Origin of the sequence: Flavobacterium chryseum (assembly GCF_004362015.1) — a bacterium.
Taxonomy (GTDB): Bacteria; Bacteroidota; Bacteroidia; order Flavobacteriales; family Flavobacteriaceae; genus Flavobacterium.
The window spans coordinates 403,701-461,371 of the sequence record NZ_SNWW01000002.1 but is presented as its reverse complement, the minus strand read 5'-3'; the positions used below and the strand labels follow the sequence as shown (position 1 = coordinate 461,371).

The 57,671-nt window shown below is 33.6% G+C and carries 52 protein-coding genes (2 of these 52 cut by a window edge); 35 read left to right on the top strand and 17 right to left on the bottom strand.

Features of this window, described 5'->3' with window-relative positions; translation table 11 throughout:
• Positions 1–697, top strand: the 3' portion of a protein-coding gene (locus tag EV143_RS05735) for a bestrophin family protein (protein ID WP_133507011.1). The gene continues 251 nt to the left of window position 1, outside the view; 697 of the gene's 948 nt are visible here — the last part of the coding sequence; the start codon falls outside the window, past its left edge; the stop codon is at positions 695–697.
• A 236-nt stretch (positions 698–933) separates the two neighbouring features.
• Here the strand turns inward: EV143_RS05735 and EV143_RS05730 are convergent, their stop codons facing one another.
• Positions 934–2,355 (bottom strand): aminotransferase-like domain-containing protein, encoded by a 1,422-nt coding sequence (locus EV143_RS05730; RefSeq protein WP_133507010.1) that lies wholly within the window; start codon positions 2,353–2,355, stop codon positions 934–936.
• 100 nt (positions 2,356–2,455) lie between these two features.
• Between EV143_RS05730 and EV143_RS05725 the strand changes: the two genes are divergently transcribed.
• Positions 2,456–3,364, top strand: coding sequence for an EamA family transporter (locus EV143_RS05725; protein WP_133507009.1), 909 nt, complete (start codon positions 2,456–2,458; stop codon positions 3,362–3,364).
• 159 nt (positions 3,365–3,523) lie between these two features.
• On the opposite strand, the gene EV143_RS05720 is transcribed toward EV143_RS05725, so the two are convergent.
• Entirely contained in the window at positions 3,524–4,333 is an 810-nt protein-coding gene (locus tag EV143_RS05720; RefSeq protein WP_166638120.1) for a DUF4241 domain-containing protein, read from the bottom strand.
• A 238-nt stretch (positions 4,334–4,571) separates the two neighbouring features.
• Here EV143_RS05720 and EV143_RS05715 point away from each other — a divergent pair, with 238 nt between their 5' ends.
• A complete protein-coding gene (locus EV143_RS05715) occupies positions 4,572–6,833 on the top strand; it encodes an acyl-CoA dehydrogenase family protein (RefSeq protein ID WP_133507007.1) in 2,262 nt (753 codons plus the stop codon).
• A gap of 384 nt (positions 6,834–7,217) precedes the next feature.
• On the opposite strand, the gene EV143_RS05710 is transcribed toward EV143_RS05715, so the two are convergent.
• Positions 7,218–7,964 (bottom strand): NUDIX hydrolase, encoded by a 747-nt coding sequence (locus EV143_RS05710; RefSeq protein ID WP_133507006.1) that lies wholly within the window; start codon positions 7,962–7,964, stop codon positions 7,218–7,220.
• A 308-nt stretch (positions 7,965–8,272) separates the two neighbouring features.
• On the opposite strand from EV143_RS05710, the gene EV143_RS05705 reads away from it, so the two are divergent.
• Entirely contained in the window at positions 8,273–10,723 is a 2,451-nt protein-coding gene (locus EV143_RS05705) for a glycoside hydrolase family 3 N-terminal domain-containing protein (RefSeq protein WP_133507005.1), read from the top strand.
• Positions 10,724–10,872: 149 nt separating this feature from the next.
• Here EV143_RS05705 and EV143_RS05700 read toward each other — a convergent pair whose 3' ends face one another.
• Positions 10,873–11,217: a 5-carboxymethyl-2-hydroxymuconate Delta-isomerase gene (locus EV143_RS05700; protein ID WP_133507004.1), complete on the bottom strand. Its 345-nt coding sequence runs from the start codon at positions 11,215–11,217 to the stop codon at positions 10,873–10,875.
• A gap of 166 nt (positions 11,218–11,383) precedes the next feature.
• Between EV143_RS05700 and EV143_RS05695 the strand changes: the two genes are divergently transcribed.
• The 4 genes from EV143_RS05695 (at position 11,384) to EV143_RS05680 (ending at position 17,603) form a co-directional block, all read left to right on the top strand.
• Positions 11,384–13,027: a DUF6377 domain-containing protein gene (locus EV143_RS05695; RefSeq protein ID WP_133507003.1), complete on the top strand. Its 1,644-nt coding sequence runs from the start codon at positions 11,384–11,386 to the stop codon at positions 13,025–13,027.
• Positions 13,028–13,234: 207 nt separating this feature from the next.
• Complete coding sequence (locus EV143_RS05690) at positions 13,235–15,451, top strand: glycoside hydrolase family 3 C-terminal domain-containing protein (RefSeq protein ID WP_133507002.1); 2,217 nt, start codon at positions 13,235–13,237, stop codon at positions 15,449–15,451.
• Between the two features lie 230 nt (positions 15,452–15,681).
• Positions 15,682–16,332: a DUF1349 domain-containing protein gene (locus EV143_RS05685; RefSeq protein ID WP_133507001.1), complete on the top strand. Its 651-nt coding sequence runs from the start codon at positions 15,682–15,684 to the stop codon at positions 16,330–16,332.
• A gap of 137 nt (positions 16,333–16,469) precedes the next feature.
• Positions 16,470–17,603 carry an acyltransferase family protein gene (locus EV143_RS05680; RefSeq protein ID WP_133507000.1) on the top strand — a complete coding sequence of 378 codons (1,134 nt, stop codon included), beginning with the start codon at positions 16,470–16,472 and terminating at the stop codon, positions 17,601–17,603.
• A 227-nt stretch (positions 17,604–17,830) separates the two neighbouring features.
• Here the strand turns inward: EV143_RS05680 and EV143_RS05675 are convergent, their stop codons facing one another.
• The gene (locus EV143_RS05675) at positions 17,831–18,937 is read right to left on the bottom strand and encodes an NADH:flavin oxidoreductase (RefSeq protein WP_133506999.1); all 1,107 of its coding nucleotides are present in this window, start codon (positions 18,935–18,937) and stop codon (positions 17,831–17,833) included.
• Positions 18,938–18,943: 6 nt separating this feature from the next.
• Positions 18,944–19,246: an ArsR/SmtB family transcription factor gene (locus EV143_RS05670; RefSeq protein WP_133506998.1), complete on the bottom strand. Its 303-nt coding sequence runs from the start codon at positions 19,244–19,246 to the stop codon at positions 18,944–18,946.
• A gap of 142 nt (positions 19,247–19,388) precedes the next feature.
• Here EV143_RS05670 and EV143_RS05665 point away from each other — a divergent pair, with 142 nt between their 5' ends.
• The 3 genes from EV143_RS05665 to EV143_RS05655 all read left to right on the top strand — a co-directional run bounded on the left by EV143_RS05665 (position 19,389) and on the right by EV143_RS05655 (position 21,567).
• Positions 19,389–19,880, top strand: a complete 492-nt coding sequence (locus EV143_RS05665; protein ID WP_133506997.1) for a TlpA family protein disulfide reductase — start codon at positions 19,389–19,391, stop codon at positions 19,878–19,880.
• Positions 19,881–19,963: 83 nt separating this feature from the next.
• Positions 19,964–21,055, top strand: a complete 1,092-nt coding sequence (locus EV143_RS05660) for a hypothetical protein (protein WP_133506996.1) — start codon at positions 19,964–19,966, stop codon at positions 21,053–21,055.
• A 38-nt stretch (positions 21,056–21,093) separates the two neighbouring features.
• Positions 21,094–21,567 carry a hypothetical protein gene (locus tag EV143_RS05655; protein ID WP_133506995.1) on the top strand — a complete coding sequence of 158 codons (474 nt, stop codon included), beginning with the start codon at positions 21,094–21,096 and terminating at the stop codon, positions 21,565–21,567.
• 150 nt (positions 21,568–21,717) lie between these two features.
• Here EV143_RS05655 and EV143_RS05650 read toward each other — a convergent pair whose 3' ends face one another.
• The 3 genes from EV143_RS05650 to EV143_RS05640 are packed head-to-tail and all read right to left on the bottom strand — an operon-like array spanning position 21,718 to position 23,553.
• Complete coding sequence (locus EV143_RS05650) at positions 21,718–22,218, bottom strand: hypothetical protein (protein WP_133506994.1); 501 nt, start codon at positions 22,216–22,218, stop codon at positions 21,718–21,720.
• 59 nt (positions 22,219–22,277) lie between these two features.
• The gene (locus EV143_RS05645) at positions 22,278–23,144 is read right to left on the bottom strand and encodes a chromate resistance protein ChrB domain-containing protein (RefSeq protein WP_133506993.1); all 867 of its coding nucleotides are present in this window, start codon (positions 23,142–23,144) and stop codon (positions 22,278–22,280) included.
• A 25-nt stretch (positions 23,145–23,169) separates the two neighbouring features.
• The gene (locus EV143_RS05640; protein WP_133506992.1) at positions 23,170–23,553 is read right to left on the bottom strand and encodes a hypothetical protein; all 384 of its coding nucleotides are present in this window, start codon (positions 23,551–23,553) and stop codon (positions 23,170–23,172) included.
• 224 nt (positions 23,554–23,777) lie between these two features.
• Here EV143_RS05640 and galA point away from each other — a divergent pair, with 224 nt between their 5' ends.
• Positions 23,778–26,606, top strand: coding sequence for a beta-galactosidase GalA (gene galA / locus EV143_RS05635; protein WP_133506991.1), 2,829 nt, complete (start codon positions 23,778–23,780; stop codon positions 26,604–26,606).
• A 90-nt stretch (positions 26,607–26,696) separates the two neighbouring features.
• Complete coding sequence (locus tag EV143_RS05630) at positions 26,697–28,271, top strand: Na+/H+ antiporter (protein WP_133506990.1); 1,575 nt, start codon at positions 26,697–26,699, stop codon at positions 28,269–28,271.
• A gap of 159 nt (positions 28,272–28,430) precedes the next feature.
• Here the strand turns inward: EV143_RS05630 and EV143_RS05625 are convergent, their stop codons facing one another.
• A complete protein-coding gene (locus EV143_RS05625) occupies positions 28,431–29,456 on the bottom strand; it encodes an MBL fold metallo-hydrolase (protein WP_133506989.1) in 1,026 nt (341 codons plus the stop codon).
• 101 nt (positions 29,457–29,557) lie between these two features.
• Complete coding sequence (locus EV143_RS05620; RefSeq protein WP_133506988.1) at positions 29,558–30,145, bottom strand: Crp/Fnr family transcriptional regulator; 588 nt, start codon at positions 30,143–30,145, stop codon at positions 29,558–29,560.
• 195 nt (positions 30,146–30,340) lie between these two features.
• Here EV143_RS05620 and EV143_RS05615 point away from each other — a divergent pair, with 195 nt between their 5' ends.
• The 3 genes from EV143_RS05615 to EV143_RS05605 all read left to right on the top strand — a co-directional run bounded on the left by EV143_RS05615 (position 30,341) and on the right by EV143_RS05605 (position 32,228).
• Positions 30,341–31,213: a helix-turn-helix domain-containing protein gene (locus EV143_RS05615; RefSeq protein WP_133506987.1), complete on the top strand. Its 873-nt coding sequence runs from the start codon at positions 30,341–30,343 to the stop codon at positions 31,211–31,213.
• A 183-nt stretch (positions 31,214–31,396) separates the two neighbouring features.
• Complete coding sequence (locus EV143_RS05610) at positions 31,397–31,813, top strand: (R)-mandelonitrile lyase (protein WP_133506986.1); 417 nt, start codon at positions 31,397–31,399, stop codon at positions 31,811–31,813.
• Positions 31,788–32,228, top strand: a complete 441-nt coding sequence (locus EV143_RS05605; protein WP_243739801.1) for a cupin domain-containing protein — start codon at positions 31,788–31,790, stop codon at positions 32,226–32,228. Before EV143_RS05610 ends, EV143_RS05605 begins: the two co-directional genes overlap by 26 nt.
• A 184-nt stretch (positions 32,229–32,412) precedes the next feature.
• On the opposite strand, the gene EV143_RS05600 is transcribed toward EV143_RS05605, so the two are convergent.
• A complete protein-coding gene (locus EV143_RS05600; protein ID WP_133506985.1) occupies positions 32,413–33,000 on the bottom strand; it encodes a DUF4142 domain-containing protein in 588 nt (195 codons plus the stop codon).
• 354 nt (positions 33,001–33,354) lie between these two features.
• Here EV143_RS05600 and EV143_RS05595 point away from each other — a divergent pair, with 354 nt between their 5' ends.
• From EV143_RS05595 to EV143_RS05570, 6 genes are all read left to right on the top strand, one after another.
• On the top strand, positions 33,355–33,744 hold the full coding sequence (locus tag EV143_RS05595) for a hypothetical protein (protein WP_133506984.1): 390 nt from the start codon (positions 33,355–33,357) through the stop codon (positions 33,742–33,744).
• A gap of 100 nt (positions 33,745–33,844) precedes the next feature.
• Positions 33,845–34,396, top strand: a complete 552-nt coding sequence (locus EV143_RS05590) for a hypothetical protein (RefSeq protein ID WP_133506983.1) — start codon at positions 33,845–33,847, stop codon at positions 34,394–34,396.
• Between the two features lie 98 nt (positions 34,397–34,494).
• Positions 34,495–34,914, top strand: coding sequence for a DoxX family protein (locus EV143_RS05585; protein WP_133506982.1), 420 nt, complete (start codon positions 34,495–34,497; stop codon positions 34,912–34,914).
• A 196-nt stretch (positions 34,915–35,110) separates the two neighbouring features.
• Positions 35,111–35,350, top strand: a complete 240-nt coding sequence (locus EV143_RS05580; protein ID WP_133506981.1) for a DUF7218 family protein — start codon at positions 35,111–35,113, stop codon at positions 35,348–35,350.
• Between the two features lie 33 nt (positions 35,351–35,383).
• Complete coding sequence (locus tag EV143_RS05575; RefSeq protein WP_133506980.1) at positions 35,384–36,469, top strand: DNA topoisomerase IB; 1,086 nt, start codon at positions 35,384–35,386, stop codon at positions 36,467–36,469.
• 162 nt (positions 36,470–36,631) lie between these two features.
• Positions 36,632–37,279, top strand: a complete 648-nt coding sequence (locus EV143_RS05570) for a DUF5661 family protein (protein ID WP_133506979.1) — start codon at positions 36,632–36,634, stop codon at positions 37,277–37,279.
• Between the two features lie 85 nt (positions 37,280–37,364).
• Here the strand turns inward: EV143_RS05570 and EV143_RS05565 are convergent, their stop codons facing one another.
• Complete coding sequence (locus EV143_RS05565) at positions 37,365–37,949, bottom strand: hypothetical protein (protein WP_133506978.1); 585 nt, start codon at positions 37,947–37,949, stop codon at positions 37,365–37,367.
• A gap of 189 nt (positions 37,950–38,138) precedes the next feature.
• Here EV143_RS05565 and EV143_RS05560 point away from each other — a divergent pair, with 189 nt between their 5' ends.
• The 4 genes from EV143_RS05560 (at position 38,139) to EV143_RS05545 (ending at position 40,899) form a co-directional block, all read left to right on the top strand.
• Positions 38,139–38,732 (top strand): YciE/YciF ferroxidase family protein, encoded by a 594-nt coding sequence (locus EV143_RS05560; protein WP_133506977.1) that lies wholly within the window; start codon positions 38,139–38,141, stop codon positions 38,730–38,732.
• 83 nt (positions 38,733–38,815) lie between these two features.
• Complete coding sequence (locus EV143_RS05555) at positions 38,816–39,547, top strand: DNA-formamidopyrimidine glycosylase family protein (RefSeq protein WP_133506976.1); 732 nt, start codon at positions 38,816–38,818, stop codon at positions 39,545–39,547.
• Complete coding sequence (locus EV143_RS05550) at positions 39,544–40,254, top strand: DUF72 domain-containing protein (RefSeq protein WP_133506975.1); 711 nt, start codon at positions 39,544–39,546, stop codon at positions 40,252–40,254. The genes EV143_RS05555 and EV143_RS05550 overlap by 4 nt, the downstream gene beginning before the upstream one ends.
• 324 nt (positions 40,255–40,578) lie before the next feature.
• Entirely contained in the window at positions 40,579–40,899 is a 321-nt protein-coding gene (locus EV143_RS05545) for a GIY-YIG nuclease family protein (RefSeq protein WP_133506974.1), read from the top strand.
• 177 nt (positions 40,900–41,076) lie between these two features.
• Here EV143_RS05545 and EV143_RS05540 read toward each other — a convergent pair whose 3' ends face one another.
• Positions 41,077–41,580 carry a pyridoxamine 5'-phosphate oxidase family protein gene (locus EV143_RS05540; protein ID WP_133506973.1) on the bottom strand — a complete coding sequence of 168 codons (504 nt, stop codon included), beginning with the start codon at positions 41,578–41,580 and terminating at the stop codon, positions 41,077–41,079.
• Between the two features lie 238 nt (positions 41,581–41,818).
• On the opposite strand from EV143_RS05540, the gene EV143_RS05535 reads away from it, so the two are divergent.
• On the top strand, positions 41,819–42,250 hold the full coding sequence (locus EV143_RS05535; RefSeq protein WP_133506972.1) for a response regulator: 432 nt from the start codon (positions 41,819–41,821) through the stop codon (positions 42,248–42,250).
• 56 nt (positions 42,251–42,306) lie between these two features.
• Here the strand turns inward: EV143_RS05535 and EV143_RS05530 are convergent, their stop codons facing one another.
• Positions 42,307–45,513, bottom strand: a complete 3,207-nt coding sequence (locus EV143_RS05530; RefSeq protein WP_133506971.1) for a PAS domain-containing protein — start codon at positions 45,511–45,513, stop codon at positions 42,307–42,309.
• Positions 45,514–45,726: 213 nt separating this feature from the next.
• On the opposite strand from EV143_RS05530, the gene EV143_RS05525 reads away from it, so the two are divergent.
• On the top strand, positions 45,727–46,068 hold the full coding sequence (locus EV143_RS05525; protein ID WP_133506970.1) for a hypothetical protein: 342 nt from the start codon (positions 45,727–45,729) through the stop codon (positions 46,066–46,068).
• 253 nt (positions 46,069–46,321) lie between these two features.
• Positions 46,322–47,140 (top strand): hypothetical protein, encoded by an 819-nt coding sequence (locus tag EV143_RS05520; protein WP_133506969.1) that lies wholly within the window; start codon positions 46,322–46,324, stop codon positions 47,138–47,140.
• Positions 47,141–47,199: 59 nt separating this feature from the next.
• Here EV143_RS05520 and EV143_RS05515 read toward each other — a convergent pair whose 3' ends face one another.
• Complete coding sequence (locus EV143_RS05515; RefSeq protein WP_133506968.1) at positions 47,200–47,463, bottom strand: SemiSWEET family sugar transporter; 264 nt, start codon at positions 47,461–47,463, stop codon at positions 47,200–47,202.
• Between the two features lie 420 nt (positions 47,464–47,883).
• Here EV143_RS05515 and EV143_RS05510 point away from each other — a divergent pair, with 420 nt between their 5' ends.
• The 6 genes from EV143_RS05510 (at position 47,884) to EV143_RS05485 (ending at position 56,550) form a co-directional block, all read left to right on the top strand.
• Positions 47,884–49,101 (top strand): hybrid sensor histidine kinase/response regulator, encoded by a 1,218-nt coding sequence (locus EV143_RS05510; protein WP_133506967.1) that lies wholly within the window; start codon positions 47,884–47,886, stop codon positions 49,099–49,101.
• A gap of 18 nt (positions 49,102–49,119) precedes the next feature.
• On the top strand, positions 49,120–52,695 hold the full coding sequence (locus EV143_RS05505; protein ID WP_133506966.1) for a response regulator: 3,576 nt from the start codon (positions 49,120–49,122) through the stop codon (positions 52,693–52,695).
• A 15-nt stretch (positions 52,696–52,710) separates the two neighbouring features.
• A complete protein-coding gene (locus EV143_RS05500) occupies positions 52,711–53,076 on the top strand; it encodes a response regulator (protein ID WP_133506965.1) in 366 nt (121 codons plus the stop codon).
• A 7-nt stretch (positions 53,077–53,083) separates the two neighbouring features.
• The gene (locus EV143_RS05495) at positions 53,084–53,893 is read left to right on the top strand and encodes a CheR family methyltransferase (protein ID WP_133506964.1); all 810 of its coding nucleotides are present in this window, start codon (positions 53,084–53,086) and stop codon (positions 53,891–53,893) included.
• Entirely contained in the window at positions 53,875–54,459 is a 585-nt protein-coding gene (locus tag EV143_RS05490) for a chemotaxis protein CheB (RefSeq protein ID WP_133506963.1), read from the top strand. The genes EV143_RS05495 and EV143_RS05490 overlap by 19 nt, the downstream gene beginning before the upstream one ends.
• Positions 54,460–54,594: 135 nt before the next feature.
• Positions 54,595–56,550 (top strand): metallophosphoesterase family protein, encoded by a 1,956-nt coding sequence (locus EV143_RS05485; RefSeq protein WP_133506962.1) that lies wholly within the window; start codon positions 54,595–54,597, stop codon positions 56,548–56,550.
• 402 nt (positions 56,551–56,952) lie between these two features.
• On the opposite strand, the gene EV143_RS05480 is transcribed toward EV143_RS05485, so the two are convergent.
• A protein-coding gene (locus EV143_RS05480) for a phosphatidylinositol-specific phospholipase C1-like protein (RefSeq protein ID WP_133506961.1) crosses the window boundary here: on the bottom strand, positions 56,953–57,671 show its 3' portion. It continues 343 nt past the right edge of the window; 719 of the gene's 1,062 nt are visible here — the last part of the coding sequence; its start codon lies off the right edge, out of view; it ends in the stop codon at positions 56,953–56,955.

The window sequence follows — 57,671 nt, the reverse complement described above, 5'->3', positions numbered from 1 at the left end:
TTCCAGAACATTAATCCGTCAGGTTTTGACTTTTTATAAAGATCCTGATTTTTCTGTTGAAGCAAGCGAGTTCAAAGAAAATTTTGCAAAAAGACAAATTGCATGGTGTTACAGTTTAGGTCAGTCATTAAGAAACAGAGACGCCATAACACCAATTGAAGGTTTAATTAGTGAAGAAGAATTGCGTTTTATAAAAAACCATCAAAATGTCCCAAATGCTATTTTAATGCTTCACGCCAAAGACCTTCGAAATGCCAGAAATACAAAGCATATCAATATGTATCAGCAAGTAGAAATTGATAATACGTTGTCGAGATTATGTGACGCAATGGGTAAATGCGAGCGAATTAAAAATACAATTTTTCCAACAACGTACAGCATGTACATTAGATTAACCTTGTGTTTGTTTATTTTGCTATTGCCTTTCGGATTAATCAGCGTATTAAGCTGGTTTGCAATTCCGTTGATTACCGCTATTGCAGCAGCTTTCTTTTTAATTGAAAGAATGGCGATTCATTTGCAGGATCCTTTCGAAAATAGAGCAACAGATACACCGGTAACCGCTATTTCGAACACGATTGAAAAAAATATAATGCAGATGCTAAACGAATATCAAAGCGAATTTGATATCATTAAAGAATTTAATCTTAGTACTGAACCTGTAAAAGTAGATAAGAATACCTATTATGTTTTATAATTAATATTAGTCAATTTACTTGTTGGCCAGGCAACGCATTTATTTGTGTTGTCTGGTTTTTTTATTTGCTGTAATTCCTGCAAGGTTTTTTCGAACCTTGTAGGTATGACATTATATTCAATACCTACAGATTAGATTTATGTTATGAACTTTTTCGCCACGAATTACACGAATTTTCACGAATTTTCTAATTATACTGATTTGTGAAAATTCGTGTAATTCGTGGCAAACTTTTTTTAATAAGAATGAAGCAATCTGCCCAGAGTTTGAATCGATTGTCGTAATTCATTTGTCCACGGCAAGCCAAAACTCAATCGCATGCAATTCGAAAACTGATCCTGAAAAGAGAAAATACGACCTGGCGCAATGCTAATGTGATGTTTCATAGCCAAATGATAAAAAGCCGCCGTATCTATTTTTTTATCTAATTCGATCCAAAGAAAAAAACCGCCCTGAGGCTGACTTACTTTTGTTCCTTTCGGAAAAGATTCTAAAACCGTATTAATATAATTATTGCAATTGTGAATCAGTATCTGGCGAATTTTGCGAAGATGGTTTTCATAACGTCCGTTTTTCAGGAAATCGCCCACAACTTCGTGTGTAATAGTAGGGGAGGAGAGCGTATGGTAAATTTTATTTCGTAAAATATCCTTTTTAAATTTCCCAGGAGAAACCCAGCCCACGCGATAACCGGGCGCCAAAGTTTTAGAAACCGAACTGCAGCAAAGTACAATACCGCTTTCGTCATACGTTTTGCAATTCGTTGGTCGGCTTGTGCCAAAGTACAAATCGCCATGAATATCGTCTTCAATTAACGGAATATTATAAAACTCCATCAATTTTACGACTTCTTTTTTATGTTCAACAGGCATCATACTTCCCGACGGGTTGCTAAAATTACTCATCAACAAACAAAGCTTTACTTTTTTAGTTGAAAGCGCTTTTTTTAAGGCTTCTAATTCTATTCCCGTTGTCATATTCGTGGGCAATTCCATAATATATAATCCCAATGATTTTGCCAATTGCAAAACACCAAAATAAGCAGGACTTTCTGTAATAATCGTATCTCCCGGTTTTGTTAAAGTCATTAAACAATGCGATATTGCACTTGTACAACCCGGAGTGGTAATAATATCTTCTTCTGTTAAAGATCCGCCCCAGCTAAAAGACCAGCGCGCAATTTCTTTTCTTAAATTCAAATTACCCTGCACTTCCTCATAACTTGTGCCGCTATTAGACAGCTGACGCATCGCCTGAACCATTCCCTTGTTTAATTTAGCAATGGGCAAAAGTTCATTCGAAGGAAAACCCAAAGACAGCATCGTAATGTTTTTATCTGTCATATTGCCGTAAACCTGATCGATTAAATCCTCACGATCAACATTTTCACATCTTAAAATTGGACTGCTCGAAGAAGGTTCCGGAATCGTTCTGGCCGAAATATTACTTACATAATAACCGGATTGCGGTCGTGATTCAATTAAAGATCGGCTTTCGATTTCATAATAAGCCTTACTAACCGTGCTCATGCTGTAGCCTGTTTCAGCAACCACTTCACGAATAGATGGCAGTTTATCGCCAACATTCAAAACCCCCGATTTTATTTGCTTTTCAATCCGATCCGCAAACTGCAGATATAAGTAATTTGAATTTTTCATAAAAAAACTGTTATGGTGCAATTTACAAAAACTGTATCTGTATTGCTGTATTATTTTTTAGAAATTTGCTTTAGAAGATTTAAACCAAAAACCAACTTCCGTGAAAACAACAAAATACTACATCGCCGCGATAACCGCCTACACCATTTGGGGATTCTTTAGTTTGGTTTTAAAACCAATTCACGATTATCCTTCATTAGATATTTTATTCAACCGCGTTTTTAGCTGTAGTATTTTAATGTTATTGATTGTTATTGCTTTCAAACGAAAAAAAGTAAAAGAAACAATTGAGATTTTTAAAGCATTGCCACTAAAAGAAAAGCGAAAAACGATTCTGCTAAACATCGGCGGAAGCATTTTTCTAACTTCAAACTGGTTCACCTTTATTTATGTAATGAACCATGTTAGCGTAAAAGCAACTTCTTTGGCGTATTTGGTTTGTCCAATTTTAACGACTTTGTTGGCCTATTTTCTTTTGCATGAAAAACTTAGTAAAACACAATGGGTTTCTGTAGGTTTGAGTATTTCAGGCTGTTTATTATTGTCTTACGCCGATATTATGGATATGGTTTTCAGCATCGTAATCGGACTTACGTATGCCTGTTATTTAGTAAGTCAGCGTGTGAACAAAGGTTTTGATAAATTCATTATACTAACATTTCATATCACATTAGCCGCTCTATTTTTATTGCCGTTTTATCCGGCTTACAGCGGTCCCGTTCCAACAGAATTTAGGTTTTATTTCTGTATTGAAACCATTGCCATATTGTTTACTATTTTCCCGCTATTTCTTAATTTATATGCCCTTTCAGGTATCAATTCATCAACAGTCGGAATGCTTTTAAATATTAATCCAATGATTGCTTTTGCATTAGCAGCTTTTGTATTTCATGAAGAAATAGGAGCATTGCAAATTGTAGCATACAGCATTATTTTTATAGCCGTTTTAGTCTTCAATTCGCATCTTTTTGTCTCATTGAAACAAAAATATATTCCGGTTTCAAAATAGTTTTTTTGCCACGAATTTCACTAATTTTCACTAATTAATATTTCGGTGAATTACACAATTAAAAAAATAATTCGTGATAATTATTGAAATTTCCGGCAACATTTTCCATAATCTTCACAAGATATCTAAACAGGAATGAGCGTTTTTATTCCTGCTTTTTTAGCGCATTTCTGTCTGGTCAAGTTTAATAAAATCAGTTATGAATTTCACAACATTTCCATTTTTGTCGTAACCAACATACCTTGCATAAAGTCCGTCTCCTGAACCAGAAGAAAACATTATTATATTTCCATTTGAGTTTGCTGGTTTAAAATTTGCCCACTCTTGCTCTTCATCTAGAGGGCTTACAGTGGTATGTTTGTTTGTTGAAAATTTAGGAGCTAGTACATCACTGTAAAAATTAGCATTTTTATCTTTACTATAAAAATCTTTAACTTCCTGTTCATAAATTTTGTAAGTTTCAAAATCTGTAAAACAACTCAGTCCGTTTTCTACGGGATAGTAACCATTCATTTTTCTTTCAAATTCGTCTGCTAGTAAATTTTCTTTAATTAATGAAAATTCCCAATATGCTGGAATTTCATCTTTAATAACCAGTTCCGAATATGCTATACGCCCTTTGTAATCTTCCTCTAAACCAAAATATAAGAAAACAGGATATTTTCCTTTATTAATAATCCAACTCTGAGGAAGCCCCAATTCCATATACATTGGATCCGTACAAACTATTTTACCAGTTGTAACAGTAAGCTCATCTGCTAAAAAACGATCATAATATTTGTTATTTTTTAAATCATTAAAATCCGAATAATTAAACTTTGTTTTCTCACCATGTATATTTTGAGAAACAATTTTATGTATTGTATCTTGTTTTGATTGGAGCTTAAAATTTTTATTCTGTTGTTTATTATTGCATGAAAAAAGTGTCCAGAATGAAGCCATAATTAGTACAATATGTATTTTATTCATAAAAAAGTTTTGGAATAAGGTCCAACTAATTAGATTGTCAGAATAATTTTTAATCATAACAAATATATCTTTTTAGAATAGTAATTATTATATCAATTCTTTTTATTTATGTGAGTTGTTTAATAAACTGTAATTCGTTATTTATTGTATCATGTTTTACAATTTAATTAACGAATGATTAATTACTTTAATAATTAAAATTTATTAATTTAACCAAAGCTAAATTATAGTACTAATTATGAAAAATACCAAACTTCAAGCCTTTATTCCATTGTTTTATTTAGTATGGTCCGATGATTTGTTAACCCAAAAAGAGTTTACAACCTTGCAGGAATTTATTCGTGCTCAAACGTTACTTTCGCTGGAAGAAAAACAATTGCTGCTTTCGAAAGTAGACATTTCAAATCCGCCTTTGCGAAATGAACTTGCCCAATGGAAACTGGATATTAAAAAAAGCCTTAAAAATAAATCCTCTATAAAATCAATTTTTGATATCGCCGTAGCACTTTCAGAAAAAGATTTAGATATCTCATCCTTACAATCCGATTTCACAAAATTAGAAAACGATTTGGGCGTTTTAGGCGAAGAAGTAATTCAGAATTTTAAAACGAAAGAAAGTTCGTTTACATCGAATTCGCAAACAACATCTAATTTTGATATTCAAAAAATAACACAACTTCTTGACGGAAAAGAAGCTGCGATAATCAAAAAAGTAAAATCGGTCATTTCAAGACCTGAATTTGCTTATGAAACTTCTACAGATATCAATGTGTATCGTCAAACCGTATACAATTGGTGTAAAATTTTAGCAGAAGAAAATCTCGGAAATATGGCCTATCCAAAACGATATGGCGGAGGAGAAAACATCGCCGATTATTTTGCGATTATGGAAACCTTAAGTTACCACGATTTAAGTTTAGTGATAAAATTTGGCGTTCAGTTTGGACTTTGGGGAATGAGCGTACAATCGCTTGGAACCGAAAAACATTACGCTAAATATTTAAGTGATATTGGTTCGCTAAAAATTCCCGGCTGTTTTGCCATGACCGAAACCCATCACGGATCGAACGTAAAAGGATTAGAGACGACAGCAACATACAATCATAACGATCAAACGTTTACGATTCATACACCGCATGAAAAAGCGCAAAAAGAATATATTGGTAACGCAGCCGTTCACGGACAAATGGCAACCGTTTTTGCAAAGCTTATTATAAACGATCACGATTATGGCGTAAATGCATTTGTGGTTCCGTTGCGCGATCCAAACGGAAATACGTTAAAAGGTATTACAATAGGCGATTGCGGCCATAAAATGGGATTAAATGGTGTTGATAACGGAACAATTCGTTTCGATCAGGTTGTGATTCCGAAAGAGAATATGCTCGACAGATTTGCCTCCGTAAATGATAAAGGAGAATTCGAAAGCCCGATTCCGAGTGATAACAGACGTTTCTTTACGATGTTAGGAACTTTGGTTGGAGGAAGAATCGGAATCCCGCGCTCGGCTTTGGCGGCAGCAAAATCTGGATTAACAATTGCCATTCGTTACAGCGATCAACGCCGACAATTTGGTCCCGAAGGCGGATCTGAAGTTCCGATTTTAAATTACAGAATGCACCAACGCCGTTTACTTCCGCATTTAGCGAAAACCTACGCGGTTCATTTTGCTTTGCAATACCTTACGAACCGATTCCTGAATAAAACCGAATCAGAAATGCAAGAAATTGAAGCTTTGGCGGCCGGTATGAAATCCTATTCGACCTGGAGCACCAGAGATATTTTGCAGGAATGTCGTGAGGCTATTGGCGGTAAAGGTTATTTATCTGAAAACAGAATAGATGATCTAAAAAATGACACTGAAATTTACACGACTTTTGAAGGCGACAATACGGTTTTAATGCAATTGGTGGCTAAAAATCGCTTGTCTGAATTCAGAAAAGCATTTGGAGAAATGGGATCTTTCGGAATCATTAATTATGTGTATGAAAATGCAAAAGCAGCAATTGCCGAGAAAAACCCAATTGCAACAAGAAGGGCAGATGATGAACATTTGCTGGATTCAGAATTTCATTTACAAGCATTTATCCACAGAGAAAAAACAATTTTGGCATCTGCGGCGAGACGTATCAAAAAACTAGTTGATGGAGGTTTAGAGCCTTATGACGCGTTTAATGTGGTTCAGCATCAAATGATTGATGTAGCTCAGGCTTATTTGGAAAGAATTGTGTTAGAACAATTTCAGGCAGCAATAAAAACAGTTGAAGACGAAAATTCAAAAGTTATATTAACCAAGTTGTATCAATTATATGCGCTTTCGCAAATAGAAAAAAATAAAGCCTGGTATCTCGAAGACGGTTATATGGAAGCGGTAAAAACCAAAGCAATCCGCAAAATTGTAAACCAGCTTTGTTGGGATATTCGCCCGGATGCCGTTGCGTTGGTAAATGCTTTCGATATTCCGGAGAGTTGTCTTGCAGCGCCAATTGCTGTTAATTGAGAATATAGAATATAGAGAATAGATTTTTTTAAGAGCTTTGTCAAAGTTTAAACTTTGACAAAGCTCTTTTTTTTACCCAAAGTTTGTCATTTCGACGAAGGAGAAATCACACTAGAAACTCTGCAAACAAAGTCGCTAATCTTTATCGATTTACGAGTGTGATTTCTCCTTCGTCGAAATGACACAAAAAAGCTTTAAAAAAATAAAGACAAAGTTGTCATTCCGAGAAACAAGGAATCTCCGCAAGAGGCTCTCCAAAGATTGGCGATTTCATTTGTAGAGTTTCTTGCGGAGATCTTTCCTTCGTCAAGATGACAAAAAAACGTTGTGCAAAAAACACAAAACACAGAATGAACTTGCATCACTTATATGGTTTAAAATAAACTACCAATTTCCCTTCAAACCTTCTTTCAGCGCGTTGTTATATTTCTCCAAATCAAAACTATACAAATCCGGAGCTTTGTGTGCGCCGCCTTTTCTTGATTCGTCTAATTTGGTAAGAATATCGTAGCGAAGTATTTTTCGGTAAAAATTGCCACGATTTAGTTTTTTACTTAAAATAGCCTCATATAATTTTTGAAGTTCCGGCATCGTAAACTTATCAGGCAAAAGATTATAACCAATTGGGTGATTGTTTAATTGTTCCCGAAGCGTAAGCAAAGCTTTGTCAAAAATGGTTTTGTGATCCATCATAAACGGCGGCAAATCCTCAATAGATTTCCATTCAACCGCACTCGAATATTGGTCAATAATCAATTTCACTTTAGAATGTTCTGCCAGAGCATAATAGCCAATCGAAACGAAACGCTGTTTGTTCCAAATACTATCATCATACGCTTCAAAAGCACTTTCAGAACGTTTTAGATTTCCAAAAGTATAAAATTGCTGCAGGTAAATATTTTCTGTTCCGGTTCTGTCTTTTAAAATTCGAATAGCCGCATCATCAACATTTTCCTCTTTTTCTACATATCCTCCCGGAAGTCCCCAGGAATCCTGATCCTTCATTTTTACCGTTAAAACATGCAGGGAATTTTTATGAAAGCTAAAAATAACGCAATCAATTGAAAGTGTCGGAATGTATTTTTTAAACGATTCCTCAGATTGCTGTTCAAGTAGTTTCTTAAATTCCATTGTATTGATTTATTTTCAAATTTAGCCTTTTTGAAAATTATAAATCACTTAAAATCTTCAAAATTTTATTTGTTTCCTTTAAAATCAATGCTTTTGAAGGTTTTTATACTTTGATTAATCTTTACTTAAATATTTCCCTGATTAGGAATATGTTAAGGTTAGTGCTTTCTGATTATCATAAATGAAAATTTAACCAATTTTATTTGCTGATATGAAAAAAAGTAATTAATATTGCTTCATAATGAAGCAATGAAATTATTAAATGTTGCAACTTTACTATTTGTCAACCACATTTTAAATTTTCACTTATGAAAAGAACAATTATAAAAACAGCGCGAGTATCACTTTTGACTGCATTGGTACTTTCTAACGTATCGTGGAATACAATTTCAAACGACGAAACGAATCCACCGGTTTTAACTATTAAGGGATTTACTTTTAAAGATTTTAACAGAAACGGAAAATTAGACCTTTGGGAAGACACGCGTCTTTCTGAGAATCAAAGAATTGATGCCATTATCAAAGAAATGACGAATGCAGAAAAGGCAGAACTGCTTATCGGAACCGGAATGCCAGGAATCGAAGTACTTACTGGTCCTATTGGAGATTCTAAACAAGGTTTGGTTCCCGGAGCGGCGGGCGGAACTGCTGCTTTTGAACGATTTGGAATTCCTGCAACTGTTGTGGCCGATGGCCCTGCCGGTTTAAGAATTCAGCCAACAAGAGATAATGATACAAAAACCTATTATGCAACGGCATTTCCGGTTGGAACAGCTTTGGCTTCAACTTGGAATAAAACGCTTTTAGAAGAGGTTGGAAAAGCGATGGGGAATGAAGTAAAAGAATATGGCGTTGACGTTTTATTGGCACCGGCTTTGAACATTCACAGAAATCCTTTAAACGGAAGAAATTTCGAATATTATTCTGAAGATCCGTTGATTTCAGGCAAAACTGCGGCAGCGATTGTTAACGGAATTCAGTCTCAGGGAGTTGGAACTTCTATCAAACATTTTGCTGTTAATAATGAAGAAACCAACCGTTTGACAATCAATGCTCACGTTTCTGAAAGAGCGATTAGAGAATTGTATTTGAAAGGTTTTGAAATTGCGGTAAAAGAATCACAGCCTTGGACGGTAATGTCTTCGTACAACAAACTAAACGGCGAATACACTTCTGCCAGAAAAGATTTACTGACTCAGGTTTTAAGAGAGGAATGGGGCTTTAAAGGAATTGTGATGACCGACTGGTTTGGAGGTTTTCCTGGTTTTGAAAGCATTCAAAATGGTTCCAGTTCTGATGTAGTAAAACAAATGAATGCCGGAAACGATCTTTTAATGCCGGGAATTCCGGTTCAGAAAAAAGCATTGCTAGAAGCATTAAATTCAGGGAAATTATCTCAGGAAGTTGCCAATGCAAACGCGAAAAGAATTTTAGAATATATCTTCCGTACGCCAACTTTTGCAAAATATAAATATAGCGATAAACCCAACTTAACTAAAAATGCTGAAGTAACAAGAAACGCCGCAGTGGAAGGAATGGTTTTGCTTAAAAACGAAAAAAACACATTGCCGTTTGCTGACAAACAGAAAGAGGTTTCAGTATTTGGAGTTACTTCTTATGCCTGGATTACGGGTGGAACAGGAAGTGGAAGCGTGAATAATAAACACACCGTTTCTCTATTAGAAGGTTTAACTGCAGCAGGTTATAAATTAGATAAAGAACTGGTCGATTTGTATAAACCCTACGCTGATAAAGAAGTTGCTGCTGAAAAGGAAAGAAGAAAAGAAAAAGGAGTTATGGCTTTGCCTGAAAGACTTCCTGAATTGAAAATGGACGATGCTTTTATTGCTAAAAAAGCAGCAAGTTCTGAAATTGCATTTGTGACTTTAGGAAGAAATTCAGGAGAATTCAATGACAGAGTTGTTGATAATGATTTTAATATCGCAACAGAAGAAATTGAAATGCTGGATAAAATTTCGAAAGCTTTTCATCAAAAAGAAAAAAAAGTAGTGGTTATTTTAAATATTGGCGGCGTAATCGAAACAGCATCCTGGAAAGATAAAGTAGATGCCATTTTATTAGCTTGGCAGCCAGGTCAGGAAGGCGGACATTCTGTTGCTGATGTCGTTTCAGGAAAAATAAATCCGTCAGGAAAACTTACTATGACTTTCCCTGTAAAATATACTGATACGCCGTCGGCGAAAAACTTCCCTGGAATTCCTGCTGATAATCCGAAAGAAGTGACTTATGAAGAAGGTGTTTATGTTGGATACCGTTATTACAATACATTCAATGTAAAACCATCGTATGAATTTGGTTTTGGAAATTCGTACACAACATTTGATTATACCGATGTAAAATTGAGTGCTCCAACTTTCAAAGATAAATTGACAGTTTCAGTTACAGTGAAAAATACCGGAAAAGTATCTGGAAAAGAAGTCGTACAAGTGTATCTTTCTGCACCATCAAAATCTATTGATAAACCAAAAGAAGAACTAAAAGCTTTTGGTAAAACCAAAGAATTAAAACCGGGAGAAAGTGAAACTTTAAAACTGACTTTATCACCAAAAGATCTGGCTTCCTTTCTTGAAAACAGAAGTGCATGGGTTGCAGAAGCAGGAACTTATAAAGTTTTAATTGGCGCTTCATCTGAAAATATTAAAAAGACAGCTGAATTTTCGGTACCAAATGAAATAGTGGTTGAAAAAGTAAAAAAAGCTTTTGAATTAGATGCTAAATTTTCTGAATTAAGACCTTGATTTATAGTTAATTAATTGGTTTAAAAAAATTATTGTTCTTAAATAATTTCACTTAAATATTCTAATTGAATACATAAGTGAAATTATTTTTTTTATGCCATTATTTAATTGTAATTGTTTTTAAAATAGCAAAATCAATTAAATCTGTTTTACAACATCGTTTTATTGAAATAATTAGATTTTTCGAAGTCCATTATGTTAATGGAAATAACGGGAACTTCCGGAAGTATTGAATTCAGTTTTGTAACAATTGCTTTTGATAATCTAGCTTTTTGTTCCGAGTTTCGACCTTCCATAATGTAGCCAAAAACATGAATAAAATCGTCTAAAGAATTTCCGTTATTATAATATGAAAAAGGATTTATACGAACTTTAATTTCAGAAGCAGTAAAAAGATCTGTCGATAAAGCCGAATCAAAAACTTCTTTCATTATTTCATCAGCAGATTTTAAGCGGATTACATTTTCAGAACAATCAATTATAAAATGTGGCATAATGTATAGTTTAAGTTAGAAAATTTAAGTTAGACAAAATTACAAAATCTATGTTTCTATGTGTTCAATAAAATTTTATGTTCGTTAAACAATATGCAATCCTAAATAATCCCCATTTATATGTACACTTTCATATATTTGTAAGTCTCATTTATTCTTAAGTAGTTTGAAAAATTCATTCCTGTTTCTTTTACTTGTTCTGTTAAGCTTTCCTGTTTATGCATCGGATAGTACCGATACTATTTTAGATAAGCTTAACGATGCGCTAAGAAATAAACAGCGTTATGTTCAGCTGAAAGAAGAACGCATTTTGAACTTCAAAAAAATAAAATCGGCAGATTTAACGAAAGAACAGGAATACAATTACAATAAAACTTTATATGCTGAATATCAAAAGTTCAATTCAGATTCGGCTATTTTTTACGTAAAGAAAAACATTAAAATTGCTGCTGAACTTCAAAATAAACCTTTACTGGATTTAGCCAACCTGCAATTGGTTACCCTTTATTCCTCTTCCGGAAAATACCGCGAATCTGAAGCTATTTTGAAAAGTATCGATAAAAATACATTGACGAAAGCGTTACTTCAAACGTATTACATTGCGTATCGTGAATTCTTTGAGCACTATGCCGCAAATAGTTACGATATAAAATACATTCAGCAAATCAGAATGTATCGTGATTCATTATTAACCGTTTTAGATCCGAAGACTTTAGATTATCAGATCAATAAAATCCAGCAAGGCATGTCTAAAAAAAAACTAGGCAATGCCCAAAAGCAATTAATGGTTTTGTTGAAAAACATGAAAGAAGATAATCCGCAATATGCGATGGTTACCTATCTTTTAGGAAGTATTTACGAAAACACACATCAATTAGAATTACGAAAAAAATACTACGCACTTTCGGCAACTGCGGATATTAAAAATGCTAATAAAGATAACGCTTCGCTTCAGGAACTGGCATTGGTTTTTTATGAAGTTGGCGATGTTGATATGGCTTATAAACTGACACAGTCGGCCATTGAAGATGCGCTTTATTGCAATGTGCAGTTTAGAACACTTTTGATGTCAGAAGTGTATTCGATTATCAACACGGTTTATTTAGAAAAAGAAGCTAAAAGAAAAACAGAGCTTCAACTGTATCTTTTATGCATTAGTCTACTTTCGTTATTCTTGATTGTAGCGGTTATTTACGTTTACAAACAAATGAAAAAAGTATCCAGAATTCGTGGAGAACTTTATGAAACCAGCCAGAAATTAGCCGAATTAAACAAAGATATTACCGAAACCAACAATCAGTTACAGGAACGTAATTCGCAACTATCAGAATCCAATCACGTTAAGGAAGAATATATTGCGCATTTCTTTAATCTTTGTTCGGCTTACATTAATAAATTAGAAAATTACCGCATTATTTTAAACAAAAAAGCGACAGCAAAGCAGTTTGATGAAATTTACAAAATGCTCAAATCGACAACTTTGGTTGATAATGAGTTAGAAGAATTATACAAAAACTTTGATATTATCTTCCTGAATTTATATCCGACTTTTGTAAAAGATTTTAATGAATTGCTGATAAAAGAAGAACAAATCGTTTTGAAACAAGGTGAATTATTAAATACGGAGCTTCGCATTTTCGCCCTTATCCGACTTGGAATTACCGACAGCGTAAAAATTGCAGCCTTTCTTCGTTACTCTTTAAGTACAATTTATAATTATCGAACCAAAGCTCGAAATAAAGCCGCAGTTTCGAGAAATGATTTAGAAGAAATGGTTATGAAAATAGGTTTAATTAACTTGAAAGTATAACGATTTATTTTAAATTCACTACTTTTTTTAGGTAATAAAATAAATTAAATATTTGATAATCAATATTTTAATTTTTTATTTCACTACTTTTTTTCTTTTAAAAATTCAAAGCATACTATAACGTTTTAGCTTTACAATATTATTATAAGGTACTTTTGACTTGAAGTACTTTGATATAAAATTAAATGCTTTAATAAATTAATAGTTATGTTTAAAAACGTTAAAACACTTCTTGTTTTAGTTGTATTAAGTTCATTCGGTTTGAATGCACAAAATAAAGTTCCGGTTTATCTTGATGATAAAAAGCCAATTAATGAGCGTGTAGAAGATGCACTTTCGAAAATGACAACAGCTGAAAAAATTGCGATGATTCATGCGCAGTCAAAATTTAGTTCACCGGGTGTACAACGTCTTGGAATCCCGGAAAACTGGATGACCGACGGACCGCACGGAATCCGCACCGAAGTAAAATGGGACGAATGGGACCAAGCGGGCTGGACAAACGATTCTTGTATTGCATTTCCGGCTTTAACGGCACTTTCTGCAACATGGAATAAGGGATTGGCTAATTTATACGGAAAATCAATTGGTGAAGAAGCACGTTACCGTAACAAAAATGTATTGCTAGGGCCTGGAGTAAACATTTACAGAACGCCATTAAACGGTCGTAACTTCGAATATATGGGAGAAGATCCCTTTTTAGCTTCAAAAATGGTAGTTCCTTATATTAAAGGAGTTCAATCTAATGGGGTCGCTGCTTGTGTAAAACATTTTGCTTTAAACAATCAGGAAACCAACCGTAATGCCGTAAACGTAATTGTTGATGATCGTGCTCTTTATGAAATTTATCTACCCGCTTTTAAAGCTGCCGTACAAGAAGGCGATGCGTGGGCCATTATGGGTTCATACAATAAATATAAAGGACAACACTGTTGCCATAATGAGTATTTATTAAACGATATTCTTCGCGGAGAATGGGGTTTTAAAGGTGTTGTGGTTTCAGATTGGGGCGGTGTTCACGATACAAAACAAGCGATTCATAATGGTTTGGATATGGAATTTGGTTCCTGGACAAACGGACTTAGCTGGGGAACGAGCAATGCGTATGACAACTATTATTTAGCGAAACCATATTCAGAGATGATTAGAAAAGGTGAAATTGGAACTAAGGAATTAGATGAAAAAGTACGTCGTATTTTACGTTTAGCTTTCTTAACTACAATGGATAAAAACAGACCTTTTGGATCTTTCGGAACAAAAGAACATGCTGATGCTGGTTTAAAAATTGCTGAAGAAGGAATTGTTTTGCTTCAAAACAACAATAACATTTTGCCAATCAACCTTTCTAAAACGAAGAAAATTGCCGTAATTGGAGAAAATGCTATCAAAATGATGACTGTTGGGGGAGGAAGTTCTTCACTAAAAGCAAGATATGAAATTACACCACTTGAAGGACTAAAGAAAAGAATTGGCAATCAGGCTCAAATAGTATACGCTCGCGGTTACGTTGGGGATCCGACAAGTAATTACAACGGCGTTATTGCAAAAGTAAGTTTAGAAGAAAAACGCTCTCCGGCAGAATTAACGGCTGAAGCTTTGAAAGTGGCTAAAGATGCTGATATTGTGCTGTTTATTGGAGGATTAAATAAAAGCGAAAATCAGGATGACGAAGGACACGATCGTAAAGAATTAGGGCTTCCGTACAATCAGGATAAATTAATCAGCGAATTAGCGAAAGTAAATAAAAACATCGTTTTTGTAAATATCTCAGGAAATGCTGTGGCAATGCCGTGGGTTAAAGAAGTTCCGGGAATTGTACAAGGTTGGTTTTTAGGTACAGAAGCAGGAAATGCTTTGGCAGCAGTTTTAGTTGGTGATGTTAATCCGTCCGGAAAATTGACGTTTACTTTTCCGGTGAAATTATCTGATAACGGAGCACATGCTTTAGGAGAATTTCCTGGTGGAGATGAAGTTACATACAAAGAAAGCATTTTTGTAGGTTACCGTTATGCTGACAAACAAAACGCAAAACCATTATTTTCCTTCGGACATGGTTTGAGCTACACAACTTTTGCATACGGAGCTGTAACAGCAGATAAAAAACAAATGGCAGCCGGTGATAAGATCACGTTTTCTGTTAAAGTAAAAAACACAGGAACACGTGAAGGTTCAGAAGTTGTTCAGCTATATATCAGCGATTTAAAATCTTCATTGCCTCGTCCGATAAAAGAATTGAAAGGTTTTGATAAAATTTCGCTTAAAGCGGGAGAAGAAAAAATAGTAACTTTTACAGTAGATAAAACGGCTTTAAGCTTTTTTGATGATAAAAAACACGACTGGGTTGCTGAACCGGGAGCTTTTGAAGCTATCGTTGGTGCATCGTCGACAGATATAAAATCTAAAGTGGGATTCTCACTTCAATAATTTCATTATTTTCTAAATTGGTTGGTTGTAAAGCTGCAATTGTAAAAATTGCGGCTTTGCTTTTTAAAATTAAGTTTTTCTTTTTTTACCATTAAGAGATTAAGTGAATTAAGCGTTGTGTTTAACTTTATCTAGTAAGAATTAAGTTTGACGAACTTAAACTTAATTTTTCTTAATCTCTTAATGGTTCAAAAAAATAAATGAAATGTTTAATTGTAAAAATAAATGACATGAAAAAAATTGTACTAAGCGCTTTCATTTTATTTTTAGCGCAAAATCTTTCGGCGCAAAGCCTGAACAAAATGCAATGGTTTAATGAACCTGAAAAATGGGAAATTAAAAACAATGCTTTAATCATGAATGTTACCGCCAACAGCGATTATTGGCGTATTTCGCATTACGGATTTACCGTTGATGATGCGCCTTTTTACTATGCGAATTACGGCGGAGAATTTGAAGCAAAAGTAAAACTAACCGGAAACTACATTGCCCGTTTCGACCAAATGGGATTAATGATTCGCATTGACGAAAAAAATTACATCAAAACCGGAGTGGAGTTTGTCGACGGAAAATTCAATATCAGTACCGTTGTAACGCATGATAAAAGCGATTGGAGCGTAACAACTTTAGACAAAGCACCGCCATTTGTTTGGATAAAAGTCGTGCGACGATTAGATGCCATTGAAGTTTTCTTTTCTCTTGATGATAAAAATTACATTCTTGCCAGAAATGCACCTTTACAAGACAACACACCAGTTATGGTAGGCTTAATGGCTGCATCTCCGGACGGAAAAGGTTTTGAAGCCAAATTCGAAAACTTTAAAGTAACGCATTTACCAGATCAACGCAGATTAGAATGGCTTAAAAATCACCAGGAATAATTGTTAATTATGAATTATTAATTATGAATTGTTAGTTGTGAATATTAAATTAACCATTAACCATTAACCATTAACCATTAACCATTAACCATTAACCATTAACCATTAACCATTAACCATTAACCATTAACCATTATATGGATCTTAAACCAAAAAAGCATTATGAAATTTTAGACGGTTTGCGTGGACTAGCTGCAATATTAGTTGTTGCTTTTCACATTTTTGAAGCCTTTTCTGGTGGAAACCGTTTTGTACAAATCATCAATCACGGCTATTTGGCTGTTGATTTCTTTTTTCTGTTATCAGGATTTGTTGTCGCTTATGCGTATGACGATCGTTGGATAAAAATGACACAATGGGAATTTTACAAACGACGTTTAATTCGCTTACAGCCCATGGTTATTATGGGGATGATCATTGGCGCGGCATTATATTATTTCCAGGCTTCGGATATTTTATTTCCGCAAATTGCTAATACACCATTCTGGAAAGTATTGTTGGTAATGTTGGTCGGTTTTACATTAATTCCGTTAACGCCATCGGCAGATATTAGAGGCTGGGGCGAAATGCATCCTTTAAATGGTCCGGCATGGTCACTTTTCTTCGAATATATTGCGAATATCCTGTACGCCTTGTTTTTCCGCAAATTCTCGAACAAAGTACTCTCGGTTTTTGTACTGATTTTTGCAGGACTACTAATTAATTACACCGTTTTTGGTCCAAAAGGAGATGTTATTGGCGGATGGTCGTTAAATCTGGAACAAATGAATGTTGGTTTTACGCGTTTGTTGTATCCGTTTTTTGCCGGGATTCTGCTTTCTCGTTTAGGAAAATTAATTCACATAAAAGGAGCTTTCTGGGTTTGCAGTATTTTAATCACGATTGTTCTGGCATTGCCAAGATTTGGAGATGAAAACAGCTTATGGATGAACGGTTTATACGAATCAATTTGTATTATTCTGGTTTTTCCTTTAATAGTTGCGATTGGCGCCGGAGGAGAAGTAGGAAATCCGTTTTCGATTAAAATATGTAAATTTTTAGGTGATATTTCATATCCAATTTATATTACACATTATCCGCTAATTTATTGGTATACTGCTTGGGTTGTCGATAATAAAGTTTCTCTGGCAGATGGATATTTATGGGGAATTGGACTTTTGATTGCCAGTATTGTTCTTGCTTATTTATGTTTGAAATTATACGATGAACCGGTTAGAAAATGGCTTCAAGAGAAGATTCAAAGAAACAAAGGTGCAGAGGTACAAAGGTAAAAAAAGGTGCAAAAGAGAACTTTTTCCCCTTTGCAACTTTGTAACTCTGAACTATAAAAAAACGAATTTCTAATTTGTTAGTTATTAGCAATTCAAAAAAAGGGATAAACAATTAAGTTTATCCCTTTTGCATTTATATAATGAATTTTTTCAGAAAGGAACAAAGACAATCAAAGAAAACCTTTGTCCCTTTGAACCTCCGCACCTTTGAACCTAAAAAAAAAAACTTATTCTAAAACCAAAGCTCCTAAAGCTTCTTTGCTAAAACCTTTCAATTCTTCTGTTTTACCGGCTTTAATTTTCGCAACCCAATTTGGATCAGATAATAAAGGTCTTCCCACAGCAACCAAATCAAAATCGCCTCTGTCGAAACGTCTGTTTAATTCTTCTAAAGAAGTTGGCTGAGAACTTTCTCCTGCAAAAGCACCGAAGAAATCTCCTGAAAGACCAACAGAACCAACAGTAATTGTTGGAGCACCCGTTACTTTTTTAGCCCAACCTGCAAAGTTTAAATCAGAATCTTCAAATTCAGGTTCCCAGAATCTTCTTTGAGAACAGTGTAAAATGTCAACTCCGGCATCAACAAGTGGCGTAAGCCAGGCTTCTAATTCTTGCGGATTTTTAGCCAGTTTATAATTATAATCAGAAGGTTTAAATTGAGAAAAACGCATGATAACAGCAAAGTCGTTACCAACTTGTTTTCTGATTTCTTTTACCACTTCAATTGCAAAACGATTACGTTCCGGTAACGTTTTTCCACCATAAATATCAGTACGTAAATTAGTTTCAGCTCTAAAAAACTGGTCAATCAAATAACCGTGTGCACCGTGAATTTCGATCGTATCAAAACCTAATCTTTTAGCATCAGCAGCAGCTTTTCCAAAAGCAATAATAGTATCTTCAATATCTTTCTGCGTCATGGTATTTCCATTGCTGAAATCAGGTCTGTTTAATCCTGATGGACCTTCAAAAGGAACTGGCGGAACCCATCCTGAATGATGATTGTCCATAATTCCCATATGCCAGATTTGTGGTCCCATCGAACCTCCCGCTGTGTGAACTTCTTCTATCACTTTTTTCCATCCTTTTAAGGCTTGATCACCATAAAAATGAGGAACATTTCCGTCGTTAGATGATGAAGGTCTGTCGATCACAGTTCCTTCAGATAAAATTAAACCAACTTCACCTTCAGCTCTTTTTTGATAGTAAGCAGCTACTTCATCAGTTGGAATTCCGTTTGGAGAAAATGAACGCGTCATTGGCGCCATTACGATTCGGTTTTTAAGATTTAACGTTTTTAAGTTAAATGGCGAAAACAGGTTGTTTGTACTCATAGTAATTTACAAATTAGATTGAATTAATTTACTGAGTGCTTCAAAGGCACCTTCGTTGCGTTTATAGTAAGTCCATTGTCCAACGCGAGTCGCTTCTATAAAGCCTGCACGCTGTAAAATAGATAGATATTCAGAAACTGTTGATTGTGTTAATCCGGCTTTCGCCTGAATCTGTCCAACACAAACTCCGTGTTCAAATCCTGCATGCTGGAGTTGCTCCGGAAAGTTTATTTCGGGATTTTTTAACCATTCCAACATTTGCAATCTCGACTTGTTAGATAATGCTTTAAAGATTTCTATATGTTCCATGTTGCAAATATATCGACTTTTCCCGATATACCAATTAAGTAAAAAATATTTAGGATAATTTTATGATGGGAGCATATATTAAAAGATGTTTTATATTTGCTCGTAGATTAAAAAGCCTCAAACTAAAATAAACTAATCCATTATGAAAAAAACTCTACTCATTTTAGCATTTTTATGTTGTGTAATAACAAGTTCAAAAGCTCAGGTTATAGGAACTGACATAGGCGATATCGCTCCCGAAATCGATCTTCCGGATCCAACAGGAAACAACGTTGTACTTTCTTCTTTAAGAGGAGAATTAGTGTTAGTAGATTTCTGGGCATCATGGTGTGGACCTTCTATTAAAGAACAACCGGAATTGATAAAATTGTACAATGCATATCCTGATAAATTTACGATTTACAGTGTTTCTATGGATACTAAAAAGCCGCTTTGGTTAGCTGCAATTGCCAAACAAAAATTACCGTGGACACAAGTAAGCGATTTAAAATACTGGAAATCTCCGGTTGTTGGAGATTACATGCTTCAATCTGTACCATTAAATTTTCTAATTGATAAAAACGGAATTATCGTAGCGAAAAACATTCACGGAAATGCTTTGAATGAAATGGTTAAGAGTTTGCTTGGGCAGTAAAAAGTGAAATAAAATTGTATCAGGTTTTGATATTTCGGGAAATATTTCATGTTTGCAGAAAAACTTACAATTAATAAAAAATAATGGAAGAGAGATTAAAAGATTACGAAAGAACTATTATTAGAAAACATAGTTTTGGGTCGCCAAAGTATAAAGAAGATTTTCACACATCATTGAGTCAAACGATTTTTATTCCTATTGTAGAAAAAACAATTTTAAAATTAGGCTGGGATATCGTATATAAAGATGAAAAGTCGATTGAAGCAAAAAGAAAGGAAAAGTCATTAGGAATTGAAAGATGGACTGAAGCTATTACAATTACTTTTAATCATGGAAATGTCGAAGTAAAAAGTGAATCTTTAGGAAATGAAATGTGGGATAATGGGAGAAATTCTAAAAGGGTGAAATTGTTTATTCATGCTTTTAAGGAGACTGAAAATGAATTTGACAGAGAAGCTTTGAACGAATTGGAAAAGGAAACTGAAGCGAAGAATAATTGGGATGATTACGTAATTCCGGATCATTTGCCTGCGCCACATGCATCAAGAAAAAAGAATTTTTCAATTGTATCAATTGGAAGTTTAATTATATCCCTACTACTTGGTTTGGTAATTGCAACAATTTCTATTCACGGAATTTATTTCATTGGAGTTTTTGAAGTTTTGGTTGGAATTTCGTTGGCCTATTTATTAAAATATTTGATAAAATGGTCCAATTTTACAGAGATTAAAAAGATGGAATATTTATTAATGGGAATGGTTTTTCTAACTTATTTTTCCAATCAATATTTTCAGTTTGAAATTATTTTACTTGAAAACAACTTAGAAAGAATCAGTTTTTTCGAATTTTTAAAAATTAGATTGGAACAAGGTTTAACAATCAAAACCTTAAATACCGGTTGGATAGGGTTGATTGTAAGCTGGATTGTGCAATTAGTATTAACTTATTATGTGGCATTTTTAAGGTTACTTTCAATAATAACAACGTATCAATTAGAAAAAATTCCGGTTGAAGTTTTGGATTTTTGTAATTATCATTTTATAAAAGGAAAATCTGAACAGGAAGTAAGAAATGAACTTTCGAAGAAAGGTTGGACGTTAATTGAAAATCAAAATGAAGTTTTTGAAGCCGTGGGAGCTATTTATGGAAAAATAGAGTTAGGAAGATTGAAGTGATAATTTTATAATATGCAGTAAACGAATTAATATTCATAATGGAATCAAAACTTAGTTTATCGGAATTCCGTAAAAGATTAGAAAACAATACAGAAATAGGCTCGCTTAAAATAAATTTAAGTTTATTGAGGCTATATCCTAAATTTCGAGGAGTAAAGCCTTTCTATGGACTTTTTGATGATAAAAGTTTTCGATTAACTGTAAATTCAACAACATCACCAACACATTTTATTGTAAAAGGAAATTATAAAAACGTTAATAATGTAATTAAAATAAATTACACTGTTGAACCAAACAGTAAAGCTCAATTAATTTGGGCGTATTATTCTCCAATAATCCTTATTCTGGCAATTAATATATTTTTTCTCTTTTTTGCAAGAGGACTTAGGCGAGCGTCTACAATTGTGAATTTGTTTTTGCTTTTTATGGCTTTTTATTCGAGATGGAGAGAGGAAAGAAAAAGGAAAAAACTAGAACAAAAGTTCATTAAACTATTTGAAATTATTGAATAAAACTAGTTCTAGTTTGTCATTCCGAGCAACGGGGAATCTCCGCAAGTAATGCTACAAAGATTGTCGATTCTCGTTATGGAGATTTTTCGTTCCTCGGAATGACAATAGAATTATCTTTGACAAAGATTAACAAGTGTTATTATTTAAGCTTTAAAAAGCAATTCCAAATTGAAAACCCGCCGTAAAAGTAGCAGGATGATTGTTGCCAAAACGTACCGGCAAAGGAACTGCCACAAAATAACTGCAATTTTCGCCTTTAATCACGGTTTTGTTAAGGACAGGCGTAACACCGTATCTTCCACCGCTTTCAAAAGCCAGCCTTCCGGCAAATGTATAACCATTTCCTAAAGCAACTAAAACGCCCGGATGAAATAAAATATTGGTGACTTTATCAGTGCCATTTTCATCTTTTATATTTGGAACAATTTCAAAAGAAAAACCTATTTTTTGATTCTTCCAAATGTTGATTCCCGTTGGAAAACCTACCGCATAATAATCTCTGAAATTTAAGTTGGTCTGTTCATTACTAACAGTCAAAATAGGATGAAGTATTCCAAAATATCCCGTTATTTTTGGATATGTAGTTTGAGAAAATCCAATGGTACTGAAGAAAAATAAAATAAGTAATGCAGTGTGTTTTAAAAAAGTCATGATAGTTTGGTTTTATTAAAAAACAAAACTATGTATACTTAAAAGAGATAAATAGAACGCTATTTACGTTTTGTATCTGAATTACTTTTTAGCGCATTTTTTCTATACGAAGAAGGATTTTTGCCAGTATGCAATTTAAATATTCTCGTAAAGTGACTTTGATCTGAAAACCCCGTCATGTAAGCAATTTCGGTAAGCGTGTAAGTTGAATTCTGAATGAGATTTATGGCTTTTTCGATGCGTAATTTTCTAACATATTCCCCAAAATTAAGATCTTCAAAATATTTAGAAAATTCTCTCGATAAATAAGAAGGATTAAGTTCTAAATCACTCGATATTTTTTTAAGATCAAAAGCAAATTGTGTATCTATTTGATCCTGAATGATTTCTTTCAAATCCTTAACCCATGAAGGTGTTTTTTTGTTTGACTTTTTCTCAGACAAAAATTTGTTGTAAACTTCATGAAGTAAACTTTCGAAAGGGCTATTCTGCAAATGCTTTTGTTGGTATAAATGAGTTGCCCAACTGTAGAGCGCATCATAAATAAGCATTCCGTTTTTTAACAATTCAGAATCGTCTGTTATATTGTGCGAAAGACCAGCAGAAATTGCCCATAGCCCGGCAGATTCTTTTGCAATATCGTGTCGGTCCGTATCAGCACCACGAACAATTTTAGACATGATTAAAACTGCAGGATCGTCGATTTTGTACTTTTTTATAATATAATCAAAAGTACATTCTTCATTATAATGCGTAAATTCTACATTAGGAATATCAAACGGAATTGCATCTAATTCTTTTGCTTTAGTTAAAACAGTATCAAAAGGTACAAATATAAATTCAGCATCATGATCAACAAACTTTTTGATAAGCCACGGACAAGCAATTCGGTCAATTTTTGGTCTTTCTCTGGTAATCCATTTCATTTTGAAAAGTTCTTAAAAACCAAAGTTAGTTCATTCCGTCGATGCTATTTCTAACACCGCCAAAACTTGTTTTTAGCATTTCCCGAACCTGAAATTGGGTTTTGTTTCTGGTTATGGCATTCCATTCTTTAAAATCATAAATATGAATTTTTTGCGCATACGGATTCGTAACAAACGAAATTCTTGAAATAGAGTATTTAAAGAATTTTAATTCATGCGAAATATGTCGGTCAGGAACAACAATAAGTATCGTTTCCCATTTCAGGAAATCCTTCGGGATATCGGCTCTGTCAGTTAATCCAAGATGCTCAAAAAAAGCAATTATTTTTTGATCATTTAGTTTATCAATCTTCTCATCTATACGCTTAATAGTGCTAAGAAGCGTATTTTTATCTTTTATAACACTCATAAGATTATTTGTCTTTTATTGGATTTCTACATAAAATTACATCAAAAGAATAATATTCGGTAACGAACGGTTGATAGAATGATTCTAAATTTTTTGATGCCTAATTTTCAGTTATTATTCTTAAGCAGAAACAATCATATTTTGATGAAATACTATTATTTTATTCGGTTTAAAAAGAATATTTTTATCGCTATTTCCAAAACAAATTAGTTAAACGCTTATTTATGAAAACTATTTCTTCAAAAGGAATTCTGTTCTATTTTATTTTTTTGATATCGTGCTATGCTTCAGCACAAAGTAAATCAGAAAGAGAACTAACTTTAATCGATAAAGACTGGCGTTTTTCGTTTGGGCATTTGTACGATACCCAAAAAGATTTTGGTCATGCAACCGGATATTTTTCTTATTTAACGAAAACCGGATTTGGAGACGGACCCGCAGCAACAGGATTTGATGATCGCGCCTGGAGAAAATTAGATCTTCCGCACGATTGGGCTGTAGAACAATCTTTTAGTGAGAAAGCGAGTTACAGTCACGGATTTAAAACGGCAGGAAAAAATTTCCCTGAGAAAAGCATTGGCTGGTACCGTAAAAAAATCAGCATTCCGGAAAGTGATAAAGGCAAAATTATCTCTTTAAAATTTGATGGTGTTTTTAGAAATTCAAAAGTATTTTTTAATGGCTATTTCCTCGGAACAGAAGAAAGCGGTTACAACGGATTTGAATATGATGTTACGGCTTACGCAAATTATGGCGGAGAAAATACAATTGTAGTTCGCGTTGATGCTTCTATGGAAGAAGGCTGGTTTTATGAAGGCGCGGGAATTTACAGACACGTGTATTTGCAAAAAACAAATCCGCTTCATGTTGCAACAAACGGAACTTATGTAACCTTAGAAATTAAAGAAAATAATGCTGAAATTTCGGCAGTAGTTACTATTGAAAATAAAGGAAATTATAAAGGTCAATTTGAGATATTGCAAAGTATTCAGGATGCTTCCGGAAAAGAAGTAGCAGTGAAAACAGAAAATGCAACAGCTCCGGAATTTTACAAATCATCAACTTATACTTCAAAATTAAAGGTTCAAAATGCGTTGTTATGGGATATTGAAACGCCAAATTTATACCGATTAATTACTCAGATTAAGCAAGAAGGAAAAATAATTGATCGTTATGAAACGCCATTCGGAATCAGAACCATTCGATTTGATGCAGAAAAAGGATTTTTTCTTAACGGAAAACCGGTAAAATTAAAAGGAACCAACAATCATCAGGATCATGCAGGAATAGGAACCGCTTTGCCGGATGAATTGCAATATTACCGAATTAAAAAGCTGAAAGAAATGGGATCTAACGCTTATCGTTGCTCGCATCATCCGCCAACGCCTGAATTATTGAAAGCTTGTGATGAATTGGGAATGTTGGTTATTGATGAAACCCGATTGATGGGAATTAACGATTATCATTTAAATGATTTAAAGCGAATGATCGAACGTGACCGCAACCACCCAAGTATTTTTTGCTGGTCGGTTGGAAATGAAGAATGGAATATCGAAGGCGGAATTGTTGGTGAACGCATTACCAATGTGATGCAGGGATTTACTAAAAGTATGGATACTACAAGACCAGTAACGGTTGGAATTAGCAGTGGTTTTAAAAGCGGAATTTCATCTGTAGTTGAAATTATGGGCTATAATTATCTTGGAAACGGAGATATTGATGCGCACCGAAATCAATTTAAAAACCAGCCCGGAATGGGAACGGAGGAAGGTTCGACTTTTGCAACGCGTGGTGTTTATTTTACAGATGATGCCAAACATTATCAAAGTGCTTACGACAAAAAACCGCGTCCAACTTTTTACAGCATTGAAGAAGGCTGGAAATTTTATGCAGAAAGACCTTATTTGGCCGGAATGTTTATCTGGACGGGATTTGATTATCGCGGAGAACCAACGCCTTATGGTTGGCCGTCGGTAACATCTTATTTTGGAATGATGGATGTTTGCGGTTTCCCGAAAGACAATGTGTTTTATTTGAAATCATGGTGGGGAAATGCGCCTCTTTTGCACATTATGCCACATTGGAACTGGAGTGGAAAGGAAGGAAAAGAAATTGCTGTTTGGGTACATTCAAATTGCGATGAAGTAGAACTTTTCCTGAACAAAAAAAGCCTCGGAAAAAAGAAAATGGAAGTAAACAGCCATTTAGAATGGAAAGTGAATTATGAACCGGGAACGCTTGAAGCTGTTGGTTATAAAAACGGAAAAAAGATACTGACAGAAGTTCAAAAAACAACCGAAGCTGCTGAAAACATAAAACTTACACTTGATAAAGAAAACGTGGCAAATGCAAATGTAGCTGTTGTAACAGTAGAAGTTACAGACAAAAAAGGATTGCAAGTACCAACTGCAAATAATGAACTAACCTTTGCCATAAAAGGAGGAAAAATTCTGGGCGTAGGAAACGGAAATCCGACATCGTTAGAAAAAGATCAGTTTTTTGAGGAAACAGAGCTTGTTGCAATCACTAATTTTGAAGAGAAGAAACTGGCTTCGGCTGAGCTTCCCAATCAAACTTCTGATTCAGAAAATAACTGGAAGGAAGCTTTTAAAGACAGAGATTATAAAAATCAGGCTCCGGCCTATGTGTACAGAGGGAAATTTGATTTAAAAAACAATTCAAAAACAAATACAGTGAACTTCTTTTATAAAAAAATTGGCGTAAATGCAGTTGTTTTTGTAAACGGAAATAAAATTGCTCCAAGTGCAGAAGATCCTGAAAAATATGTTTTTAACGCCGCAGTTTTAAAACAGGGAGCAAACACAATTCAGATTATTGCGCCGCCATTGCAAAAGGTAAAAGAATGGGATGTTATGAATACTGATCCCGGAATTATTCAGGTTATTACGCCATCTGAACCGTGGAAAAGAAAACTTTTTAACGGTTATGCTCAGATAATTATTCAGAAAGATGAAAACGCAGTTGAAGCTGTTTTATCGGCTTCTGCCAAAGGATTAAAACCGCAATCTATTTTAGTTTTTAAGAAACAGTAATCTTTTAATTTCACATTTATTTTCTCTAAAATATTTCTTAATATTGGTCTTCAAATAAATACCATTTATAATCTTAAATAATACCCCTAAATGTTAAATGATCTTGCGTTTTATTTAAGTATCGTTCTTGTCATACTTTTGCTCATTATGGTCAGCAACAAGATAAAAGTTGCTTATCCGGTTTTATTGGTTTTGGCAGGACTGGCGATTAGTTTTATTCCCGGAATTCCGGTGTTGCGTATCGATCCGGAACTTATATTTTTTATTTTCCTTCCGCCTTTATTATATGAAGCATCATGGAAAATTTCCTGGAAAGAAATGTGGCGCTGGCGACGTATTATAACCAGTTTTGCATTTTTGGTAGTGTTTTTTACAGCACTTACTGTAGCGCTTGTAACTAATTATTTTATACCCGGATTTTCATTGGCATTAGGATTTTTACTTGGCGGAATTGTTTCTCCACCAGATGCCGTGAGTGTTGGTGCCATTTTAAAATTCGTAAAAGTGCCTCGACGCATGTCTTCAATTTTAGAAGGAGAAAGTCTTTTAAACGATGCCTCTTCGCTTATTATTTTTCGCTTTGCCTTGATAACTGCAGGAACCGGACAATTTGTATGGTATAATGCTGTAACCAGTTTTGGATGGATGCTGATAAGTGGTGTGGGAATAGGTTTGGCTATTGGTTTTATTTTTATGAAATTGCATAAATACCTGCCAACAGATGCCAATATAGACATTGTACTTTCTATAGTAACGCCTTATATTATATATCTCGTTGCCGAAGAAGTGCACAGTTCAGGAGTTCTTGCCGTAGTTAGTGGCGGGTTGCTACTGTCAAACAATAGGCTTTCTTTTTTAAGCAGTACTTCGAGATTACGGGGCATAAATGTCTGGGAGAGTTTCTGCTTTATACTCAACGGCTTAATATTTATGTTTATTGGACTTGATTTACCCGAAATTACTTTAGGACTTGGAGAAGTTAGTATTGCATCAGCCATTGCTTACGGTCTGCTTGTGACGGTAGTTTTAATAGTTGCCAGAATAATATCATCTTATGCGGCAGTAGTAACAACACTTGTTGCCCGAAAATTTATAACCGTTGCAGATACCAGGCATCCTGGTTATAAGGGAATTGTAATTCTAGGCTGGTCTGGTATGCGCGGTGTTGTTTCGTTGGCAGCCGCATTATCAATACCAGTTCACGCTCAGGGCGGGGCAGATTTTCCACAGCGAAATCTTATTCTCTTTATCACATTTGTTGTCATATTAACGACATTATTATTGCAAGGACTTACTTTGCCATGGGTCATTAAAAAACTGGACATGCCTGATCCGGATTTTATTATGCCAGATGATGAAATGTATAATAAATTAAGAAGATTGCTTGCGCAGGAAGCCTTAGATTATTTAAAAGGAAATTACAGTAAACAACTGGAAATAGAGCCTGTATTGCAACAATTAGCAACAAAATGGGAACATTCAAGTATTTCTAACAACGATGATATTTTGATGACAGATGAAGCCAAAAAAGTCTACAGAGAAATACTGGACATGCAAAGAAAATGGCTTACCGATAAAAACAAAGATCGAAGAATAGATGAAGAAATTGTTCGAAAACACATTCTCCATCTTGATCTTGAAGAAGAAAGACTGCAATTCTTGTAATTGTTATTTTTGATTCAGGTTTAAAAGTTTTAACCGCAAAGTTCGCAAAGTTTTAAAACAAAGCTTTGCGAACTTCGCGGTTTTACAAAACATCACTCATAAAAAACCTTGCGAACTTTGCGGTTAAATATTTTTCCTCATTCAACTTGAAACTAAAAACTATTTAACGTCTTTATAAACTACTTTCCAGATTCCTTTTTCTTTAGAATAAGTTTCTGTTACAGAAATAGTTTTAGCATCTTTTCCTTCTGCCTTATTTGTTTCCAAAAACGTTAGTACAGCAGTATTTTCATTTGAAAAAACAATTCTGAAATCTTCTGCAGCCGGGTTTGCTTCTTGTTTGGAGAAAAGTTTTAATAATGGCTCTTCCTTAATGTATTTTGTTAACTCATAAGTGCTTACCGGACCATTGTGCGTTGGATAAATCGTTTTAACTTTATTTTCGATGGCAATTTTCTCAATCAATTTTAAATTTTCATCTGCGAGTTTTTTGTTTTCGTGAAAGAAATGTTCTCTAACATGATGGCCATCAGGAACCAATCCTCCGCCTTGCGATTTGAATGTTCCTACGAAAGCATCTCCCACAAAAAGATTGTCACCAATAAGAATTAATAAATCACCAGGCGTATGTCCGCCTTTAATCGGAATTATTTTTCCGCTTACGCCATATTTTTCAAGATCAATATTGGCATTTTCAACAATAATATCCGGAGTAAAAGGCTGATAACTTAAATCAGAATACGGTCTGAGTCGGTTTCCCCAAATACTCACATCTTCAGATTTTGACAATTCAGTTTTGCCCGAAGTAAATTTATTAAGATCAGCTTTGCTTCCTGCAATTTTAATTTTAAAAGTCTGTTGAAGGAATCGCGCATTTCCTGCATGATCTCCGTGTCCGTGCGTAACAATTGCCAGCGTAATGTTTTCAGGTTTAAACCCCAGCTTTTTAATCGAATTCACTAAACTATCCTGATATCCGGGAACAGGAACTCCGGTTTCTATTAAAAGTAACTTTTCACTGTTGCCTTTTATAAGATAAGCTTCTGAAAAATAATTCTGAATGTGAAAGATTTCAGGTTTTGAATTCTGCTTAGTTTGAGCTGTTATCTTAAAATTGATAAGAATTAAAAGAAATAACAATAAAGAAACTTTTCGTTTATTGTTTTTGTAAATGCTATTTTTCATTTTTATTATTTTAGATTATTTTGTCTTTATTGACTATGCAAATTTGAGACAGAATAGAAAGAATAAAAATGAACTGGTTTAGGAAATAAGGTTGAACCAGTTTAACTTTTTGAGGTTTTTCCGTTTCTGATTTTACTAAGATACTCAGTACTAAAACCCAAATACGAAGCCAAAGCATATTGCGGAACGCGCTTTGCAATTGCCGAATATTTGCTCATGAATTCGTCGTAGCGTTCCTCGGCCGTTTTAGTAAAATTAGATAAAAGTCTTTTTTGATGAAAAGCTAAAGAGCGTTGCGTAATAATGCGTTCGAACTTTTCGAGTTTCGGAATTTCAGCAAGAAACTTTTGCTCGTCTTCATATTCAATCTGAATGAGAACCGAATCTTCGAGTGCTTCAACAAACAAAGTCGCAGGTTCCTGATAAATTAAACTGCTGTAATCTGAAATCCACCAATCTTCAATAGCAAATGATAAAGTATGTTCTTTTCCTTCGTTATCAACCAAATATCCCCTGAAAGCACCTTTTACAACATAACTTTTATGTTTGCACACAAAGCCCGGCTGTACAATAAATTGTCTTTTTTTGACTTTTGTAATTTTCAAAAAAGTAGCCAGATGATTTTTTTCATCCTCAGTCAAATCAACATATCTTGAAATATAATCTATAACGGGCAGCAAATCCTTCATTTAACAAAGATAAAAGGTCTAAAAGAAATTCCAATCTTTTTAAATTCCAAATTCCAATTTTGCGTTCGGGTTATCTTGTCAAAGTTTACAACCGGTAAACATTAAGTTACTTTGGATTTCAGTTTATAATTTGAAATTAAAAAAGATTGGAATTTTATTTTTATTTTTTTTATTTGATTTTCATAACTTTGCAAAATGAAAGATCAAGTAGATTGTCATGTTTCAGACTCAGGAGTAAATGATTTAAAACTAAAAGGTTTTAAAGTTTATGAAATAAATGAAGATGTAAGTAAGATTCCGACCTATAATCGCAGGGATTTTTACAAAATTTGTATTAATACAAGTAAAAGCCTCATTCATTATGCAGACCGCGGAATAGAAAATGACGGAACCATTTTGTTTTTCGGAAATCCTCATATTCCATATTCCTGGGAAACTATTTCGCCTTCGTATAGTGGCTACGCCTGTGTTTTTACCGAAGAATTTTTAAAGGTAAACGATCGTTCTGAAAGTCTTCATGAATCGCCTTTGTTTAAAATAGGCGGAACTCCAATTTTTACATTATCACCTGAACAAAAGGTATTTATAGATTCATTGTTTCAAAAAATGATTGAAGAGCAAGCTACAGATTATGTCTTTAAAGATGATCTGATGCGCAATTACATCAACCTGATTATTCATGAATCGATGAAAATGCAGCCTTCGGAGAATTTCTTCAAACATAAAAATGCATCTTCGAGAATCACTTCTTTATTTTTGGATTTATTAGAAAGACAATTTCCCATAGAAACTAAAAACGAACCTTTAATTTTAAAAACACCGCAAGATTACGCGCAAAGTCTTTCTGTACACGTAAATCATTTAAACCGATCTGTAAAAGAAATCACCGGAAAGCCTACTACGGCTCATATTACAGAGAGAATTATTGGCGAAGCAAAAGCATTGCTGCAACATACAGATTGGAGTATTTCAGACATCGGTTATTCACTTGGATTTGAATATCCGAGCTATTTTAACAATTACTTTAAAAGACTTACAGGTACAATTCCGAAGTCGTTAAGAATGTAAATTGTTTCATATTCTTAATTTTATGTTTGATTATTGTTATTTGACTTCCTATTTACTATAGTAAATTTGCGCTCAAATAATGAGTATTAATCATTTATCGGTTTTTAGCGAACTAAAATAATACTTCTAAAGCGCATCTTGCTTTCCTGATTAGTTCAATACTGATATTTAAAACAAACAATTATGAAAGCAACAGAAAACCAATTAAATAACACCATTTTCCCCAAAGGAGATTTAGCTCCGGCAGATTACTTTACAGGAAAAGCTTGGATTAAAATGTTAGTTCCGAATGATCCGATTTTAAATACGGCTGTCGGAAATGTTGTTTTTGAAGCCGGCGCAAGAAACAATTGGCATACACATCCGGGTGGACAAATTTTAATCGTAACGCACGGAACAGGATATTATCAGGAAGCAGGAAAACCAATTCAGTTACTTCAGGTGGGCGATGTAGTGAACATTCAACCCGAAGTTAAACATTGGCACGGCGCTTCACCAGACAGTGAATTTACACACATTGCCATCAGTACCAATACAATAAGCGGAATCGTCGACTGGCTTGAACCCGTAACCGATGAGCAATACAATAGTTTTAAATAAACCAACTAAACCAATTTATATGTCAACAACTTACAGCACCGTTATCGAAGAAGGAAAAGTTCCTAATACTTATATGACTGGCGAAGTTTCATATAAGAAACAAACCAGCGATATTCATCCCGAAAATACAGTTATTAAAGAAGTAACCTGCGAACCAGGAGCGAGATGCAATTGGCACATCAATTTAAGTTTGCAATTGCTTATCGCTAAAGATACCGGATATTTTCAGGAAAAAGGAAAAGCAATAAGATTGCTTCATAAAGATGAAGTAGTTACTATTTTGCCAGGCGTAGAACACTGGTATGGTGCAACACCTTTCAGTAAATTCTCCTACATAGCCATTATCACAGAAATTGATAAAGGTTATGCGCTTTGGTTAGAGAATGTTACGGATGAAGAGTATTTTAGCTTTTAATTTTAAGGTTCTAAGTTGCTAAGGTGCTAAGGTGCTGAGTTGCTAAGTTTTTTCTATTAAAAGTTTATAAAATCTCAGGACCTTAGCAACTCAGTACCTCAGAACCTTCTAAAAAAAAAATAAACCCCTTAAGCAATTCAACTCTTAAGGGGTTTTCTCAAAAAAAAAATACCAGTACCAATTATTATTTTTTATCTAAGTTTTCTTTCAACAACTTAGCATGTTCTAAATGAGCAGTAAGACCGGCAATATTATTCGATGCCCAAAGTTTGACGTCTTGATCTTTAGCGTTTTCAGCAGCCTTTTTCAACTTGTCAATTGCTTTTTCGTGGCCATCGACCATCATATCGGCGAATTTTTTGTCGAAATCAACACCTGATTTTTCATTTAGTTTATTGTATTCTTCTTGTCCTTCTTCAGTTAAAGAAGTTGGTAATGAGAAGTTTTTAGTTTTAGCTAAAGCACTTAGTTCAGACGCTGCTTTAGTATGCTCATCAACAAGCATTTTACCAAAGTTTTTCACTTCTGTATTTGTACCTTTAGTTTGTGCAAGTTTTCCGATTTGGATTTCAGCTAAATTAATTTCAGCCTGATCAACTAAATATTCAGAATCATCTTCTTTACTATCAATAGTATCAAATTTTGCTTCATTAGCATCTTCAGCAACCTCCTTTGGATCTTCTTGTTTCGTTTCGTTTTTGCAAGAATTCAAGAATATAATGATTAATCCGGCGCTTAAAATAACCTTTCCTGCTAATAATAACTTTTTCATGATTTTATAGTTTAAATGTTATAGTGTAAAATTATATTAGAACAGAATGGTTTGTTTTACAGCATTTTTAAATAATGTTACAGGATTTAAATATCGTATTTAACAAATAGTTTATATTCGCTTTTAAACAATAAAAATCAACCTTAAAAAAACTTTATTAAAAAGATACTTATTGACACTAACTATAATAAATAGAATTATTGCGCTCAGATTTGCGTATAATGTATTTTTAGGATGATCTGGGCAATTTTAGGTTGAAATATTAAAATTAAAAAGCAAGTAACGAAAGCGCGAATCTTTGTCAAAGTTTAAAATTTTGACAAAGATCTTAATCATACATAAAAGATACATTCAATGACTAGAACTAAAATATTTGCGGGATTATTATTAATGGTCTTTCTTTATATAAATTACTTTTCATCTTTTGTAATGCCTTGGCAAAAGGAAGCAGCAATTAACTGTGCTCTAAGTTGGGGGCAATTAAGAGAACTTCCTAAAGATGCTGAAATTACTCATATGGAAAAACGAGGAAGTGCTTTTACCAGACAATATATTATTGAATTTAAGAGTTCTGAATCTGAGATAAAAAAATGGATTCTAGAAAGTAAAGGGTTCAAAAATAATAAGCCCAAAATAATAAATGAAACGAAAGTGTATGAAATTCATCCAAAAGGATTTAATCCTTATGGCGGAAAAGTAAAAATAAAAGAAAATGTTGTTTATATAAATATGAGTTGGAGTTGATAAAAAGTTATAATCTGAATATCGCTCAAGCCAATAACAAAGCCATAATGAAATAAAAATCAATTTAATTGCTAATTTTCCTTGATAAAATAAACTCAAAATGAATAAAACATTACTTATATTTTTACTTCTTGTTAGTTTCAATTCTTATTCGCAAATAGGTGAAGGTCAAAAATTTTGTGAAGAGTCAAAAATTGGAAATTACTTTCCTGTTTCTTCATTTAATTTTAATAAAAAAATATTATGGTACAAAACCTATTATAAAGAAATAAAGAAAGATCCAGAGACTATTAACGGCAAAGTTTATACTGTTTTTGAACAAAAATGGGAAGATAAAAAAATTAGCTTATTATATTTAAGAGAAGAAAATGGTATTGTTTATCAATATGATCAAGATCTTAAACAAGAAACCGTTAGATATAATATTGCATTCAAAGAAGGAGATAAATGGAAATCAGCAGATGGGAAAGATGAATATAAAATTATTTCCTATAATGGAGAATTACAAACGCGATATTGTATCTATAAAAACCTTTTAGTAATCGAAGCAAAAATGAGTTATGGTAATTTTAAATTTTATTACTTTAAAGGTCATGGGTACATTGGAGCAACTAAAGATGGTCATTTAGTCTCATTCGTTAGTCCGGAGTAAGTATATTTTCAGATATAAATTAGTAAATAGATAAATAAAATTTAATTCATATTTTCGTTCTTATTAACTCTAATTCTTATTCAAAAAACAACTAAAATATGCCCTTCATCACAAATCAAAAACTAATTGAAATATTTTTACGTCTTGCAATTTCCATCAGCTTCCTTTCTGCCGTGGCAGATCGATTTGGTTTATGGAGCAAAGAAGTTTCGGCTTGGGGAAATTGGGATAATTTCGTCGCGTATACAAGAGTTTTAAATCCGTTAATTCCGGAAAGCCTTATTAATCCCATTGCCATTATTGCGACCGCAGCTGAGGTTATTTTCGCAATTTTTCTTCTCATCGGATTCAAAACCGAATTGTTTGCTAAACTAAGCGGATTTATACTGTTAATATTTGCGTTGAGCATGACATTTACTATAGGAATCAAAGGTCCGTTAGATTATTCTGTTTTCACTTCGGCTGCCGCAGCTTTTGCTTTAAGTTTAATGAAAGAAAAATACCTTGAAGTCGGTTAAACGATTAACCAAATAAACAAAATTTTAGATAAAAAAAAGCCTGATTCTCGAAAAGAATCAGGCTTTTTTTTATCTAAAATTTTAAATACGAACTAATTATATAAAATATGCGAATGATTATATAACGGGATTAGCCTTGATTTTTGAGAATTTTGTATGACTCACAACTACTATTATTAACCTAAATTTTATGATCATGCCAGACGCAAGAATTAAAAACGAAAAGCAATATCAAGCTCTGTTAGAGATAGGATATAGTAAAGAAAAAGCCGCACGAATTGCCAACGCACCAGAGGCAGTTGAAAAAGGAGCAAACGCAAAACCATATGAAGAATGGACCAAGGAAGAATTGTATCAACAAGCCAGGAAAGTAGGTCTTGAAGGTCGTTCTTATATGGACAAAAACAATCTTATCAAATCATTACGAACCAATTAGAATATTTAGAATTCATTTTCTAAGCAAAAATATATGAATGCCAAACTCACCCAGGAAAAATTAATGGACCAATTGATAAAAGCACCTCAATTGGTTTTAGAAAAATTAGATTTAGTTTATGTACAAGATCATACACTCACCATTCAGCGATTGAGAGAAGGCGAGGGGTTTATCTATAAAAAAAACGGAAGGCACGTTAAACAAAAAAGTGAATTAAAACGCTTTAGCAGTTTAGTACTTCCGCCAGCTTGGGAAAATGTCAGAATTGCAGATTTGTCAAACGGACATCTTCAGGCAGTTGGAACTGATGTAAAAAACAGAAAACAATATCGCTATCATCCAAAATGGAATTTGATCAGAAATCAGACTAAATTCTATAAAATAGCCGAATTCGGAAAATACCTGCCTGAAATTAGAGCGCAGGTCGATCGTGATTTGGAACAAAAAGAATGGTGCAAAAACAAAGTTACAGCGCTTGTGATTCGGTTAATGGAAGAAACACATATCAGAATCGGAAACGAAAAATATGCAAAAGACAATAAATCGTACGGACTTTCGACTTTGAGAAAAAGACACATCAATATCAATAAAAATACGCTTCGTTTTGAATTTGTGGGTAAAAAAGGAGTAAAGCATACCATTACAACGAGAAACAAGCAATTGGTAAAATTAGTTGGTCGATGTGAAGAAATTCCGGGTATGGAAGTTTTTAAATATTATGATGAAAACGGCGAACGCAAAGTTTTAGACAGTCATATGGTGAATCAATATCTTCATGAAATTACTGGCAAATATTTCAGTGCCAAAGATTTTAGAACATGGGGAGCATCATTAATATTTTTTGAAACCTTAGCAAGCATCGGAACAACAACTGATGAAAAAGAAATTAAAAAAAATATCGTTGACGCTTTTGAAACTACTGCCGAAGCTTTAGGAAATACAAAAACGGTTTGTAAAAATTATTACGTACATCCACTTCTTGTAGCAAGTTATGAAGATGGTTCGATTCAGCAATATTTTGATAGAGCTAGAAAATGCAGAAGTAATCAACCGCATTTTTCGCATTCAGAAATTGCTTTTTCTGAGTTAATTGGAAATTTTCAGCCTGAATTTTCATAATTAAATGGATTGAGATAAAAATTGAACGTTTTGAGTTAATGACTTTTTATTTAATATCGCAACTTTGAGATATTAAAATGGGAATTCAAAATTGGGGAAACGAAACGACACATTATCTTAATTGATCAATGTGTCGTTTCATTTAAAGTAAAAATTAAAATTATGGAAACAAAAAGCGGTGCTTACCAGGATATATATATAAAAAGAGAAAATGAATTGGTAAGTTTAAAAAATGATGTTACAGATTTTTGCGAAAAATACATTAAACCAGTTAATCCGGACAATTGGGATTGGTCTGTCCGTGATTTTGAAGATCCGCTCAATGACCCTACAATAGACGAGGCTAGAGCCATTGCTGCCGTAATTTATCGCGATTTAAATAAAGACAAGGAAACTGATGTTGATCTTTCGACAATGAATAATGTGGAAGCTATTAAGGCTTACCTGAACCCAAACAGCAGACACGAAAGATTTAATATGGAAGAATTCGCTTTTGCCTTAAAAGTCGAATTAGAACACGGAAAAATAAAGGATGTTAACGTTACTAATAACCATCCGTTTTTAACGGCAATGATTGCACTTGCTCACATGACAGAAAGTTTAACCTATTATAAAAGACTGGCAGTTATGGAAGCGCAGGGAGAAATTTTTGAAATTATGCGTAAAATAGAAAATTCTGAAACAGGAAAAGAAGAATGGTATAAAGAATTAGGCAAAGCCGAATTGGAATTGAATGAAGCCCGAATGGGACTTGCTGAACGTCTGGAAAAAATGGATGATATTCCGACTCTCGATAAAATAGGAGATTAATTTATTGATCTCCTTATATATGCGTTAATTTTAATTCATAGAAAAAGCCGTTAATTTTTTAACGGCTTTTTTAATATTTAAGAAATTAGAATTTTCTTGGGTCATTCTCAGGATAATTTTCTTCAGAATCTTCTTCTTCGATTTCTCCTTCTTCAAGATCATCTTCTAAATCATCGTCATCTGGATCCAATTCCTGCAAATCATTATCAGATTCAGTTAAATCTTCATCGTCTGAAGGATTATCGAATTCGTCATTTAGATTATCGGCATTTTTGTCGTAAAGGATATCTCCGGTTGTATGTGTATGATCGTCGATGTAGTTTTCGTCATCTTCATCCATATCGTCAGGATCTGTATAATCATTCTCTAAATTGTCTGAGGGATTATCAAATTCATCATCATCTGCAAGATCTCCGGGAGCATTAAAATCATAATCTACATCATCAAGATCATCTTCTTTAGTTGTAATTTTTTCCTGATCCGGAATAGCTTTATTAGGATCATAACCATTTCTAATGGTAAAACCGTACCTTTTGATATCCTCCTGATGATTTGCTCTTCTCATCTCGTCATTATCATATATTTTTTCATTCAGAATAGTATTCTGTCTGTTTAAATTTTGACTACGTGGATCTTTTGTACCTATATTATTGTTGTCTGAAGTATTCATAACATAAAATTTTTATAGTTTCTATTATACAAAGCTATGGACGAAGCTAACCGAATTTCTTACAGAATTAAATTCGCTAATTCTATAATTTACAGATGTTTATGTTGTAATTGTAAGGCAAAATGGTATAACAAATCCGGCTCAAACCAAAACTATCTTTACCATATATTAATATAACAAATCATTACTATGGAAACCAAAGATAAAAAACAGACCGCACCGAAACAGGACGCTAAAAATGCTGTAAAAACAAAAGCTGGAGTAACAAAAGCAAAATCGAATGCTGCATCTGGATTAACAGAACTTTTTGAAGATGGATTGAAAGACATTTATTGGGCAGAAAAAGCGTTGACAAAAGCATTGCCGCTTATGGCTAAAAATGCTACTTCACCAGAATTAATAGATGCGATTACCAATCATTTAACTGAAACAGAAGAGCAAATTGTTCGTTTAGAGCAAGTATTTGAAAGTATTGGTAAAAAAGCAACCGCTAAAAAATGCGATGCTATGGCAGGTTTAATTGAAGAAGGTAAAGGAATTCTTGAAGAAACTGAACTTGGTGTTGTTCGTGATGCAGGAATCATTGCTGCAAGTCAAAAAATCGAGCACTATGAAATTGCTACTTACGGAACATTAAGACAATTTGCTGAAACACTTGGTTTTACAGAAGCTGCTTCTTTATTAGAGTTAACACTTGATGAAGAAAAAGGAGCTGATAAAAAACTAACAGAAGTTGCTGTAAGTGCTATTAATGTTGAGGCTGCAGAAGAAGACGAAAACTAAACTTCTCAGAAATAATATAAAAGTGCAGTCTAAAAGCTGCACTTTTTTCAGTTTAAGCAAATACGAATTCAAAATAAATTATTATGCCCGAAGGACCATCCATACAAATACTTAAGGAAGAAGTTGACCAATTTTCGGGACACAAAATAATCGCAGTTTCCGGAAATAGTGCCACCGATATACAAAGAATGCAGGATAAAACCATTCAATCCTTTAAAACCTGGGGAAAACACTTCCTGATTTGTTTTGATGATTTTACCGTTAAAATTCATTTATTGATGTTTGGAACCTATCGAATAAATGAAAGAAAAGAAACAACACCGCGATTGAGTATGCTTTTCTCGAATGGCGAACTCAATTTTTATACCTGTTCGATTAAAATTCTCGAAGGCGATATTAATCTTCATTATAAATGGGATGGAGATGTTATGAATGAAAACTGGGATCCTGAAAAAGCAAAACAAAGCCTTGAAAAATTTCCGAATGAAATGATTTGCGATGCTTTACTCGATCAGAATATATTTTCCGGAGTTGGTAATATTATTAAAAATGAAGTTTTATACCGATGCTACGTTCACCCGGAATCTTTGGTTAGCAAAATTCCAAAAGATAAAATGGAGGAATTAATTAACGAAAGTTCTATTTATAGTTTTGAATTCCTAAAATGGAAAAAACTTTTTGAACTGAAAAAACATTGGCTCGCACATACTAAAAAGATATGTTTGAGATGCGACCTTCCATTACTTAAAAAATATACCGGAAAGAAAAAACGCAGAAGCTTTTTTTGCACTAACTGCCAAAATTTATACGAATGAAAAATGATATTTTAATAGGCTGTTCCAGTTATAATAACCGTTTTTGGAAAGGTATTTTTTATCCTGAAAATCTGCCCACTTCTAAATGGTTCGATTATTATTGCCAGCATTTTGATACTTACGAAATGAACGGTACTTTTTATAAAGCACCAACAATCAGAGTCATGGAAAATTGGTACAATAAAGTTCCGGATCATTTTATTTTTTCGGTTAAAGCGCCAAAAGAAATTACACATATAAAAAAGTTCATAGATTGTGCAGAGCAGCTTTCAGATTTTTATAAGGTTTGTGAAACTGGTTTAAAAGAAAAACTTGGTCCAATTTTATTTCAGTTTCCTCCAAGTTATGATTTTACTACAGAAAGACTTCATAACATTATAAATAGTATGGATACAAATTTTCAAAACGTTATCGAATTCCGTCACAAAAGCTGGTGGAATAATGAAGTATTTGAATCGCTAAAATTCAATAAAATCACGTTTTGCAGTGTGAGTTATCCCGGATTACCGGAAGATGTTCTAACCGATTTTCCATTAACATACATTCGTTTTCACGGAAATACAAAACTTTTTTATTCGCGTTATTCTTCTGAAGAATTAGAAAATGTCAAAGAGAAAATTAGGGATAAATCCGGTTTTGTGTATTTTAATAATACCGCCAGCGATGCAGGAATTTTAAATGCTTTAGAGTTTAGCGGGAAGGAGTAGGGATAATTGTAGCACAAAGTTTGTGTCATTTCGACGGAGGAGAAATCACATCCAGTATTCCACAACAGAAGGCAAAGAGAATTACGACAAAGTATGTGTCATTTCGACGAAGGAGAAATCACATCCAATATTCCACAACAGAAGGCAAAGAGAATTACGGCAAAGTATGTGTCATTTCGACGGAGGAGAAATCACATCCAGAGAGCAACGAATCGGAATTCCGTTATGTGATTTCTCCTCCGTCGAAATGACACAAAATGAGGTAAATTTTAGATACATGTTTTGGAAACAAATAAAATAAAGTAATTTCGTATTAAAAAAAATATGTTAAACCCTCAAACAGGTTTTCATTCCTATTATATTTACATTATAACAAACAAATATCGTTCAGCTTTTTACATTGGTGTTACAAATGATTTAAAAGTAAGACTAAAACAACATCAAGAAAATATTGATGCAAACAATAAAACATTTGCTTCAAAATATACTCTTGAATATTTAGTCTATTATGAAAGATTTGTTTGGATTCAAGAAGCAATTTCAAGAGAAAAAGAATTGAAGAAATGGAGACGGGAAAAAAAACTGGAACTAATTAAGAATTTTAATCCGGCTTTCGAGTTTTTGAATTATCAATTTCAAAAATAATTTGCACTCATTTTTTGTGTCATTTCGACGAAGGAGAAATCACATCCAGTATTCGACAACAGTGCGTGATCAGCTTTATGTGATTTCTCCTTCGTCGAAATGACACAATCTATACTTACAAACAAAAAAAAAGCAGCTGCCAATTAAGACAGCTGCTTTTTTTAATAAAATGATCTGTTATGAAATTTTCAATTCACCTTCAATACCATCATCCATTGTTTTTCCGGTTACAAGTGCAGTAGCCATTTTTGCCATTGCAACTATTTTACCGTTTTTATTGTTCCAGTAATATCCATCTTCAGGAATTACTTTGATAATACTTAAGCGTGGATCATCTTCTCCGCCTGGCATCCAAACTTTTACGATTGGATCATATAGTTCTTTAATTATTTCCTGATCGTATAAAACGCGTGCAGTTCCGTGTAAGGTTAAAAATTTATCCTGTGGAGCAGAAAAAAATAATTCAACCGTTGGATTTAAGATAATTTCTGCATTTTGGCTGCTGTTCGTGTCTGATAAAAACCAAAGTTGTCCCAGCTCATCAATTTTTTGAACTGACATTGGTCGCGATTGCAATTTTCCTTCTTTGTAAGTACATAACATACATGTTTTGATATCTTCTGCAAGATCTTTTATTTTATCTACAGCAAATTCATTCGTAAGGTCTTTATGATCTCCCATGACTATATTTTTTAAGATTTTAATTGAAATTGTTTCTAAATTCTCATTTAATTAAAAATCGAATTCATTAATGTAAAATTGCTATTTTTTACACTGTTTTTACTTACATAATTTAATCTATAAATTATGAGATTTCAAGTAAAAAAAATATATTCAACAGAGTTGAAAAACAGGTTGATTAAGTTGTAAATTTAATTATCTTTGATTTATAATAATCACGAATTATTAACAAAAAACGATGACAGACTTAACGATTTTTTACACTGATGATGATGAAGACGATTTGAGCATTTTTATGGATGCAGTTGAATCATTACCAAAAAAAATACAATTAAAAACTTATAACGGTGGAGAAAAATTATTAAATGCGATTTACAATCCGCCGCCAACGCCGTCTGTAGTATTTTTGGATTTGAATATGCCAGGTAAAAATGGCTTCGATGTTTTAAAAGAACTTCAAAATTCAGAAGAAAAAAGAAATATTCCGATTGTAATTTTTTCTACTTCAAGTGAGCCAAGCATTATAGAAAAATGCCGACACCTTGGTGCTAATTATTTTATTACAAAGCCGGTTTTAATGAAAGATATTGTAAAATCTATTCAACATGCTTTAGAAATTAACTGGAAAGAATTTATTCCCGGGCCTAAAAATTTCGTTTATAAATCATAAACAGTATAAAATCAAAAACACCAAACCTATTTTAATAAGTTTGGTGTTTTTTTATTTTATAATTCAGGAAAATAAACATTAAAAGTTGCTCCTCTTCCTTTTTCGCCACAAGCAGTAATAATTCCTTTATGGTTTTCTACAATTTTTTTCACAATTGCCAAACCAATTCCCGTACCTGAAAACTCGCTTTCTGTATTTAAACGCTGAAAAACTTCAAAAATCCGTTCATTATATTCAGCATCAAAACCAATTCCGTTATCTGAAATAGTAAGGTGATAATATATTTTATCAGGAAAATCTACAGACTGGTTTATCTCATATCCTTTAATTCTTTCAGCTGTAATTTCTACATACGGACTTTCGCCTTTTCTTGAAAACTTCAATGCATTACCAACTAAATTATGCAGCAATTGCCTGAATTGAAACGGAATAATAGTAGCTTCTCCTAAAGGATGAAAATTTACAACAGCATTTGTTTCTTCGATACGTTCAGAGAAATCGCTGGTAACTTCTTCGGCAATTTCATCCAGATTAGATTTTACAAAAACCCGATCTGCAGAATTTGTTCTCGAGTAGGCGAGAAGGTCTTGTATTAAAGTCTGCATTCTTTTAGCCGCAACTTCAATACGATCTAAATATGTTTTGGCACTAGCCGAAATATTTTGCTCATCTAAATCAGATAATCGGCTGGCAAAAGTCTGAATTTTACGGAGCGGCTCCTGCAAATCATGACTTGATATATAGGCAAAAGACTGCAGCTCGATATTCATATTAATCAAATCACGGTTTTTTTGTTCCAGCTCTGCGGTTCGTTCATGCACTTGTTTTTCAAGTTTATCAGTAAAGTTTTTCTGATCATGAATATCGGTACTTGTACCCACCCACATTTGTATATTTCCTTCTGCATCTTTTTGAGGAATAGCGCGGCTTATCTGCCATCTGTATTCGCCATCGTAACGACGAAAACGATGCTCAAAGAAAAAGTCATTTCCCGTATTTATCGATTTCATCCATACATTAACATTGTCTTCGCGATCGTCAGGATGAACAATTTGCAGCCATCCGCCATTCTGAATTTCATCAGCAGACATTCCGGAATAGGTAAATACAGATTGGTTAAAATAATTAATATTTCCTAAAGCATCACTCGTCCAGATATGTTGTGGCATCGAATTAGCAAGCAATCTGAATTTTGCCTCACTTTTCATCAGGATTTGCTGATTGTCTTTCTCGTCGGTAATATCTATGATGGTCCCAATCATTTTTACCGGATCACCATTTTCATCAAAAAATATTTTTCCGTGTGCTTTTATCCAGCTTGTTATATTATCAGGTTTTAAAAGGCGTGCTTCATATTTATAAATGCCGGTCTGCAATGCTTCATTAAAGGCAGCTTCCAGAATAGGTTTATCGTCAGGATAAACTCTGCTGCGAAACTCCAGATGTGTAGCTTTATAATTTTGATCAAAACCAAAAATCCCCAATAAACTCTCTGAATACAGAATATCAGAATTTTTAAGATTAAGGTCCCAGGTTGCAATTCCCGTAATTTCACCGGCCAATCGCATTCTTTCTTCAGTATCTTCTAATTTTTTTCTGGCTTCAACTCTCGAAGTAACATCATAAACGGTTGCCATTATACCGGATATTTTTCCTTCTTTTTCGAACAAAGGCGTATACTGATAATCCAGGTAAAATTTTTCAATTTTTCCCTTCACATTAACGTAAGCCAAAGACTCATTTTCGGTTATAATTTTTCCATTTAGAAAAACTTCTTTCAATAACTCCGGATATTTTTGTTCCCTTAGTTCAGGAAATAATTCGACTATAGGTTTGCCAATGGCTTCTTGTGGCGTTTTTTGCCAAATGCCATCCATCATGGTAGAATTTGCCATCTCAATAACATGATCCTTTCCTCTCAGAATAGTCATTGCAATAGGCGATTCCATGATTAGCTTTCTAAAGGCATTTTCACTCTCTGTCAAAAGATAGCGTTTTTTTACAGCCTCTGTTACTTCATAAGCAACAATAATAACTCCTGTAAGCGTGTCGTTTTCTTCTTTTAAAGGATGAAAAACCAGGTTAAAATAGCTAATTTCCTCTTTTCCGTTACGGCTCGATAGTACCAGATATTCATCAATAGTATGAGCATTTCCGGTTTCAAGCACTTGGGTAAGCAATGGCAAAAGGATTTCTTCAGATTCCGGAACAGAATCAAATAGGGGCTTATTGATGATATCAGACTCCTGTTTATTTATAATCTGCAAATAAATAGGATTAGCCATTTCTACGACTAAATCTGTTCCTTTTAAAATTAAAATTCCAAGCGGAACTTGTTTTACTGTATTTCTAAATCTTTTCTCGCTCTCTTCAACCACATGTCTGGCCAAGACCTGAGCCGTTACATCATTTGCGACTGCTACAATTCCTGATATTGTGCCATCGGGTTCTTTTAGCGCTTCGTATACAAAATTTATAAATGTATCTTCTATTTTGCCGTTGCGCGGTAACTTTACGAGGCGTTCATGCGCTTCAAATTTTTCTCCGGTTTTATAGACTTTTTCCAAAACCAGTTCTAAACCTTGTCCTTTTGCTTCCGGTAATCCTTCAAAAATAGGTTTATTTTGAACTTCGTGATTTTCCCTTCCCCATAACTCCAACATAGGATTATTGGCAATTTCAACAATAAATTCCGGCCCTCTAAAAACGCACATGGCACTCGGAGTCTGTAATATATTATTAAGGTAACGGGTATTACTTTCTTCTAATTTCTTGTTTATTTTAATTTTTTCAGTCGTTTCATTACCAATAACCAGTACTCCGGCAGGTTTTCCGGATTCATCGTTTACAGGAGAGTAACTAAATGTCCAGTAAACATCTTCTATTTTTCCGTTACGATATATAGGTAAAAATTGATCTTCATGCCAGGTTGCTTCGCCTTCTGTCAGCGCCTTATCTATTAAAGGTTCTATAAAATGCCAGATTTCCGGCCAGCCTTCAGCGCCTTTTTGTCCTAATATAGACGGATGTTTTCCATCATTGCCAAGACTCGGACGATAAGCGTCGTTATAAAAGCATATAAGTTCCGGCCCCCAGAATAAAAACATTGGAAATTTTGAGTTTAACAAGATTCCTAATGTGGTTTTTAAACTTTGCGGCCAGTGTTCAGGCGAACCAAGCGGAGTTTTACTCCAGTCTTTAGCGCGGGTTAGTGCGCCCATTTCGCCTCCTTTAGAAAGAAAGTCATGATGCATTTCTGTCATGAATAGTGGTTTTCGTTTTTTTTATTTCGTTATAGATTCATAATAAATCTATAAGGTATTTGGGATCATTGTTAAAAATACTAAAATAAAAATTGATATAATTTTGATTCTCTAATTGAGCTAAGATTTAAATCTATTGAGTTAACTTTATTTATGATCAATGATGAAATTTGAGTTAATAACAGATTACAAAACATTTAAAATTAAAATATCATGAAAAAAGAATATTCAAAACATGAAACCGACTATATCAAAAAGTATGAAGATGAAGGTTATACGAGCAACTTTTTGTTTGTCAATAATATTTTGATGGATACAGCAACAAAAACAGAATATAAACCTGAAGAAATTTTTATTGTAGCGCATCACCGTTATGAAGGAATGACTGATCCTGATGATATGTCTATTTTATATGTAATAGAAACTAAAGACAAGATAAAAGGAACTCATTTATCAGGATACGGACCAACAGCAGATCTTGAAGAAGCGGAGTTTTTTAAAGACATACCGCAAGAGAATTATTCTAAAAACTCTGACATCAACGAATTGACATAAGTAACGTGATTATTTATTTTGCAGGAAGCAGCTATTTCGGATTTAAATCTGAAGTAGCTGTTTTTTTTATTCCATAATATTATAAATCAGAGATTTAATAAGTAAGATAATAATTATGAAAAATCTCTCCGAAATTGTATAAGATATTCCAAGGACTTATGGGCGAACTTTGAATAATATTAAAAGGGAAATAAAAACCAAAATTGATCGGTACATAAAATGAGTACTAGTCAATTTCTTAATCAAACTGAAAATGAAAAAACTATACTTAAATACTGGTGGATTTAATACTATTTTTAATAACCTTAAAGAGAGATTTAATGGTGACTTAACTATTAATGATAACGAATACACTTTGACTGTACAGACAAAATGGGCAAAAGGTACTATTAGCGGAAAACGTTTTGAAAAAGAAATGTCATATATGCACTTTGACATGGTTTTTTACAACGACGTAAGCTTAAGCATCGAATCGTTCCAGACATCTCCAATATTTTTTGCTTATTGCGAAGACGGAATGTTGACACACAGTTTTGGTGAAAACGGAAATAGAAAAAATCTTAAAAAACAGCAATCAGGTATTTTAAGCAATAAATCATCTATCAACAGTGTATTGCACTTTGAAGGTTTTAAACATACTGAATTTTCTTTGGTAAGTATGCCAACAACTGTTGATGAGGAAGATGATAACTATGAGTTAGCTTCGCAATTGAAAGAAATGTTTACAGATGAATCTGGAAATTATATATATGTTGGAACTGGGAATTCGAAAATTTTCGAAAAACTAAAAGAATTCAGAACAACGTCTCAAACTGGAATCGTTAAAAATTTACTTCAAAAAAGTATTTTAAATACTATTGTTGCAATAGAGATAGCGCAGCACAGTTACAATTATATTACGATGATTACACCAATTTTAGACTTGGCCAACAAACAATTTGACGAATTGAAAAGAATCTCGAATATTAATATCGGAGAAGTTTTTTATTCTATTGGACATCTTGGTAAAAACTATTTTCCAAGGTTATTTAAGGAGAGATATCCTCAAAATTCGCTAGCTAAGACAGCCTAATATACACCTTAACTTGTATGATTAAAAAACAGCTTTTTCGGGCTGTTTTTTTTATGCCTTTAATTTTCTTTTTCGTAATAAATAATAAAATAAACCATTACTAAATTTAGAAATAAAGAAACGCTGTTGGTTATAATTATTGGAAAATCTTTTTTGAGAATACCATAAACAACCCAAATTGCAATTCCAAAGGTTAAAACGCTAAAAGTTAGCAATGAAATCTGCTTTACTTTTTTGGTTTTCCATACTTTATAAATTTGCGGAATAACAGATACTGTTACGCAAATTCCGGCAAAAAGCCCAACGATATCAATTAAGTTCATAGGTTTTGATTTTTAAGATGAAAAATGTTTTTGAAATACAATTTTGTATTAAAATTACAGCTGTTTTTCAGCACAATATGACTTGATAAAATTTAAAAGTGCCACAATAAAATCAGGACGCACAATTATTTGTCTGAAAAAATTTACATGAAAATTATGACCAGGAATTGTAGGGGAAATCTAATAAGTTAGCTATCATTAGTAATTAAAAAAATAAGACTTAAATATGGGAATTATGAAACTATTTTTAGTAGCTTTAAACAAGTTTTGAGTATTTTTTTATAAATTTGGTAGTTTTGAACTATGGTTTTATGCCATTTTCTTAAGAAGCAGTCAATTTTTAAAAAGTTAAACATTTCAAAATAATCAATCTGAACCAAATTAATTTAAAACTTAGTTCATAACGTTTTACCCAATAAAATGATATTAATTGTAGATGATATTCGGGCTAATATAATTGCCTTAAAGAAAACACTTGAACTCCACAATATTGAGGTAGATACCGCAGAATCCGGCGAAGAAGCTTTAAAAAAAATCTTAAAAACCAATTATTTTCTGATCATAATGGATGTTCAGATGCCTGGTTTGGATGGTTTTGAAGTAGTTAAAATTCTTTCCGGAAACAAAAGAACAAAAGATATTCCGGTTATATTTTTATCGGCAATTAGTATCGAGAAAAAATACATCTTTAAAGGTTACGAAACTGGCGCTGTAGATTACATCACAAAGCCTGTAGACACTGACTTATTAATTCTGAAAGTCAAAACATTCCTAAAAATATACGAGCAAAAAAACGAATTGCGCCTTATGAAAGACTTACTTTCAAAAGAAATAAAAATTCGTAAAGAAGCTCAGGATAATCTCGAAATTAAAATCGCAGAACGAACCAAAGAACTGGTTTTGAAAAACGAAGAATTAGAGATGAGAAATCACGAACTCCAGCAATTTTCCTGGGTAGTTTCGCATGATTTAAATGAACCTATACGTAAGATTCAGATTTTCATTAAAATAATAAAAGAACTGTACTTAAAAACAGACGAAAAAGCCATCGATTATGTAGATCGTACGATAAAATCGGCTGAAAGAATGCAAACCCTGATTACAGATTTGCTTGCTTATTCGAGATTATCATCAAAAGTAGTTCCGGAAAAAACAGACCTTAATATTGTTTTACAGGAAGTGCTTACTGATTTTGATTATCTGATTGAACGTAAAAGCGCGATTGTAAAAACAAGCGAACTTCCAATTATAGATAGCATTCCGAGTCAGTTGCGACAAGTTTTTCAAAATTTGATCGGGAACGCCCTTAAGTTTTCCGGAAATGTTGAAACTCCGATTATCGAAATAAAATCAGAAATCATAAAAACCAAAGAATTTGACGGCGAAGTCGATCCTGACGGAAAGTTTTGCCGCATTACAGTTTCTGATAACGGTATTGGTTTTGACGAAATTTATCTGGACCGTATTTTTATTATTTTCCAGAGTTTAAACGACCGTCAAACTTATGAAGGAACCGGAATTGGACTTGCCATTGCCAAAAAGATAATGGAAAAACACAACGGAATAATTACAGCAAAAAGTCAGCCAGGCAAAGGCGCCAGTTTTATCATGGTCCTGCCCTTAAAATACGAAAACTAAAATATTGGATAATAACCTATGAAAAACAATTTTAAAAGGAATTTATTAATCAGTTCAATGGCATCGATATTAGTATTGATGATCAGTTCAACCGCATCATTTCTTAGTATAAAGAATTTGTTGCAAAGTAATTTTTGGGTTAATCATACGCAGGATGTTATTTACAATTTAAATCAGGCTTCATCGTCACTTACGGATGCTCAAACGAGTATGCGAGGTTATTTGATAACTGGCGATGAGCAATTTGTAACAAGATACAGTACTTATGAGACAGAATCGAATACGTATTTTGAAAAACTCCAGGAACTTACAATTGACAATCCTTACCAGCAAAAAGCATTAACAGAATTAAAAGGGCTTCGATCTAATTTCTTTAAATACCTTAATAATCAAATTGTTAAAAAACGATTAGGAGATAAATTAGCCACATTCGATCTTAATGAAGGAAAAAGAATGATGGATGAACTGAGACATCATTTTAAGTTAATCGAAAACAGAGAACAATTACTTCTAAAAGAACGCAGTCAAAAATCTGATGACTACGGTAATTACAGTATTATTTTAATTATTATAGCTTTTATAATTGCCTTTGCTATTTCGCTTGTTTTCTTATTTAGAATTTTAAAAGATTACAGCGAACGTACAGCACTTCAACAGGAATTAATAAAAAAAGATAAGGAAACTGCAGAAAGAATTGAAGCTATTAGTAGTATCGCAGTTAATATCTCGAACGGAAATTATGACATTCGTGTAGCTGATATTCAGGCAGATGCATTAGGCAGTGTGGGAGAATCACTGAACAATATGAGCGGTGCCCTAAAAAAATCGTTTAGTTTACTATCAGAAAAAGAATGGATACAAACCGGTATTGCCAACCTTAATAATGTAATGTTGGGTGATAAATTAATGAATCACTTAGCAAAAGACATTATAGAGTTTTTATGTCATTATACCAACAGCAGCGCGGGAGTTTTATATGTTCTTGAAGGCGACGAATTGTACGCGACAGCAGGTTACAGCTATATGCCAAATAAAAATCGCGAACGCATACAAAAAGGCGAAGGTTTATTAGGACAATCAATTGTTTCAGGAAAATTATTAGAATTAAAAACGATATCTGAAGATGCCATTCAGATAAATTATGCTTTGGGCGAAATAAAACCAACGCATGTTATTGCACTTCCATTGCTGGATACAAGAGTAGAAGGAGCACTGGAATTGGCTAGTATTTATGGATTTTCTGATCTTCATTTAGAGTTTTTACGAATCGTTTCTAATAACATCGGAATTGCGATAAAATCGACTCAGAACCGTAAACGTGTTATGGAGCTTTTAGAAGAAACCCAATCACAATCTGAAGAATTACGTATTCAACATAGTGAATTGGAAGCTATTAATGCCGAATTAGAAGCCCAAACCGAAAAACTACAAGCTTCTGAAGAAGAATTAAGAGTACAACAAGAAGAACTGGAACAAACGAATGAAGAACTTTCTGAAAGAAGTGTTTTACTGGAAGAAAAGAACAACGAAATTCAAAAGAAATCAGAAGCATTAGAACTTACAACGCGTTACAAATCAGAGTTTCTTGCCAATATGTCGCATGAATTAAGAACGCCTTTAAATTCTATTTTGCTTTTAAGCCGTTTGTTATCTGAGAATAATAACCAAAGCATGAATAATGAGGAAATAGAATTTGCCAAAGTTATTCAGAGTTCAGGAAACAGTTTATTAGGACTTATTGATGAAATTCTGGATTTATCTAAAATTGAAGCCGGTAAAATGGAACTTGAATTCTTAGATGTTTCAACAAAAGAAATCACAGACAGCTTATCAAGCTTATTTACCCAAGTAGCGAAAGAGAAAAATATCAATTTTGAAATTATTTCAAAAGATGCTCCAATTGTCATTAAAACAGACAAAATGAGATTAGAGCAAATTCTTAAAAACCTAATTTCGAATGCCATTAAATTTACAGAAAAAGGTTCTGTAAGTTTAGAAATAAAAATAAACGACGACGACAATAAAATTATTTGTTTCATCGTAAAAGATACCGGAATCGGAATTCCGTTAGAAAAGCAACCGCTTATTTTTGAAGCTTTCCAACAAGCCGATGGTTCGACGAAACGTAAATATGGCGGTACTGGTTTAGGATTGTCTATTAGCCGTGAACTTGCCAAATTGCTTCGAGGAGAAATCATTTTGCATAGTACAGTAGGCGAAGGAAGCAGCTTTACACTATATTTACCGGTTTACGGATCGATTAATAGAAAAGTAACGGTTGAGAAAGCAGCTCCATTGCAAATTGCAGAAGCAGAAGCAGCAGTTGAGGAATTAAAAGAAATTAAAACCAAATATATTTCTGCAACAATTCCAGATGAAATAGAAGACGACAGAGATTCTATTACAGAAGGAGATAAAGTAATGCTGATTGTTGAAGACGACATTAATTTTGCCAAATCATTGTTGACTTTCAGTAGACAAAATGGTTATAAAGGTATTGTTTCCGTTCGAGGCGATTATGCTTTAAATTTCGCTATTCTTTACAGACCAGTCGGAATTTTACTGGATATCGAATTGCCAATAAAAAGTGGCTGGGAAGTTATGGAAGAACTGAAAAATAATATTCAGACCAAACATATTCCTGTGCACATCATGTCATCGCACAAATTAAGACAGGAAAGTTTACTAAAAGGCGCGATTGATTTCTTGCATAAACCAGCGACTTTCGATAAAATTCCGGAAGTGTTTATGCGCATCGAACACATCATTAATAAAGAATCACAAAAGGTTTTAATTATTGAAGATAATCCAAAACATGCCAAAGCACTTTCTTATTTCTTAGAAACCTATAACATTAATTCTGAAATTAAAAGTGAAGTGGCAGATGGCTTAGTAGCTTTAAATAAAACCGATGTAGACTGCGTTATTCTTGATATGGGAATTCCGGACAAACAAGCGTATCAAATTCTGGACAATGTTAAAAAGACTCCGGGATTAGAAAATCTTCCGGTAATTGTATTTACAGGGAAAAGTTTATCGTTGAAAGAAGAAGTTAAAATTAAAAAATATGCCGATTCTATTATCGTAAAAACAGCCCATTCGTACCAAAGAATGCTTGATGAAGTCTCACTGTTTTTACATTTAGTAGAAGAAAATAAAGGCGGAGATACTAAAAAAGAAAGCTATAAAAAGCTAAATTTACTAAATAATATCCTGCACGATAAAAAGGTTTTAATTGTAGATGACGACGTTCGAAATATATACTCATTAACAAAAGCGCTTGAAGTTTTTAAAATGAATGTAATTTCAGCTTTCGACGGTAACGAAGCCATAAAAATATTAGAAGAAAATCCGGATACAGACATTGTTTTGCTAGACATGATGATGCCCAATATGGACGGTTACGAAACAGCCGAAAAAATACGAACAATACCTAAATTTATTAGCTTACCGCTAATTGCCGTAACAGCAAAAGCAATGACGGGAGACAGAGAAAAATGTATCAAAGCCGGAGCTTCAGATTACATTACAAAACCTGTAGATATCGATCAGTTATTGTCATTATTGCGAGTGTGGTTGTACGATAAAATTTAATGCAAATAAAAAGAAATGAATAAAAAGCGAGTCTTAATTATTGATGACGATCCTCGAAATATTTTTGCGTTGGTAAATACGCTTCGAGCTAAATCATTTGATTGTTTATCGTGTTTAAGCGCCGAAGAAGCCATAAAACTGCTGGAAACTGATGAAGTTATCGATGCTGTTTTAATGGATATGATGATGCCTGAAATGGATGGGTATGATGCAATACCAATAATTAAAAAAATACCATCACGCAGAGATGTATTAGTAGTTGCAGTTACGGCGCAGGCCATGACCGGAGATAAAGAAAAATGTCTTGAAGCCGGAGCAGACGACTATGTATCTAAACCAATTGATGTAGATAAATTGCTTAAGGCATTAAGCAAAATTTGAATGTATTATGATAGAAGACATTGAGTTAGAAACCCTTATAAATGATATTTACGAATATTATGGTTTTGACTTTGGAAGTTATTCCAGAGCTTCTTTAAAAAGGCGCGTAAACAGAATTTACCATTTAGACGGATTCAAAAATTTCTATGAATTTCTATCTAAAGTGAGGTACGATGCCGATTATTATAAAAATTTGATTGACGAAATTACGGTAAATGTTACAGAGATGTTTCGTGATCCGCATTTTTATAAAGTAGTCAGAACCGAAATATTGCCATTATTAGCCACAAAACCTTTTATACGTTTATGGCATGCCGGCTGTTCAACCGGCGAAGAAGTGTATTCGATGGCAATTTTATTGAAAGAAGCCGGACTTCTTCATAAAGCCTTGATATACGCAACAGATATAAATTCAAAAGTTCTGGAAACAGCCAAAAAAGGAATTTTTCCGTTGCGCGCTATGAAAGAATATTCAGAAAATTATCGCGAAGCCGGAGGGTTGGAAGATTTTTCGAATTATTATATTGCCAATTATGGTGTTGCAAAGTTTAATGCAGATTTGGCTGAAAAAATGGTTTTCTCACAACATAATTTAGTTTCAGACACTTCATTTAATGAGTTTGATTTTATTTTATGCCGCAACGTGTTGATTTATTTCGACAACGATTTGCAAAAAAGAGTTATTAATTTATTCGACGAAAGTTTGTCAATGTTAGGTTTTCTGGCGTTAGGAACTAAAGAAACAATAAAATATTCTATATCTACAACTAAATACAAACAGTTAGAGAAAGAAAAAATATGGAGGAAGATCAAATAATACCAAAATGTAAAGTAGTTATTGTTGGAGGATCAGCGGGAAGTCTGAATGCATTATTGCAGATTTTACCTGATATTTCGGCACTAAATGCGTTTGCCCTGGTAATAGTACTTCACAGAAGAAGCACAGATGATTTAACTTTAGAAGAATTACTAAAACTAAAAACAAGAATAACCGTAAAAGCCGTAGAAGATAAAATGCCGCTATTGCCGGGCTTTATTTATATTGCACCATCAAACTATCATTTATTATTTGAAAAAGGTGAATTTCTTGCCCTTGATACTTCAGAAAAAATAAATTACAGCAGACCCAGTATCGATGTTTCTTTTGAATCGGCTGCAGAAGTTTACGGAGATACCTTAGTCGGAATTCTACTATCAGGTTCTAATTCTGACGGAACCGAAGGTTTAAAAGCAATTAGCAAAGCAGGGGGCGTAATTATAGTTCAGGATCCCGCTTCTGCAGATATGCCTTTTATGCCAAATAACGCTATTGTAAATACAACTCCCGATTTTATATTAGATGTTGACGGAATATTGAAATTTATACTTTCTGTAAATAAATAACTTCTCTTAAAGATTATCATTCGGTAACAATAGTTTAAACCCAATCTGAGTTTAAATCGATAAAATTGCAAATTGTTTTTTTAGAAAGACTTCAAAAACAAATCAAGAATTCTTCATTTGCAAAAAAGATTATCCATGATTTCAAAAAGTATATTTCCATCTAAAAAAAGCATTTCAATATTTCTTATTCTATTTGTATTCTTCATCAATTTTAGTATTTCAGCACAAAAAAAGAATCTCGAAGGCGTTCAGGTTGCTTTTTTGTCTGATGTACATTTACAGGATCTTTTTGGGAAATTTTCAGACAATGACTATCGAGGTATTTTAAATCCAAAAACCGGAAAATATACTTTGATGAGAACTATGGCTTCTCAACTGCATTCTACCAGAATATTCAATGAAAATTACTTTGCCTTTATTGCCGCTTTAGAAGATATCGCAAAGCGAAAAATTAAATACGTCGCGCTTCCGGGTGATTATACAGATGACGGACAGCCAATTCACGTTCGCGGTTTAGAAGAAATCTTAAATCAATACAGAAAAAAATACAACATAGAATTTTTTATTACAACAGGAAATCACGATCCCGTTGGACCTTTTGCACAAGAATCAGGTAAAGAAGATTTCTTGGGAAATGAAGGTAAAAACCAGCCCATTTATAGCAAAATCGACTTATATAAGCCGAATTTAAAGACTGAACAGCCTGTAGTTGTAACAGCCGATATTGCTAAAATGGGTTATTTAGGAATTACAAACGGATTAAAAGATTTTGGTTTTTATCCGGACAAAAAATACAAATTCTGGTCGACGCCTTTTGCAACGTACAACAGTCAGGATTATAGTTTCGAAAAAGCTTCTCAAGCTGCTTTGCTATCAAACAGAGTTTATAATGTGGCGCCAGGCTATGAAGTTCCGGACGTAAGTTATGTCGTAGAACCTGTTGACGGACTTTGGCTAATGGCGATTGACGGAAACGTTTATATTCCGAAGAAAGAAGCAACGGCAGACGCCAAAGATCCCAAAAATTACTCAGAAGCCAGTACAGGTTACAACAATGTGCTTTCAAACAAAAAACATCTTATAAAATGGGTCGAAGAAATTTCGGCGCAAGCCAAACAACAAGGCAAAACATTAATAGCATTTAGTCATTTCCCGATGATTGATTTTAATGATGACGCTTCCGCGGAAATAAAAGAGCTTCTTGGCCCAAACAAATGGCAATTAAACCGCGTTCCGGTCGAAGAAGTTGCACAGGTTTTTGCAGATGCGGGACTTAAAATTCATTTTGGCGGTCACATGCACATTAACGATACAGGAACGCGCACTACGGCAAAAGGAAATACGTTGGTGAATGTTCAAACGCCATCTTTGGCGGCGTATATTCCGGCATACAAATTATTGACGATTAAAAAAGATAATTTGGTTGATATTCAAACCATAACAATTGATAAAGTCGAGAGATTCGACGAACTTTTCGATTTGTATAAAATGGAATATCAGTTTTTACAAAATCAAAAAACAAAAGATATTTGGAATATCGACATTCTAAAAACCAAAAACTATCATGATTTTACTGATTTCCATTTGAAAGAATTAGTCCGTTTACGGTTTTTAGCAGATGATTGGCCAGCAGCTTTTAAGAGTTTTATTTTGAATGTTTCCGGTGAAGATTTATTCACTTTAGCTAATATGCAATCCGATAAAGATTTTGATGTTATTCTCAAAAACAAAGAAACTTTTCAAAAACAATGGGAAGAAGCTCAACTTAAAACAACCAAAATTCTAGCCGAAAACAAGCTCAAAAAACAAGATTTGAACTGGGCAGGGTATGATTTTCTGGTAGATTTTTATCGTTTCAGAAGTGCCGATGAATTGGCTTTAGTTGATGTTGGAGAAAAAAGAGCGAAAGTTTATAAGGTACTTTCAAATTTGTTTTTCGAGAATCATAAAGATGATAATGCAAAAGAAAAACCTTTGCAAAACCAAATGCGATTGTTTTTGATAATCTTCAATAAATTCATGCATGAAGTTCCCGCAGATCATTTTACTGTAGATTTGAAAACTGGGGATATTAGCCGCAAAGAGCGCTAGGGTTTCTTACTTGCATTATGTTCAGCAAACGCAAAGCTTAGAACGCTGATAACACCGATTCGCTAAAGCGAAAACGCTGATTTAAACGGATTTTTTTCTCATTTTAGGTCATTGCGAGGAACGAAGTAACCACACTAACAAACCGAAAAGTTTGATTTTGCAAATGTGGTTGCTTCGTTCCTCGCAATGACACACCTTGTCGTAGTTAGTTAGCAAAATAGAATATAAAAAATCTGCTCACCCGAGCGATAGCGAACAGGCGAAGCAATCTGCAAAATCTGCGTGAAACAAACAAAACGCTTTTAATAAACAAAAAGTTCGCAAAGCTTTCTAAATTAAAACTTTGCGAACTTTGCGTAAACCTTTGCGAACTTTGCGGTTAAATTTTATCTAGACTCAAAACTATTTTCCTCCATTAACCGGATTTACTCTCACATAAGTCCCATCATCGTATTTAACTTGATAAGGCGAATTGAAAAACGTGCTTGGTAAATAATAATCAGTAGTAATAACTTGCGCTCCTGATTTTTTAGCCGCTTCAAAATGCGTGTAATCATTTGCTCGGGCTTCTTTAGTATCAGAGTCGGCTCTGGTGCGAATTATGTATCCTTTTTTAACTAAATCAGCAATAGCAGGATCTTCAGCATTGTTTCTGAATAAAGTCGCAGCCTCCGGTTTTCCAGGTTCTGCATTGATAAAAACCGCGCGCCCTTTTAGTGAAGGGTGATTCAAAGCATACAAATCTCTTTTGGCTCCGTTGTTATCTAAAATAAATAAAAACTTTCCTCTGGCTTTTTTTAATGTTGGCCAATTATTGTTTAAAACCGCTTCTTCCAGCGTTTTGTATTTTCCACGCACCATATCCGGTGTAATTAGTTTATTTCCTAAACCTTTTCGAAGTTCCTTATCTAAAGCATCGAACAATTCAGGTGTAAATTTCTCTGCTTTTGTACCTAAATAACTATCGTCATCTTTTGGCTCCAGCGTAATAAAAACCGGAACGTGATCAGGATTTGCGTCAGACCATTTTTTTAGTTCTGCAAGACAGCTTTGAAGCGTATAAGTGGAAGTTCTAAAGTCGATATCAATCATATGAAAAACTTTAAAACCCGGTTTTTTCA

Coding starts and splice junctions, on each gene's coding strand:
- EV143_RS05730 (WP_133507010.1), bottom strand. CDS start 2,355: ATGAAAAATTCAAATTACTTATATCTGCAGTTTGCGGATCGGATTGAA.
- EV143_RS05720 (WP_166638120.1), bottom strand. CDS start 4,333: ATGAATAAAATACATATTGTACTAATTATGGCTTCATTCTGGACACTT.
- EV143_RS05715 (WP_133507007.1), top strand. CDS start 4,572: ATGAAAAATACCAAACTTCAAGCCTTTATTCCATTGTTTTATTTAGTA.
- EV143_RS05710 (WP_133507006.1), bottom strand. CDS start 7,964: ATGGAATTTAAGAAACTACTTGAACAGCAATCTGAGGAATCGTTTAAA.
- EV143_RS05705 (WP_133507005.1), top strand. CDS start 8,273: ATGAAAAGAACAATTATAAAAACAGCGCGAGTATCACTTTTGACTGCA.
- EV143_RS05700 (WP_133507004.1), bottom strand. CDS start 11,217: ATGCCACATTTTATAATTGATTGTTCTGAAAATGTAATCCGCTTAAAA.
- EV143_RS05690 (WP_133507002.1), top strand. CDS start 13,235: ATGTTTAAAAACGTTAAAACACTTCTTGTTTTAGTTGTATTAAGTTCA.
- EV143_RS05685 (WP_133507001.1), top strand. CDS start 15,682: ATGAAAAAAATTGTACTAAGCGCTTTCATTTTATTTTTAGCGCAAAAT.
- EV143_RS05680 (WP_133507000.1), top strand. CDS start 16,470: ATGGATCTTAAACCAAAAAAGCATTATGAAATTTTAGACGGTTTGCGT.
- EV143_RS05675 (WP_133506999.1), bottom strand. CDS start 18,937: ATGAGTACAAACAACCTGTTTTCGCCATTTAACTTAAAAACGTTAAAT.
- EV143_RS05670 (WP_133506998.1), bottom strand. CDS start 19,246: ATGGAACATATAGAAATCTTTAAAGCATTATCTAACAAGTCGAGATTG.
- EV143_RS05665 (WP_133506997.1), top strand. CDS start 19,389: ATGAAAAAAACTCTACTCATTTTAGCATTTTTATGTTGTGTAATAACA.
- EV143_RS05660 (WP_133506996.1), top strand. CDS start 19,964: ATGGAAGAGAGATTAAAAGATTACGAAAGAACTATTATTAGAAAACAT.
- EV143_RS05655 (WP_133506995.1), top strand. CDS start 21,094: ATGGAATCAAAACTTAGTTTATCGGAATTCCGTAAAAGATTAGAAAAC.
- EV143_RS05650 (WP_133506994.1), bottom strand. CDS start 22,218: ATGACTTTTTTAAAACACACTGCATTACTTATTTTATTTTTCTTCAGT.
- EV143_RS05645 (WP_133506993.1), bottom strand. CDS start 23,144: ATGAAATGGATTACCAGAGAAAGACCAAAAATTGACCGAATTGCTTGT.
- EV143_RS05640 (WP_133506992.1), bottom strand. CDS start 23,553: ATGAGTGTTATAAAAGATAAAAATACGCTTCTTAGCACTATTAAGCGT.
- galA (WP_133506991.1), top strand. CDS start 23,778: ATGAAAACTATTTCTTCAAAAGGAATTCTGTTCTATTTTATTTTTTTG.
- EV143_RS05630 (WP_133506990.1), top strand. CDS start 26,697: ATGTTAAATGATCTTGCGTTTTATTTAAGTATCGTTCTTGTCATACTT.
- EV143_RS05625 (WP_133506989.1), bottom strand. CDS start 29,456: ATGAAAAATAGCATTTACAAAAACAATAAACGAAAAGTTTCTTTATTG.
- EV143_RS05620 (WP_133506988.1), bottom strand. CDS start 30,145: ATGAAGGATTTGCTGCCCGTTATAGATTATATTTCAAGATATGTTGAT.
- EV143_RS05615 (WP_133506987.1), top strand. CDS start 30,341: ATGAAAGATCAAGTAGATTGTCATGTTTCAGACTCAGGAGTAAATGAT.
- EV143_RS05610 (WP_133506986.1), top strand. CDS start 31,397: ATGAAAGCAACAGAAAACCAATTAAATAACACCATTTTCCCCAAAGGA.
- EV143_RS05605 (WP_243739801.1), top strand. CDS start 31,788: ATGAGCAATACAATAGTTTTAAATAAACCAACTAAACCAATTTATATG.
- EV143_RS05600 (WP_133506985.1), bottom strand. CDS start 33,000: ATGAAAAAGTTATTATTAGCAGGAAAGGTTATTTTAAGCGCCGGATTA.
- EV143_RS05595 (WP_133506984.1), top strand. CDS start 33,355: ATGACTAGAACTAAAATATTTGCGGGATTATTATTAATGGTCTTTCTT.
- EV143_RS05590 (WP_133506983.1), top strand. CDS start 33,845: ATGAATAAAACATTACTTATATTTTTACTTCTTGTTAGTTTCAATTCT.
- EV143_RS05585 (WP_133506982.1), top strand. CDS start 34,495: ATGCCCTTCATCACAAATCAAAAACTAATTGAAATATTTTTACGTCTT.
- EV143_RS05580 (WP_133506981.1), top strand. CDS start 35,111: ATGCCAGACGCAAGAATTAAAAACGAAAAGCAATATCAAGCTCTGTTA.
- EV143_RS05575 (WP_133506980.1), top strand. CDS start 35,384: ATGAATGCCAAACTCACCCAGGAAAAATTAATGGACCAATTGATAAAA.
- EV143_RS05570 (WP_133506979.1), top strand. CDS start 36,632: ATGGAAACAAAAAGCGGTGCTTACCAGGATATATATATAAAAAGAGAA.
- EV143_RS05565 (WP_133506978.1), bottom strand. CDS start 37,949: ATGAATACTTCAGACAACAATAATATAGGTACAAAAGATCCACGTAGT.
- EV143_RS05560 (WP_133506977.1), top strand. CDS start 38,139: ATGGAAACCAAAGATAAAAAACAGACCGCACCGAAACAGGACGCTAAA.
- EV143_RS05555 (WP_133506976.1), top strand. CDS start 38,816: ATGCCCGAAGGACCATCCATACAAATACTTAAGGAAGAAGTTGACCAA.
- EV143_RS05550 (WP_133506975.1), top strand. CDS start 39,544: ATGAAAAATGATATTTTAATAGGCTGTTCCAGTTATAATAACCGTTTT.
- EV143_RS05545 (WP_133506974.1), top strand. CDS start 40,579: ATGTTAAACCCTCAAACAGGTTTTCATTCCTATTATATTTACATTATA.
- EV143_RS05540 (WP_133506973.1), bottom strand. CDS start 41,580: ATGGGAGATCATAAAGACCTTACGAATGAATTTGCTGTAGATAAAATA.
- EV143_RS05535 (WP_133506972.1), top strand. CDS start 41,819: ATGACAGACTTAACGATTTTTTACACTGATGATGATGAAGACGATTTG.
- EV143_RS05530 (WP_133506971.1), bottom strand. CDS start 45,513: ATGACAGAAATGCATCATGACTTTCTTTCTAAAGGAGGCGAAATGGGC.
- EV143_RS05525 (WP_133506970.1), top strand. CDS start 45,727: ATGAAAAAAGAATATTCAAAACATGAAACCGACTATATCAAAAAGTAT.
- EV143_RS05520 (WP_133506969.1), top strand. CDS start 46,322: ATGAAAAAACTATACTTAAATACTGGTGGATTTAATACTATTTTTAAT.
- EV143_RS05515 (WP_133506968.1), bottom strand. CDS start 47,463: ATGAACTTAATTGATATCGTTGGGCTTTTTGCCGGAATTTGCGTAACA.
- EV143_RS05510 (WP_133506967.1), top strand. CDS start 47,884: ATGATATTAATTGTAGATGATATTCGGGCTAATATAATTGCCTTAAAG.
- EV143_RS05505 (WP_133506966.1), top strand. CDS start 49,120: ATGAAAAACAATTTTAAAAGGAATTTATTAATCAGTTCAATGGCATCG.
- EV143_RS05500 (WP_133506965.1), top strand. CDS start 52,711: ATGAATAAAAAGCGAGTCTTAATTATTGATGACGATCCTCGAAATATT.
- EV143_RS05495 (WP_133506964.1), top strand. CDS start 53,084: ATGATAGAAGACATTGAGTTAGAAACCCTTATAAATGATATTTACGAA.
- EV143_RS05490 (WP_133506963.1), top strand. CDS start 53,875: ATGGAGGAAGATCAAATAATACCAAAATGTAAAGTAGTTATTGTTGGA.
- EV143_RS05485 (WP_133506962.1), top strand. CDS start 54,595: ATGATTTCAAAAAGTATATTTCCATCTAAAAAAAGCATTTCAATATTT.